Raw genomic sequence first — 57,050 nt, 5'->3', positions numbered from 1 at the left:
AGGCTGGCGCTGGCCATCATTCTCGGGTTACTGCTGGGCAAGACCGCCGGAATCTTCGGGATCAGCTGGCTCGCAATCCGGTTCGGCGTGGCCAAGCGCCCGGCCGGACTGGGCTATCGGGACATGTTCGCCCTGTCGGTGCTCGGCGCGATCGGGTTCACGGTTAGCCTTCTGGTGGCAGAACTCGCGCTGGCCGACGTCGACGACGGCTCCGCGGTCGAATTGGCGAAGGCCGCTGTGTTGGTCACATCAATGGCGGCGTCGCTCGCCGGTTCGGCGCTACTGTTGCGGCGTGGGCGTGTCCACCAGGCGCGGCGGGACGCTCGTGCGCTACAACGAGAAGAGTGAGGCGGAAGCAGTGCCTGGACAGGGAGAAGGGTCTACCAAGTGAGTTTCACAAACGGCGGTAACGGGAACGACGCACAGCGCGGTCGTACGGTGACCTCCATTCCCTTGTCCGACGCCAATCCCAGCGGTAGCGCCAGCTTCGGCACGCTGGTGCGCGACGCCACCGAACAGATGTCCACGCTGGTCCGCGCCGAGGTCGCGCTGGCCAAGGCCGAGGTCACCGGGGAGATCAAGAAGGGGCTGCAGGGCAGCGTCTACTTCATCCTCGCGCTGACCGTCCTGCTGTTCAGTACGTTCTTCTTTTTCTTCTTCCTCGGCGAACTGCTGGACGTGTGGCTGGCCCGCTGGGCCGCGTTCCTGATCGTGTTCCTGCTGATGGTGGTCACGACCGCCTTGCTCGCCTTGCTCGGCTATCTGCGGGTGAAGAAGCTGCGCGCGCCGGAGAAGACGATCGACTCGCTCAAGCAGGCCCGCGCGGTGCTGCCGCACGGACTCGGCGCCGCCGCCCACGACGAGCCCCGATCGCTGGAAAAACCCGCTTCGTAACCGCTCGCTCGCGCGCGGATACCCCGAACTACTAGGCTGCATCGGCGTGTCGTCGCACCATATTCCGGATCCGTCCAGCGTCCGTTTCGACGGCCCCTGGGCGCATCGGGACGTTCATGCCAACGGCATCCGATTCCACGTCGTCGATGCCGCCCCCGAGCGCACCGACGCCCCGCTGGTCGTGCTGTTGCACGGCTTCGCCGACTTCTGGTGGTCCTGGCGGCATCAGCTGACCGGGCTCGCCGACCTCGGCTACCGCGCGGTGGCGGTCGACCTGCGCGGGTACGGCGACAGCGACAAACCGCCGCGCGGCTATGACGGCTGGACCCTGGCCGGCGATATCGCCGGGCTCATCCGCGCGCTCGGCTACACCGACGCGACCCTGGTCGGGCATGCCGACGGCGGCCTGGTCTGCTGGGCGACCGCGGTGCTGCATCCGCGGCTGGTCCGGTCCATCGCGGTGGTGAGTTCACCGCATCCGGCGGCGCTCAAGAGCGCGGTGCTGCGCCACCGCGGCCAGCGCGCGACCTGGCTGCCCAACTTCCTGCGCTACCAGCTGCCCCGCTACGGCGAGCGGCTGCTGACCACCCGCGACGGGTTCGAGGTCGAGCGGCTGCTGCGCCAGCGGGTGAGCCGATCCTGGTCGGGCACCACCGAATTCGTCGACACCGCGCGGCGGATGCGCTCGGCCATCCAGATTCCCGGCGCCGCGCACTGTGCGCTGGAGTATCAGCGCTGGGCCTTCCGTAGCCAGTGGCGCCCCGACGGCCGCCGCTTCATGGCGACCATGCGGGAACCGATCCGGATCCCGGTGCTCGCCATGCGCGGCGACCTGGACCCGTACGTGCTCACCAGCACCTTCCGTCGCGGGCAACATCTTTCGCCGGATCGCCGCCTGGCCACCATTCCGGCCGCCGGGCATTACGCGCATCAGGAGAACCCGGAGATGGTGACCGCCGAACTGGCGAAGTTGCTCGCCTAGACCGACATTCGAGTGCCCCGGGTCGAATCCGTTTCGGACTCGACCCGGGATCACTGATCAGCTGAGGACGCAGGCTCCGGTACCGACCGGGACTGTGGACCCGGACGCGGCGTCGAGCTGAGCACGCACCTCGGCGAGCGTGAGCACGTAACCGGTGTCGTCGTCGGTGACCGCGGCGCCGAAGACCACACCGAGCACCTCACCATCCGTATCCACCAGCGGCCCACCGGAATTACCCGCGCGCACCGCACCGCGGACGGTGTAGACCTCGCGCTCCACCGTGCCGTCGCGATAGATGTTCGGACCGGTCAGGTCCAACGTTTCCCGCACGCGCGCCGCGCTGGCGGTGTATCGCCCACCGCCGGGGTAGCCGAGCACGATCGCGCTGTCACCGGACCGCGCGGCGGTGGGCGACTGCGGAATCGGGGTGGCGGTCAAGCCCGGAACCGCCAGCACCGCGACATCGGTCGACGGATTGAACAGGACCACGCTCGCGTCGAGCGGGCCGCTGGAGGTGTCCACCTGGATGCTGGTGGTGCCGGCGACCACGTGCGCGTTGGTCATGATCCGCTCGGGCGCGATGACGAAGCCCGAACCCTCCAGCGCGCGCTGGCAACTCGGCGCGACGCCGCGGATGCGCAGCACGCTGCTTTGCAGCGAGGCGGCGACCGGGCTGGACAGCACGCTCGGATCCGGCGGCTCGACGGCCGCGATCGGCGCGCGGCCGAACGGGCCGATGACGTCCGGCAGGCCGGAGGTGTTGAGCAGCTTGGAGAACTCGTTGGGCAGGCGGCGCAACCAGTTCGGCGCGACGTCGTTGACGTCGGTGAGCACCCGGGAGCCGTTGATCGCGGTGGCGATCGACGGCTGCGACGAGGTGGCCAGCGGCAGCGCGAGCAGCCACGCGGTGACCAGCACGGCCACCGCCTGCAGCACCGCGCCGACCACGCTGTCCACGCTGCGGGTGAACGGATGCCGCATGCCGCCGCGCGCGGCCCGGCCGAGCACCATGCCCGCGACCTCGCCGATGATCACCAGCAGCACGATCAGCAGCACGCCGGTGAGCACCCGGGCGCGGCCCTCATCGACGTGGATCAGGATGTGCGGCGCGATCAGGATGCCGGCCACCGCGCCGAGCACCACGCCGAGGAACGCGAGCGCGGACGCGACCGCGCCCTGCCGCCACCCCGAGGAGGCGGCCAGCAGCGCGAGCAGCACCACCGCGATATCGAGCCAGGCCGATGTACTCATAACGTCATACCCACGTCCGCCAGGGCGGCCTCTAGGTCACGCACGTCTTTGTGGTCCCAATCCTGGTCCCAGCCCGCGGCTTTGAAGATGCCGGCCAGGATGCCGCCGGTCAGACCCCAGACCAGCATGCCGTCCACCTGGAAGGCGGGGCTCTGGTAGCCGAGGCTGCTACGGACCAGGAAGCGGTTCGCCGGATCGAGCAGGTCGGCCACCGGCACCCGCACCACCCGTTCGGTCTCGCTCTGGTCGACCACGCGGACCTCGCTGGGGGTGCGCCAGTAGGCGACCACCGGGGTCACGTCGAAACGCGACGGCGGCACGAACAGTTTCGGCAGCAGCGCAAGCGGTTCCACGCCGGCCCGGTCCAGCCCGGTCTCCTCGCAGGCCTCCCGCAGCGCGGTGTCGATCAGGCCGGTGTCACCGGGATCCACCTCACCGCCGGGGAACGCGACCTGACCGCGATGCTGGCGCAGCGTGGCGGCGCGCTGGGTCAGCAGCACCTCCGCGTCCGCGGGCAGGCCGCCCGGCGCGTCCGAATCCGGCTCGGGTGAGCCGCCGAACAGCACCAGCACCGCCGCCTGTCGCGGCGTCGACGTGATGGACATGGCCCGGCGCAGGGTGCGCGCGAGCGTGAGCGTGTCCGAGGTGTCCGACGCGGGCTCGGTGGCCTTGCTCAGCCACTTCGGAATGTCTTGGGGCACCGGGATGCTCATGCGGCCACCCCGAGTTCCTGGTTGACCGCGTTCGCGATGTCGTCCACCCCGGTGAACGCGCGCACCTCGACCCGCGCGACCGAACCGTCCGCCCGCAGCAGCACCGAGATCGGCAGCACGGCGGGGGCGCCGACGGCCGAGCGCACGCGCGCGTCGGCATCGAGCACGCCGGGCAGTTTCACGTTCAGTCCGGTCAGTCGTGAAATCGCCTTGGCCTCATCGGGGTCGCTGTGCACGGTCAGCACGGTAATCGCGTTTCCGGCGCGCTGGGCGAACTGCTGCAAATACGGCAATTCTTGCGCACACGGTCCGCACCAGTAGGCCCAGAGGTTCAGCAGCGCAGGCTTACCCGCGAGCGCGGCGGCCAGGTCGACCGATCCGCCGTCGGCGAGGCACTCGACCGTCAGGCCGGCCAGCGGACCCGAACCGGCGGCGCCCGTGGCGGGCCGGGGGCAGGCCGCGAGGTCCGCGGCGGCGCGTTGCTGCTCGGATACCCCGGCGTTCACGCGGGGCTGCTGCCGGTTGTCCGCGGCCGTGTCGCGTCCGCGTGGCCACAGGGCGGCCGCCAGTGCGACCACAGCGATCAATCCCGCCAGCGCCCATCGCCAGGCGACCGGGAGTGGTCTCACCGGCCCACCAGCTCGAGCAGATGCTCCCGCTCCGGACCCTTCACCAGCTCGGCGGCGGTGTCCGGGTCGGTCGGCCCGGCCCCGAACGACGGGCAGTCCTTGGCCAGCACGCAGACCCCGCAGGCCGGCTTGCGGGCATGACACACCCGGCGGCCGTGGAAGATCACCCGGTGCGAGAGCATCGTCCAGTCTTTGCGCTCGATCAGCTCGCCGATGATGTGCTCGACCTTCACCGGGTCTTCCTCGGTGGTCCACAGCCAGCGCCGGACCAGCCGGCCGAAATGCGTGTCCACGGTGATGCCGGGCACGCCGAACGCGTTGCCGAGGATGACGTTGGCGGTCTTGCGGCCGATCCCGGGCAACTGCACGAGTTCGTCCATGGTGTGAGGCAATTCACCGTCGTAGTGTTCGAGCAGTGCCTGACCGAGGCCGATGAGCGAGTTGGCCTTGTTCCGGAAGAAACCGGTCGAGCGGATGTATTCCTCCAGCTCGGCGCGGTTGGCCTCGGCGTAGGCCCGGGCGTCGGGGTACTTGACGAACAGGGCGGGCGTGGTGAGATTCACCCGCACATCCGTGGACTGCGCGGAAAGTATTGTCGCGACCGCCAATTCGAGCGGCGTGGTGAAGTCCAGTTCACAATGCGCGTCCGGGAAAGCCTCGGCCAAAGTGCGATTCATTCGACGGGCTCGGCGAACCAGTCCTAGTTGGGTTTCCGCCTGTCGCGCGCGGGATTTCCGTTTCGGAGCGGCGACCGGAGCTGGTTGCGCATCGGTCGCCTCGGGGGCGGACGCACGCCCGTTCCCGGCGGCTGTGGAGGGGGTGACACGCACCTGTCCACCATACGGAACCATCGGCGAACGTTGCCCGTCCAGTTCGGTTGCCGTGTTCCATCTGAGACCTAGACCGTGTTTACTCCTCCGTATGCAAGGACTCGCTGTGGTGCTCTTCCCAGTGCTGTTGATGCTGTTCGCACTGGGTATGGAGCGGGTCGAGAACCGGCTCCGCAAACTTCTCGAACCCGACGAAGAGGTTCAGCAGTACCTGGACAAAGCAAGCAACGCAGAAGTGAAAGAGCTGACGAGGCTCGGCCTGCCAGCGGCCGTTGCCCGGATGCGTAAACGCCGCGCCCGCGGCGAAGAGCTGGATGTGGCACGGGCAAGCTGACGCGTGACCGACAGACCTGGCGGCTAGAGCTGGGGTAACCACAGAGGTGCCCGCGAATGCCGAGATCAGAAACTGGTACGGTTCTTCGCTGCGCCACGCAATCCACACGTTACGTGGTGTCTGTCACTACGCTGTCATCATGCCGCGTAGACTGCGCTGTTGGCCGAGTCGCTTTCGGTCCAGTACAGAGCCATTTCCCATAAGGAGCACATAAGTGGACGAGGCCCTCGCCAGAGCAGGCATCTTCCAGGGCGTCGAGCCCACTGCGGTGGCCGCCCTCGCCAAGCAATTGCAGCCGGTGGATTTCCCGCGCGGCCATGTCATCTTCAACGAGGGTGAGCCGGGAGATCGGCTCTACATCATCACCTCGGGCAAGGTGAAGATCGGCCGCAGATCCCCGGACGGCCGGGAGAACCTGTTGACCATCATGGGCCCGTCGGACATGTTCGGCGAGCTGTCGATCTTCGATCCCGGACCGCGGACTTCCACCGCGACCACGGTGACCGAGGTTCGCGCCGTCACCATGGACCGCGACGCCCTCAAGTCCTGGATCGACCAGCGGCCCGAGATCGCCGAGCAGTTGCTCCGCGTGCTCGCGCGTCGTCTGCGTCGCACCAACAACAACCTGGCCGACCTCATCTTCACCGACGTCCCCGGCCGGGTCGCCAAGGCGCTGCTGCAACTCGCACAGCGGTTCGGCACCCAGGAAGCCGGTGCCCTGCGGGTCACCCACGACCTGACCCAGGAGGAGATCGCCCAGCTGGTCGGCGCTTCCCGCGAGACCGTGAACAAGGCGCTGGCCGACTTCGCGCACCGCGGTTGGCTGCGGCTGGAGGGCAAGAGCGTGCTCATCTCCGACTCCGAGCGCCTGGCCCGCCGCGCGCGCTGAGCGTCAACCGAACAGACCGAACAACACGCTGGGTTCCTAGCTCCTAGAGCCCAGCGTGTTGTCGTGTCCGAAGCAGCTCTGATTAACCTTCGGCGCGCAGGTATTCCAGCTGCGCCTGCACCGAGCTGCGCGCGGCCAGCCACAGGCGCTTGTCGACGTCGGCGTAGACCCGCCGGACCACCGCCATCGCGCCCGCGTTCGGGCCGAGCACCTTCAGCGCCTCGCGCACCTGATCGAGGCGTTCCTGCCGGTGCGTGATGTAGTACCGCGCCACCGGTTCCAGATCGGGATGATCCGGGCCGTGCGCGGGCAGCAGCGCCTTGCCCGCCCCGATCTCGACCAGCCGGTCCAGCGAGGCGAGGTAGTCGGCGAGGGTGCCGTCGCTCGAATCGAGCACGGTGGTGCCGCTGCCCAGAATCGTGTCGCCGGTCAGCACCGCGTCGTCGAGCAGGAAGCTCGTCGAATCACCGGTGTGGCCCGGCGTGGCCACCACGGTGATGCGCAGGCCGGCCGCCTCGATCACCTCGCCGTCGACCAGCGGTGCGGTGGAACCGCGCAGGAACTCGGCGTCCTTGGCGCGCACCGTGGTTCCGGTCAGCTTCACCAGGTGGTCGATGCCGCCGGTGTGATCGTGATGCCGATGGGTGATCAGCGTCAGCGCGATCTCGCCCCCGGTGACCTCGGCGATCCTGGCGCCGTGCGCCTTGTCCTTCGGACCGGGATCGACCACCACACACTCCGAGCGGCCCGGCGCGCGCAGGATCCAGGTATTGGTTCCCTGCAACGTCATCTGGCCCGGGTTGTCCGCCAGCAGCACCGCTGCCGTCGGGGTGACCTGCCGTAATTGTCCGTACGCGGGATGAGTCAGCGTCATCGATGTACCCCAGTCGATCGAATCCCAGTCCGGGACTTTGACTTTGTTTAACGCACCTCGACGATGATCTCTACCTCGACGGGGGTGTTCTTCGGCAATTCCGACACGCCCACCGCGGAACGCGCATGGACGCCCGCGTCACCGAAGACCTCGCCGAGGAACTCCGACGCGCCGTTGATCACGATCGGCTGATCGTTGTATCCCGGTGCGGAGGCGACGAATCCGACCACCTTCACCACGCGCACCACGGCGTCGAGGCCGACCAGATCGTGCACCGCCGCCAGCGCGTTGAGCGCGCACAGCTGCGCGGCGTCCTTGGCCTGCTCGGTGCTCACCTCGGCGCCGACCTTGCCGGCCACGGTCAGCTGACCGTCCGCCATCGGCAGCTGGCCGGAGGTGTAGACCAGCGAACCGGTGCGGATCGCCGGGATGTAGGCGGCCACGGGCGCCACGACCGGAGGCAGGGTCACTCCGAGCTTCGCGAGATTGCTCTCCCAGTCGGTCACTGAGGTCATTCCCCTTCTCCTTTACTTCGGGCGCTTGAGGTAGGCGACGTGCTGCTCACCGGTCGGCCCGGGCAGCACCGAAACCAGCTCCCAGCCGTCGGCGCCCCACTGATCGAGAATCTGCTTGGTCGCGTGCGTCAACAGCGGCACGGTCGCGTACTCCCATACGGTCGCTTCACTCATGTGGGTGAGCGTAGCTCTGTCTAATTTGCGGCGCCTGCGGCACCGCGTGTTCGCGGCCCCCTGGTGTCGCGCGTCCGAGCGGCCGAGACTCGCGCCTGCGGCGCATGCGCTTCGGCCACTCGGACGCGCGACGGGCCGCGAACGAAATGCTCGATCTCGCTTCGCTCGAAACCGGCGGTCTACCGAGTGGTCCGATCGCGAATCCGGCGGCCACACAAGCGGACTACATCGCGTTGCCCAGGACGCAACGGGGGCGCTGTCTGGTACAGACACACGCGCTGGACCAGGCACTAGGCGGATCCCTCGGGCGCGATCTCAGAACGGGTTATAGGCTCGCGAGCGTGGGAGTACCAACAGCAGTGCCGCTTTCGGCGGAGCCGGGACTGGAAACAGGGTGGCCGAAGCGCGCGGAGAAGGCCCGCTTGCACTATGTCTCCGGCAAGGGAGGCACCGGCAAGTCCACGGTGGCCGCGGCGCTCGCGCTGGCGTTGGCCGCGGGTGGGCGGCGGGTGCTGTTGGTGGAGGTGGAGAGCAGGCAGTCGATCGCGCAGCTGTTCGACCTGCCGCCGCTGCCGCCCACCGAGACCAGGATCGCCACCGCCGACGGTGGCGGCGAGGTCGTCGCGCTGGCGCTCGACATCGAGCACGCGTTCCTGGAATACCTGGACATGTTCTACAACCTGGGCTTCGCCGGCCGGGCGATGCGCCGGATGGGCGCCATCGAGTTCGTCACCACGATCGCGCCGGGCCTGCGCGACGTCATCCTGACCGGCAAGATCAAGGAGACCGCGGTCCGGGTGGACAAGGCAGGCAAGCGGGTCTACGACGAGATCGTGGTGGACGCCCCGCCGACCGGCCGGATCGCCGGCTTCCTCGACGTCACCCAGGCCATGCTGGAGGTGGCCAAGGGCGGGCCGATCGCCTCGCAGGCCGAGGGCGTGTCCAAGCTGCTGCACTCGGATCAGACGATGATCCATCTGGTCACGCTGCTGGAGGCGCTGCCGGTGCAGGAGACCGCCGACGCCGTCGCGGAATTGAAGGCGGCGGATCTGCGGATCGGCACGGTGATCGTGAATCGCGCCACCGAGGGTCAGCTGCCGTCCGAGTTCCGGGCCAAGGCGGCGCAGGGCGATGTCGACACCGACGCCGTCCGGGCGGGCTTGACCACGGCAGGGATCACGTTGGCGGACAATGACTTCCAGGGTTTGATCACCGAAACCATCGAGCACGCGGCAACTTTGCAGGCGCAGGACGACAGTGCCGCGGAGCTGGGCAAGGTCGATGTGTCGCGCATGTATCTGCCCGCCCTGCCGGAAGGCATGGACCTCGGTGGCCTCTACGAATTGGCCGAACATCTCAGTAAACAAGGGGTCCGATGAGTACGCCGAGTGTGGCTGCGTCGCTTGATGTTTCGGACATCATCAATGATCGGACCGCGAAGGTGGTGGTGTGCTGCGGCTCCGGCGGGGTCGGCAAGACGACCACCGCGGCCGCGATCGCCCTGCGCGCGGCGGAGCAGGGCCGAAAGGTGGTGGTTCTCACCATCGATCCGGCGCGACGACTGGCCCAGTCACTCGGCGTCGCCGACCTCGGCAACACCCCGCAGCGGGTGCCGCTCGGCCTGGAAGCCAAGGGCGAGCTGCACGCGATGATGCTGAACATGCGGCGCACCTTCGACGACATGGTGCTCGAGCACACCAGCCCGGACAAGGCCGAGCAGATCTTCGCCAACCCCTTCTATCAAACCGTCGCCTCGTCGTTCGGCGGGACGCAGGAATACATGGCGATGGAAAAGCTCGGTCAGCTGGCCGGGCGCAAGGAGTGGGACCTGATCGTGGTCGACACTCCCCCGTCGCGCAACGCGCTGGACTTCCTCGACGCGCCGAAGCGGCTCGGAAACTTCTTGAACGGCAGGATGATCCGGGTCATCATGGCACCGGGTCGCGGCGTCACCCGGTTGGTCACCGGCGCGATGAGCCTGGCGGTGCGCGGGGTGTCCACCATCGTCGGTGGGCAGATGCTCAAGGACGCGTCGAACTTCCTCCAGTCGCTGGACTCGCTGTTCGGCGGCTTCCAGGATCGGGCCGATCGCACCTACGCGATGCTGTCCAAGCCGGGCACCCACTTCCTGGTGGTCGCCGCGGCCGAGCCGGACGCGTTGCGCGAGGCGTCGTTCTTCGTCGACCGCCTGTCCACCGAGCGGATGCCGCTGGCCGGCCTGATCCTCAATCGCACGCATCCGGCGCTGAGTTCACTGTCCGGTGATCACGCGCTGACCGCGGCCGAGCAACTGGCCGACGGCGATCCGCTCACCGCGGCCGTGTTGCGCATTCACGCCAGGCGGGTCGCCACCGACAAGCGCGAACAGCATCTGCTGCACCGGTTTACCGGCGCGCATCCGCGGGTACCGATCGTGGCGGTGACCGCGTTGCCGTTCGAAGTGTCGGATCTGGAGGCCCTGCGCGCCGTCGGTGACCAGCTCACCGGCCACCGCGCCTCGGCTTGATACATAGACGCATCGGCTATTGGTCCAAACGGAAGTAATTGCCCCCAAACGGGACTGAGCCCGCTTTCGCAGGCTCAGTTCCGAATGTTTGCCGGGGCTACATTGCCACCTGATGCTGGCGCTGGGCCTGGAAGAAGTCGGCCCAGGAGGTCACCTCGGGATGCTGCTTGAGCAGCGCGCGACGCTGCCGCTCGGTCATACCGCCCCACACACCGAACTCCACTCGATTGTCGAGGGCGTCGGCACCACACTGCATCAGCACCGGGCAGTGCCTGCAGATCGTCGCGGCTTTGCGCTGTGCAGCCCCGCGGACGAACAACTGATCGGGATCCACTTCCTTGCATCGGGCCTGGGCTACCCAGGCAATCCTTGCTTCGGCCTGCTCCACGTCCAATCGAGCGATGGGGGTTGTCATGTGCATTTGGTGTGCCCCTTTGCAGTCCGAACACCGGGTCAACGGCGCTCCAGAATCGCGTGTCAGCGTCGCAGCAACCCAAACCCCGCTGCGCTCTGCACCACATTCCACTTTGAGTGTTAGCTCTATCACACTGGGTTCTCAATCTAGGTAAAGGTTGGGCTCCAGCGCAAGACCGCCCTCGGAATTTTTGGTACGTCCGTCCCTGCAAAATGCCGCGAGCGGCGGCGGGTCCGGCATATTCGCGGCGCGCCGTCCCGCGACACGCCAGACTCGCCCTCGCGACACGCCCAATCGCCCGTGCGAATCGCCTTCGGGTAAACGCACGGAAGAGGGTTCGAACCCCACCCCGTAGGCTGGGGATCGTGCCGATCACACAAACGCTCGCGAGGCTGGCCGGCAGCTGCGCGCTGGCCGCCGTGCTCGTCGCCGGGTTGATGTTCCCGCTCGCAGGTGGCTTCGGATTCGTCTCGAACCGAGCCGCCGACGCCGTCGACAACGTGTCCTCGGAACTGGTGGAGGGCACCGCGCCCGCCGTCTCGACCATGGTCGACGCGAGTGGGACACCGATTGCCTGGCTCTACGAGCAACGCCGCTTCGAGGTTCCCAGCGACAAGATCTCCAACGACATGAAGCTGGCCATCGTCTCCATCGAGGACCGGCGCTTCGCCGAGCACGAGGGCGTCGACTGGCAGGGCACGTTGCGCGCGTTCCTGACCAACACCAGCAGCGGCGAGGTCCAGCAGGGCGCGTCCACGCTCGACCAGCAGTACGTGAAGAACTTCCAGCTGCTCGTCGTGGCCAAGACCGACGCCGAACGCCGCGCCGCCATCGAGACCACCCCCGCCCGCAAGATCCGCGAGATCCGGATGGCGCTCACCCTGGACCGGGAGCTGACCAAGGACGAGATCCTCACCAGGTACCTGAACCTGGTGCCGTTCGGTAACTCCTCCTACGGCATCCAGGACGCGGCGCAGACCTACTTCGGCGTGGACGCCTCCGAGCTGAACGTGTCGCAGGCCGCGATGCTGGCCGGCATGGTGCAGAGCTCGTCGAAGCTGAACCCGTACAGCAACTCCGAGGGCGTGCTGGCCCGGCGCAACACCGTGCTGGACACGATGATCCAGAACATCCCCAGCCGGGCCGAGGAGTTCCGCGAGGCCAAGACCAAGCCGCTGGGCGTGCTGCCGGAGCCGAAGGGCCTGCCGCGCGGCTGCATCGCCGCCAACGACCGCGGCTTCTTCTGCGACTACGCCATCCAGTACCTGGCCAACGCGGGCATCAGCCGCGAGCAGATCGACAAGGGCGGCTACCTGATCAAGACCACCCTCGATCCGGCCGTGCAGGACTCGGTGAAGCGGTCGGTGACCGACGCGGCCAACCCGAACCTGGACAACATCGCGCAGGTCATGTCCGTCGTCGCGCCGGGGCAGGATTCGCATCCGCTGCTCGCCATGGCGAGCAGCCGCACCTACGGGCTGAACCGCGACGCGAACGAGACCGTGCAGCCGCAGCCGTACTCGATGGTCGGCGACGGCGCCGGCTCGATCTTCAAGATCTTCACCACCGCCGCGGCCATGGAGAAGGGCCTCGGCATCAACGCCCAGCTCGACGTGCCGACCCGGTTCGAGGCCAAGGGCATGGGTAACGGAGGTGCGCGCGGCTGCCCGGCCGCCACCTACTGCGTGGAGAACGCGGGCAAGTACAAGTCGCCGATGTCGGTGACCGAGGCGCTCGCGACCTCACCGAACACCGCGTTCGTCAAGCTCATCCAGGCCGTCGGCGTCACGCCGACCGTCGACATGGCGGTCCGGCTCGGCATGCGCTCCTACACCGAGGCAGGCAGCTCGGGCCACGGCAACCAGAGCCTCGCCGACATGATGAAGGAACAGAATCTCGGTTCGTTCACCCTCGGCCCGGTCGCGATCAACCCGCTCGAACTGTCCAATGTCGCCGCGACCCTGGGCTCCGGCGGCAAGTGGTGCCCGCCGAACCCGATCAAGGAGGTCGTCGACCGGTCCGGCAAGCAGGTACCGCTCACCCAGCAGGCCTGCGAGCAGGTCATCGAGCCCGGCCTGGCCAACACTCTGGCCAACGCGATGAGCAAGGACGACGTCAGCGGCACCGCTGCCGGCGCCGCCCAGTCCGTGGGCTGGAACGCACCGCTGTCCGGCAAGACCGGCACCACGGAAAGCCACCGCTCCTCGGCCTTCGTCGGCTTCACCAACTCGCTGGCCGCCGCCACCTACGTCTACGGCGACAGCCCGACGCCCGGCGAGATCTGCTCGTTCCCGCTGCGCAACTGCGGCGACGGAAACCTGTTCGGCGGTAACGAACCCGCGCGGACCTGGTTCAACTCGATCAAGCCGGTGCTCAACCGATTCCCGCCGCCGGGACTGCCGCCGCTGGACGACAAGTACGTCCGCGGGTCGAACAACGCGCAGGTTCCGGACGTGGCCGGGCAGACCCAGGGTCAGGCGACCGCGGCGCTGGTCGGCGCGGGCTTCCAGGTGACGCCGGTGACCGGTCCGGGCGCGCAGGCCAAGGGCACCGTGATGGGCACCTCGCCGAACGGATCGGCGATCCCCGGTTCGGTGATCACGCTCTACATCAGTGACGGCACCCAACGCGCCGCGCCGCCGCCGGGCCCGCCGCCAGGGCCGCCGGGCATCCCGGGGCTGCCGCCGCCACCGCTGCTGCCGCCCATCCCGATTCCCATCCCGATCCCACGCTGACCCAAAGGACCGCGAACCCGATCAGGTTCGCGGTCCTTTGTTTTGTGTATCGGCGCGGCTACCTCGGCGGGTGCGTCAGAGCCTGGCCTTCACCGCGGCGGACAGGCGCGAGCCGTCGGCCTTGCCCTCGGCCAGTGCGGTGGCGACCTTCATGACCTGGCCCATCTGCCGCATGCCCGGCCGCTCGCCGAGTTCCTCGGCCACCTGCGCGATCGCGGTGTCCGCGACATCGGCGACCTCCGCCTCGCTCAGCTGGGTCGGCAGGTATTCGTCGATGATCCGCGCCTCGGCGTGCTCGTTGGCGGCCAGCTCTCCGCGCCCGTTCTGGGTGTAGATCTCGGCCGACTCGCTGCGCTTCTTCGCCTCTTTCTGCAGCACGGCGATCACGTCGGCATCGGAGAGTTCGCGCGCCTCGGAGCCTGCGGTCTCGGCCGTCTGAATGGCGGCGAGCAGCATCCGCAGCGTGGCGAGACGCAGCGTGTCCTTGGCTTTCATCGCGGCGGTCATGTCCGTCCGCAGTTGCGCTTTGAGTTCCGACATGAGGCTCACGGTAGCCGCTCCCCGGCAACCCGCCCACCACATTTGCGCTGCTGCGGCTGATCCCGGCCCGGTTTTCCGGGGCGGTCCTCGACGCCGAATGCAAGCGGTTGTGCGTAAACACACTCGGCGTTCCGCAACGGGGTCACCTATGCTGGGCAAATGCCCGTAATCTCGACCTCTGCTGTCCGCACGACCGCGTTGGGAGCCGCCGGGGCGGCCGTGGCCGGAATCGGCTACGCCTCGCTGGTCGAACGCAACGCCTTCGTTCTGCGGGAGGCCACGATGCCGGTCCTCGCGCCGGGCTCGTCGTCACTGCGGGTGCTACACATCAGCGATCTGCACATGACGCCCGGCCAGCAGCGCAAGCAGCAGTGGCTGCGGGAACTGGATCGGCTGGAGCCGGACCTGGTCATCAACACCGGTGACAACCTCTCGCATCAGAAGTCGGTACCCGCGGTAGTCCAGGCCCTCGGCGGATTGCTTTCCCGCCCGGGGCTTTTCGTTTTCGGGAGCAACGACTACTTCGCGCCGGTGCCGAAGAACCCGATGAAGTACTTCAAGAAGGATCACCGCCGGGTCTACGGCGCCCCGCTGCCGTGGAAGGACCTGCGCGCGGCCTTCACCGAGCGCGGCTGGCTCGATCTGACCCACATCCGCCGGGACCTGGAGGTCTCCGGCATCCGGATCGCCACCGCCGGCGTCGATGATCCGCACCTGCACCGCGACCGCTACGACACGGTGGCCGGTGCGCCGAACCCGTTGGCCGACTTGCGCATCGGCCTGACCCACTCCCCCGAGCCACGGGTGCTCGACCGCTTCGCCGAGGACGGCTACGACCTGGTCATGGCCGGGCACACGCACGGCGGTCAGCTGTGCCTGCCCGGGTACGGCGCGCTGGTCACCAACTGCGGCATCGACCGGTCCCGGGTCAAGGGCGCGTCCAAGTGGGGCGAGCACACCCAGCTGCACGTCTCCGCCGGCGTTGGCACCTCGCCGTGGGCGCCGTACCGGTTCTGCTGCCGGCCCGAGGCGACCCTGTTGACGCTGGTCGCCGCGCCGCCGAAGCGGCCGTCCGCGGAGAGCGGACAGGGCGTGTCCACGTCGGAGGCCGTCGCCCGCTAAGGTCGCGTGCCGAGACGTGTGTCAGGCAGGGGACAACTGTGAGTGGATTCGACGACCGGCGCAACGACCCGGATCAGCAACCGTCATACGGCGCAGATCAATTCGACCCGGCCGGGTCGGACGCCGAGACCGCCGAGCAGCCGGCCCCCGCGCGGCCCTGGAAACGGGATTCGGGGTTCCACGAGCAGGTGCAATGGCCGCCGCCGGGGCAGCCTGATCCGACCGTTCAGTGGCAGCAAGGTGGGTCGGTCGCGCCTGCGCCGCCGAACTACCAGTGGCAGCCGAGTCCCGGCGGGCAAGGACAGCCGAGTGGTGCTGCCGCCCCGGCGAACTCGCAGTGGCAGCCCGGCAGCGCCGCGCCCCAGCGGCAGCCCGGCGGCACCGGTCAGCAGTGGCAGGCGCCCGGCCAAGCCGACCCCACCCTCATGGCACAGCCCCAGGCACCGCAGTGGCAGGCGCCCGGGCAAGCGGACCCAACTCTCATGGCGCAGCCCGTTTCCGGCGGCCAGGCTCAGCAATGGCAGGCTCCCGCCGCGGGCCGAGCCGACCCGACGCTCATGGCGCAGCCGGTATCCGGCGGCCAAGCGCAGCAGTGGCAGCCGCCCGCCGCGCCGGGTCAGGCTGATCCCACCCTGATGGCACAGCCGCAGGCTCGTAGTCTCAGCGAGCCCGCCGGTCTCTGGCAGCCGAGCCTCGGCACGCCGGAACCGAGCCCGAACGCGCCGGGCGAAGCGGCCCCGACCATGCTCGGCTATCCCAACGCCACCCGACTAGGCCAGCCCGACCCCGCGCTGCAATGGCAACCGGCGCCCCCTGCGCCCGCCTATGCCGCGCCGCCGGTGTACGGACAGCCCGTAGGCGGCGCGTACGCGCCCCAGAGCGGGTTCGGCGGGCCGCCGCCGCACCAGGTGCCACCCGGCCATGGCGCGGGCGGCCCACCGCCCAGCGGGCGCGGGAAAGCGGTGCTGTTGATCGGACTGGTGGTGCTGCTGGTCGCAGGCGGCGCGATCACCGCGGTGACCCTGGCCAAGCGCGGCTCCAACAACGCCGACTCGCAACGCAACTCGCCCTCCATGGTGAGCGCCCTCACCACCAGCGAGGGCGCGCCGACCCCGTCGAAAACCAGCACGGCCGCCCCGACCCCGAGCAGCAACGGCCGCCATGAGACCCCCGTCGTCCCCGGCTTCCAGGTCGTGGTCGCACCCGATCGCGGCGCGGCCTACGACGTGCCCGCGGGCTGGACCATCGCGCCGGAAACCGCCATCGGCGGGTACGGCGAGCCGCCGAACGCGGTCGCGGGCAAGGGTTATGCCAGCGACGGCAAGGGCTACTGCCCCGGCTCGACCCGTACCGCGTCCTTCCTGACCGGTTCGAAGGACGCCGATTCCGGTACCGCCGCAACCGATCTCGGCACCCGGACGGCCAAGCTCGCCTACACCGCCTCCGCCGACGCCCGCCCGGCCGCGCCGGTCCCGCTCGAATCGCTGGACGGCACGCAGCGCGGCATGTTCGTGGAGACCAAGGGCACCGTCACCCAGGCCAAGCCCGGCTGTGCCACCGCGTACTCCGTCTACACCGCCGCGTTCCCCACCGACAACGGCAGCTTCGTCATGGTGATCACCGCCGACACCGGCGTGCCCAACGCCCTCGACGCGGACACCGCCAAGCGCATCTTCACCAGCATCCGTCCCCACGACGGCTGATCAACCGCCCTGGATACCCCCTCTGAGCAGTGGGTTTAACGTCTACACCGTCCTTGTTGTAAGGTAGTCCAGGTTCGATTCACGGGGTGTGGCGCAGCTTGGTAGCGCGCTTCGTTCGGGACGAAGAGGTCGCAGGTTCAAATCCTGTCACCCCGACTCGTGGTTGAGACGAACGGTCTGCCCCCTGCCTTCACCGGCAGGGGGCAGACCCGTTTCCGGACCCTTTCACGGACGACGTTCGAGACCGACCGTGACTTACGATTACAGCGACTACCAGCTGAAGGACGGTCATCGTGTCGGAAGCGTTCGATTGGTCTTCGCCGAAGACCTACATCTTTCCCGTCGACATCGACGATTATCTGGCGATGCCGGAGGATCTGGCGCGCAACGTCGCGGTCCAGGACGGGATGGTCATCTTCTGCGAATCCGCCACACCCAACCACAACGCCGTCGCACGCAACATCGAACGCGCATTGCTCGACGCGGAAGCAAAACGTGCCTCGACGGACCCCTGCCTTCGGATCAATCGTGACGTGGACATGCTCGTCTCAGAGGTTCCACTGCACTACAAGCGCCCCGACGTCATCCTGTACCACTGCATCGACCAGCCCCGCGGGCGCTGGAAGCAAAAGCCGACCACTGCCGATACCGTTCTGGTCGTCGAAGTGGTCTCACCGACCACCGTTACGACGGACATGATCGACAAACGTGCGGAATACGCCCGCTTCGGCATTCAGCACTACTGGATCGTTCGCATGGCCAATGACGACGGCCCGGCGATCTCTGTCGAAAGGCTCGTTCTGAACTCCGATGGAAGGTACGTCTCGAGCGGTCACCGAACCCGCACGGAACCGCTCGACGCTGCGATCGAGACACTGAGCCCATTGGACGTCCGTATCACCTGGGAAGACCTCGACCTCGGCGTGGACTGATCTGCGCTATCCGCTTCGAATCCACCTAGCGAACTGGTCCTGCGACACACTCAATGGATCGGCTTCCAGTGGGCTCGGCAGGCAGCACCTGGATCCGCACCGGCCGGACGGATCGCGCTGACCAACTACCTCGCAGAATGGCTGCTGCGCTGGATCACCAACGGCCGCCGCCCCGCCTGGCGAGCGCTGGAAAGCCGGACGGTGTAGCGAAGCAGTCGATTTTGGGCAGACCTGGACGGCATACTGGGGCCGCTGCTGGGCACCCAGCGGCGAACCTGGAAAGGCAAGGCCATGAACATGACCGGCCCGCTTGCCGGAAAGACCGCCCTGATCACCGGCGCGGACACCGGAATCGGCAAGTCCATCGCCAAAACCCTTGCCGGGCAGGGCGCGCAGGTGGTGATCCAGCACCCGCACAGCCCGGAATCGGCCGCCGACGTGGTCAAGGAGATCACCAACGCCGGCGGTTCGGCGCTGGCGCTCGCCGCCGACATCGGCGATCGGGGTGAATACGCGGAGCTGATCCAGGCGCTGCTGGAGGAGTGCGGGCACTGGGATGTGCTGGTGCACACCGGTGCGGCATCGATCACCACACCGCTGCGCGAGATCTCCACGGAAGAGTTCGAGTTCGGCTTCGCCGCGCCGGCCAAGGCTGTGTTCAACGGGATCCAGCTCGCCGCGGTCCACCTCGCCGACGGCGGCCGCATCATCACCGTCGGCGGTGCGGCGACGCCCGGCAACGCCGTCGAAAACGCCGCGACGGAGGCCATCGCGGAGTTCACCCGCTCGCTCGCCACGGATTTCACCCAGCGGCGCATCGCGGTCAACGCGGTCACTCCTGGCGCGGCCGGTGCCGACAACGGCGGCCAGGGCAAGGGTGAGCACGAACCGAGTTACGTCATGGGGACTGGCACATCCGAACGCCTCGGCGCGGCAACCGAGCTCACCGACGCGGTGGCCTTCCTGGTGAGCGACGAGGCCGAAGCGGTGACCGCGCAGCACATTCGGGTGCAGGCCCCAACCGCCTGAAACATCCCATGACTGAGGCAAACTGCCGGTGAAACTCGGGCAACGCGGGCCGCTCGGCCGAACCTGATCGGCCGGTCAGCGAATGGTTCTGCGCGACCGCGAGACTCCGGCTGCACGATCTCGATCCGGATCGTGCACACCGGGTTCGCCGCGACCGAGCGAGCAAACGCTTACGCTGTGAAATATGACTCGTGTTACCGCGCAAGCGAGCACAGTGGACAGCGCGACGACGTCATCGACGCCCGTGTATCGGAATGCCGAACTTTCCGATCTCGCCGATGTCGCGGCGATCGAGGCCGAACGCTTCGGCGATCAGGCCTACCCATACTTCGTGCTGCGCCAACTCTTCGACCTGCACGGCGCCAACTGGCTGATCGTCGAGGCCGACGGCCTGGTCGTCGGCCACGTCCTGGTCGCGCTCACCCCCGACCGCCGCGGCTGGCTGCTCAGCCTCGCGGTCCGCACACACAGCTGCGGTCGCGGCTACGGGTCCACCCTGCTGGCCGAGGCGATCAACCTATGCCGCCGCCAGGCAATGCGCAGCGTCCTCATCACCGTCCGCCCGACCAACCAGTCGGCATACAACCTCTACCGCCGCATCGGCTTCGCCTGGACCGGCTACGAGGAACGCTACTTCGGCGCCGGCGAACCCCGAGATGTCCTGGAATACAAGCTAGCCAACACCTGACACCTCAATAGTCCTGCACCACAGGGAATTCCAAGCACAAACCACCGGCATCGATCCGTAAGCCACGGAACACATTGCCCCACTGCGCAACCCGTAGCCGAACTGCACCCGCCCGGTCGAGTAGCGATTTGCCGCAAATCCGAAAGCTGTTGTCGCAGCTGAGTTCACAGCGAACCAACCCTCCTCACGAGCATTGAAATGCACGCGCCCGTGCCGTGTCATCAAGGCTGTTCGCCATGAGATGCACCCGCCGAAGTTTCCCTCTCCAGCCCAGTTGCCGAGTCCGTGGCAGGTGCCCATACTCGTCCAACCCGGAGCTGACCTGACTACATTTCTCCAGGTCGAAGCGTCCTGATGTCTCTAAATTAGAGCCAGGAATCCATTTTTGTCCTAAGATTAGAGACATCAGGACATCGGAGGGCGACCCGTGCTGTACGCGACACCCGAGCTCGACTCCAACGACCAGGCTGTGCTGAGCGGCATCTATCGACGGCGCGCCAGCCTCGCGTCGGCCATGCGGGTACCCAAACGCTGGCCGGGGTTGCTGCGGCGCAATCTCATGGCCCGTGCCATCCGCGGCTCGAACAGCATCGAGGGGTATCGGGTCGAGACCGACGACGCGGCCGCGGCCGTCGACTACGAGGAAGCGCTCACCGCCGATGAGCAGACCTTCGCCGAAATTCGCGGCTACCGGCAGGCGCTCGGGTACGTGCTGACGGTGGCCCAGAGTGCGGCGCCGGTCGACGAATCCACCATCAGGGCACTGCATTTCATGCTGCTCGGCCACGATCTCGCGAAGAGCCCCGGCCAGTACCGCACCGGACCGATCTACGTGCGCGAGGACACCAGCGGCGACACCGTCTACGAAGGTCCCGGCTCGGCGTTGGTACCCGGATTGATGGCCGAACTCGCCGACGCGCTCGAGTGCGACACCGACCCGATCGTGGCCGGCGCGATGGCACACCTGAACCTCGTGATGATCCACCCCTTCCGCGACGGCAATGGCCGTATGGCCCGCGCCCTGCAGACTCTGGTCGTATCCCGCGGTGGCATCGCCGAGCCGACCTTCTGCAGCATCGAGGAATGGCTCGGCGTGAATACCGATGACTACTACCGAATCCTGGCGGCTACCGGAGCCGGCGCCTGGTCACCGGAGCGCGATGCCGGCCTGTGGGTGAAGTTCAACCTGCGCGCGCACGACATCCAGGCGCAGACCGTCGAGGGCCGGATGCATCGCACCGAACGGGCGTGGTTGCACCTCGATGAACTCGTCGGCACGCACAAGCTGCCGGAACGAGCCGCCGACATCCTGTACGACGCCTTGATCGGGTTCCGTATCCGCCGGCACGGGTATCTCAGCCGGGCCCAGATCGATGAACGAACCGCCTCCCGCGATCTCAAGGCACTGACCGACCTCGGACTGCTCGCCGCGCGCGGCGAGACCCGCGGCCGCCACTACGTGGCCGGAGCACAGCTCATAGAACTCCGATCCGTCCTCCGCGAGGAAGTGCCACGGCATATCGTGGATCCATATCCCGGGCTCAGGGCCGAATTATTGAAGCCGTGAACGAGGACATCCGTGCCGCGCGCGGTGAGGAGACTCTTACGCCTTGCTAACCTGTCGTCACATCGATGAAACGCGAGCTCCATAGCGTATACAGGTATGTCGACACGGTTGGCCACACTGGAAGATGCGGCGGGGAAGCCGTTGCGGGACGTGGTTTATGCGGCGTTGCGTAGCGAGTTGATGAATGGGGACATCAAGTTCGGGGAGCGGCTGACGGAGCCGAAATTGTCGGCGCGGTTCGGGATTTCGCGGACGCCGATCCGGGAAGCGTTGACCGTGCTGTGTTCGGATGGGTTGCTGCAGCGCGAGGAGTACGGGTTCAGCCCGGTGCGGCCGAGCATTCCGCTGATCCGGGATCTGTATGAGCTGCGAATCACGGTGGAGCTGGGCGGGATTCAGCGGGCGATGACGAATCCCGCGGTGGTCCATGACCGTGCGTTGCTCGAGGTCGAGCGCGAGGCGTGGCTGGCGTTGCGGGCCGATCCGCCGGTGCAGGAGCCCGGATTTGTCGTGCGGGACGAGGAATTCCACGTCACCTTGCTCACCGCGGCCGGAAATGCCGAAATGGTGCGGGCGCTGAAGGCGGTGAATTCACGCATCCGGCACGTCCGGATGTACGACTTCATGGTCAACAATCGCATCGAGACGACCATTGCCGAGCATCTCGGCATCCTGGATGCCGTTCTCGCCGACGACCTTCCGCTCGCCTACCGGCTGCTGCACACGCATATCGGCGAATCACTCGACGTGGTGCTGGAACGAGTCACCCGGGCCATCGCGGCGATGGCCGCCGAATAACCCCCCAACTGAATAGGGAGAAGCACGTGAGGCTGGAATTCGATACGGTGCTGGTCGCCAATCGCGGCGAGATCGCCTGCCGGATCATGCGATCCGCGAAGGCTCTGGGTCTCAAGACGGTTGCCGTCTACTCCGATGCCGACACCGGTGCCGCCCATGTCGAAATCGCCGATGTCGCAGTACGTCTCGGACCCGGCCCGGCCGCCGAGTCCTACCTGCGCGCAGACCTGGTGATCGAGGCGGCGCTGGCGACCGGCGCGGGCGCCATCCATCCCGGTTACGGATTCCTCTCGGAGAACGCCGATTTCGCCACGAAGGTGGCCGAGGCCGGTCTGCGGTTCGTCGGCCCGACACCGGAGCAGCTGCGCGTCTTCGGCGACAAACACACCGCGCGCGAAGCCGCACGGGCCGTCGGCGTTCCGCTCATCCCCGGCAGCGGCCTGCTCGAATCGGCCGAACACGCGGTCGAGGAAGCCGCTCGAATCGGCTACCCGGTGATGCTCAAGGCGGTCGGCGGCGGTGGCGGCATCGGCATGCAGGCCTGTTTCGACGCGGACGAACTGCGCGCCGCCTACCAGCGCGTACAGCGCCTGGCCGCGACGAACTTCGCCTCGACCGGCGTCTTCCTGGAACGCTTCGTCGCACGGGCCAGACACATCGAGGTTCAGCTGTTCGGTGACGGCAACGGCCGCGTGGTCAGCCTCGGCACCCGGGACTGCTCGCTGCAACGGCGCAATCAGAAGGTCCTGGAAGAAGCACCCGCACCCGGCCTCAGCCCCGAGCTGACCGATCAATTGCTCTCGGCATCAAGGGAACTCGCCCGATCGGTCGGCTACCGCTCGGCCGGAACGGTGGAGTTCGTCTACGACACCGAACACGGCACCGCCTCGTTCCTGGAGATGAATACCCGCCTGCAAGTGGAACATCCGGTAACCGAGGCGGTGACCGGCGTCGACCTGGTCGCCTGGATGCTGCGCCTGGCCGGTGGCGACACCTCGATGGTGGACGAACAGCCGGAGAGCGGTCCGCCGATCACCGGCTGGGCCGTCGAAGCCCGGGTGTACGCGGAGGATCCCGGCCACGACTACCGCCCGAGCGCCGGATTGATCACCGCCGCAGCCTTCCCCGTGGAGACCTACACCGGCGCCACCACCGCGAGCGCCGCGCCGTACGGCCTCCGCGTCGACACCTGGGTCGGCACCGGCACCGAGGTCAGCCCGTACTACGACCCGCTGCTGGCCAAGGTGATCGCGACCGGCGACAGCCGCGACCACGCCTTCGAACGTCTCACCGGCGCGCTCGCGGACTCCCATATCTACGGCGTGCAGACCAACCTGCCCCAATTACGCCAGGCGACCAGCGATTCGCGGGTGCTGCGCGCCGAGCACATCACCACGACGCTGGCCGAGATCCGCCCGGTCGGTCGCCGCATAGACGTACTGCGCGGCGGCACCATGACGACGGTGCAGGACTACCCGGGCCGAATCGGCCTCTGGCAGGTCGGCATTCCACCGTCCGGCCCGATGGACGACCTGTCGTTCACCCTCGCCAATACCGCGGTCGGCAATCCGGTCGGCGTCCCCGCACTGGAATGCACGCTGCACGGCCCGCAACTGCGCTTCTCCGACACCGCGGTGGTGTGCGTGACCGGCGCGCCCGCTCCGGTCACGGTCGACGGAGAACCCGCACCCATGTGGCGGCCGATCACCGTGCCGGCCGGTTCGGTGCTCGACCTCGGCACACCGACCGACTCCGGCCTGCGCACCTATCTGGCGGTGCGCGGCGGCATCGACGCCCCGCTCTACCACGGCAGCGCCGCCACCTTCACCCTCGGCGGCTTCGGCGGCGTCACCGGCAAAGCCGTTGTGGCAGGCGATGTTCTAGGCCTCGCCCCGACCGACGAGAACACCCTGGGCGCCCCGGCCGAGGTGCCGGAACACGAACGACCCGACTTCACTCACGACTGGCAGCTCGCCGTCGGCGAGGGACCGCAGACCTCCCCTGCCTATTTCACCGACGACGACATGACCCAGTTCTATACGCACCCTTGGCAAGTCGGCAGCCACGCCAACCGCACCGGCATCCGCCTCGAAGGACCCAAACCGACCTGGTCGCGCACCGACGGCGGCGACGCCGGTCTGCATCCGTCCAACCTGCACGACAACCCGTACAGCGTCGGCACGTTGAACGTTTCCGGCGACACCCCGATCCTGCTCGGCCCCGACGGTCCCAGCCTCGGCGGCTTCGCCTGCCCGCTGACCGTGGTCTCGGCGCACCGCTGGAAACTCGGCCAGCTGCGACCCGGCGACACCCTCCGGTTCGTGCCGGTCACCGACGACGAAGCCGTCCTGCTGCGCGAGTCGAACAGCACCCGCGCGCACGATATCGTCCCGAATCCGCTTGCCGCACTGCGTGATCACGGAATTCTCGGGGCCATCGCCGGTGACGGCGATCGCCCGCGCGTCGCCTACCTGCGCGGTGGCGACGACAACATCCTGGTCGAATACGGCGACATGGTGCTGGATCTGGGCCTGCGCATGCGCGTCCACGCGCTGGCCGAGGCGCTGGCGGACACCGGCCTGCCCGGCATCCTCGACGTCACCCCGGGCGTCCGCTCGCTGCACATCCACTTCGATCCCGAAGTGCTGCCGCAATATCGGCTGCTCGGCACCCTGCACGAGATCGAACTCGCCCTCCCCGCGACCACCGACCTGGTGGTGCCGAGCCGCACCATCCGGCTGCCGCTCTCGTTCGACGATCCGTCCATCGCCGAGGCGATCGACCGCTACCGCAGCGGAGTTCGCGACACCGCCCCGTGGCTGCCGTCGAACACCGAATTCATCCGCCGCATCAACGGACTCGACAGCGTCGACGACGTGCGCGCCACCGTGTTCGACGCGGAATACCTCGTGCTCGGCCTCGGCGACGTGTATCTCGGTGCGCCGCTGGCGGTTCCGCTCGATCCGCGGCATCGCCTGGTGACCACCAAGTACAACCCGGCCCGCACCTGGACACCGTCGGACGCGGTCGGCATCGGCGGCAAGTACCTGTGCGTCTACGGCATGGCCTCGCCCGGCGGATACCAGCTGATCGGCCGGACCGTGCCGATCTGGTCCAGCTACCGGCAGTCCGCGCCGTTCGAGCCGGGCACGCCCTGGCTGTTCCGGTTCTTCGACCGCATCGTCTGGGAGCCGGTGAGTGCCGAACAACTGCTCGACCACCGCGAGGCGGCCAAGGCGGGCCGGTTCGACGCGGAGGTCAGCGACGGCACCTTCGCACTCGCCGATCACCTGGCGCTGCTGCGCGCGGAGGCCGAGTCGATCGCCGAATTCACGGCCAAGCAGACCGCCGCGTTCGAGGCGGAGAAGGCGGCCTGGCGCGCGGCGGGCGAATTCGACCGCCCCGCGGCGACCGCGTCCGTCGCCGAGCAGGCCGACGATCCGCTGGCCGGGATGCCGCCCGGCGCGACGGTGGTGACCGCGCCGATGATCGGCAATGTCTGGCGGGTGGAAGTCGAAGCGGGACAACGACTTACGGCGGGAGCGCCGATCGCCGTGCTGGAAGCGATGAAACTGGAACTGCCGGTGCACAGCCCGGGCGCAGGCACGGTTCTGAAGGTGCTGGCCACGCCAGGCGCCAAGGTAGAGCCGGGAACCCCACTAGCAGTGATCGGAGTCGACTGAATGGCCGCCGGCGATCTAGGCAACACGACACTACCCACCGAACGAGTGGCCGCCGCTTATCGGCGGATCGCCGAGGTGGATCGACCCGAGGTGTGGATCACGCTGCGCCCGGAGAGCGAGGTCGCCGCCGACGCGGCGGCCGTGGAACGGCAGCTCGCCGACGGTGCTTCGCTGCCGCTGGCCGGCGTGCTGGTGGCGGTCAAGGACAACATCGATGTCGCCGGGCTGCCGACGACCGCGGGCTGTCCCGAATTCGCCTACACCCCAGAGGTAACCGCGTCCGCGATCGAGCGGCTGGTCGCGGCGGGCGCGATCGTGCTCGGCAAGACTAACCTCGACCAGTTCGCCACGGGACTGGTCGGCACGCGCAGCCCCTACGGTGCGGTGCGGAACGCGTTCGATCCCGAGCTGATTTCCGGCGGTTCCAGTTCGGGTTCGGCGGCCGCGGTGGCGCTCGGCCTAGCCGATATCGGAATCGGCACCGACACAGCGGGTTCCGGCCGGGTACCCGCGGCCCTGCACGGAATCGTCGGCATCAAGGCCACTTTGGGCATCATTCCGGCGCACGGCGTCGTGCCCGCCTGCGTGGACTACGACGCGGTCACCGTCTTCGCCACCGACCTCACCGATGCGGTGGCCGCCGCCGCGGTGATGTCGGGCTCGGAGCCGCGTGATCCGCGCAGTCGCAGCTGGCCGGCCGACGTCCGGCTGGCGGCGCCGCTGGCCGCGCGAATCGCGATCCCGCGCGCCGCCGACCTCGTCGCGCTCAGCGAGCCGTATCGGGAGGCGTTCGCGCGGACCGCCGCGGTGGTCGCGGATTCCGGCGCGAAGATCGAGGAGGTCGACATCTCCGGTCTGCTCGACGCCGCGCTGCTGCTCTACGACGGCGCGATCGTCGCCGAACGCTATGCCGCGGTGGGCGCCTTCCTGGAAACCAAGCCCGCCGGCGCAGACCCCACGGTCGCCGCCATCATCGAATCGGCCGGTGTCACAACCGGTCCCGCGTTCGTCGCGGATCTCGACACCCTGGCTCGCGCCCGGGCGTCGGCCGCCGAACTGCTCGACGGTTTCGACGCCTTGTTGCTGCCGACCACCACCGAACACCCGAGTATCGCTGCGGTACAGGCAGACCCGATCGGCATCAACCGACGCCTGGGCACCTACACCAACTTCTGCAACCTGCTCGACATGGCGTCCATCGCGATCCCCGGCGAACTCACCACCGATGGTGCGCCTTTCGGCGTCATGCTGGTGACACCCGCGTTCACCGACCAGGTCGCCATCGATCTCGCCGCCCGCATAGTCGGCACCGAGCCCGCGCCCCTGCTGGTCGAACGCGGCGTCGACCTGGCCGTATTCGGCGCACACCTGCGCGGTCAACCCCTGCACTGGCAGCTCGAACAGATCGGCGCCCGCTTCGCCGGAGATATCCGCACCACCGACGCCTACCGCCTCACCGCCCTGGACACCACGCCGCCGAAACCCGGACTCGTCCGCCATGGGGACGGCCTCGGCGCGCCCATCCTCGGCGAACTCTTCCGCGTCTCCGAAGCGGGACTCGGCAGCTTCCTCGCCGCCCTCCCCGCCCCCATGGCGCTCACCAGCATCGAATTGTCCGACGGCCGTTCGGTGATCGGCTTCGCCTGCACCTACGACGCCGCCCGTACCGCCGCCGACATCACCGCTTACGGCGGTTGGAAGGCCTATCTGTCTCGGTAGCGCCGCCCACCACAGAGCGAATGCCGCAGCCCACGATCGATCAGCGGGCTGCGGCATTCGTATGTTCTCGCCTAGTTCTCTCACTACCTGCTGTCCGATCGCTATGGGTTAAACCGACTCTGATCAGGCAGTTCCTTTACTACACGTTCGTCTCATACATTTGTGCTAGACATTCGTTCAAGCGTGCTGTAGACATATGTCTAAGACATTCAGCGTCAAGCAAGGGACCAGATCATGAGCGCCAACTCCACCCAGCCCCGCATCCTCATCGCCGGTGGCGGCATCGGCGGCAATGCGGTCGCGCTGCAACTGCTTCGCGCAGGCATCCGCGCCACCGTGGTGGAGCGGGCCGACGCGCCGCGGCCGGGCGGGCAGGCCGTCGACCTGCGCGGACCGAGCGTCGAGGTCGCCGAGCGGATGAGCCTGATGCCGGGCATCCGGAAGTACCAGCTCGACGAGCGCGGCATGAAGTTCGTCGACGCCGCGGGCCGCGACATCGTGCGGATGCCGACCGAGCTGTTCGAGGGCAAGGGCGGCGTCGCCGAAATCGAGCTCACCCGAGGCGATTTCAACCAGGTGCTGCTCGACGCGCTGGCCGAGGCGGGCGGCGTGGACTACCGCTACGGCGAGTGGATCACCGAGATCGCGCAGGACGAGAGCGGCGTCGACGTCACCTTCGCCTCCGGTGCGCGGCAGCGCTTCGACCTCGTGATCGGCGCCGACGGCCTGCATTCCGGCACTCGCAGGCTGGTATTCGGCCCGGAGGAGCAGTTCTCCACCTACCTCGGCGGCTACATGTCCTTCTTCACCCTGCCGTCCCCGGACACCGTGGAGAACAACTGGTTCACCATGCACTCGATGGTCGGCGCGACCAATATCGGGCTGCGTCCCGATGCCGACCCGGCCACCTCGAAGGCGCTGATCACCATACGCACCGACGCGGATCCCGCACTGCGCCGCGATGTTCCGGCCCAGCAGGACCTGATCCGGCAGCGGCTGGCCGGCGGCGGCTGGGAGGCGGCCACCATCACCGGCGCGCTGGGCGGGGCGAGCGACTTCTACTTCGACGAGCTGGCCCGGATCGACATGCCGACCTGGTCGAAGGGGCGGGTCGTGCTGCTCGGCGACGCCGGCTATTGCGGTTCGCCGCTCACCGGCAACGGCACCGCGATGGCGCTGATCGGCGCGTACGTGCTCGCCGGTGAGATCGCCACGCATGCAGGCGATCCCGAGCAGGCGCTGGCCCGCTACGAGGAGGTGCTCCGGCCGTTCATCGCGAAGGCGCAGGAGCTCCCGCCGGGTGGGCTGAAGGCGATGACCCCGAAGTCCAGCTTCGGCATCCGCGCGGGGCACACGGTCAGCAAGCTGATGACCTCGAAGGCGATGAAGCCGCTGATGATGAAGATGCTCACCCGGACCGAGTCCTACGACCTGCCCGACTACTCGGCGCAAACCGTCAGCCGGTAATCCGAACTCGCAGCGACCGGAGCCGTCCCGTACGGCTCCGGTCGTTGTCGTGCAGGACTATTCGACGACCGTTCGCTGGTCGAGCAGGAACGGGAGGGCGAAATTGCGCAGCAGCGCGCGCTCGTCGTCTTCGCCCGCGCCGGGCAGGGTCAACAGCGACACCATCACTCGGACGAACCACTGCCCGAGCCGGCGGGCGGCGGGCGCGGGCAGGTCCGGGCGGAACCCGCTGACGAAGTCGGTCGCGAGGGTGTCCACCACGTCCGACGAATTCGACAGCTGGGCAACGATTCCCGCATTGGCCGGCTCGAACCAGACGGCCAGGTGCGGCGTTTTACGAACCTCGGCGATCAACGCGGTGAAACCGTCGAGCAGTTGCTCGCCGGGATCCGCCGCCGCGGTGACCGCCGGATCACGCCATACCCGCTCGACCACTTGACGCGCCTCGCGACCGGCGAAGGCGACGTACAGGGCCTGCCGATTGTCGAAGTACCGATAGAGCGTCGCCCTGGAACACCCTGCGGCCTCAGCGACTTCGGCCATTCCGACACCGGTCACCCCCTTGTCGATGAACAGCGCGCGCACCGCGTCGAGGATCCGCTCGCTCGCCAGTTCCGCACGCCCGTCCGCCAACCAGTCCCCGGTCATGCCACGCACCGGAACGGAACGGTGGTCGGCCGCCGGACATAAGGCCCCGGCGCGTATTCGACCGCGTCGATATCCACGGTGAAGTTCGGGAAGCGATCGAGCAACTCCTCCAGCGCCACTCGGGCCTGCATCCGCGCCGCGGCCGCACCGAGGCAGTGGTGTGGGCCGTGCCCGAAAGTGAGGATGCGCTGCGGATTCCGGTCGATATCCAGCTCTGCCGCGTCCGCACCGAACGCGCGTTCGTCGCGGTTGGCGGAGCCGAACACCAGCAATACCTTGCGCCCCACGGGGATTATCTTGCCGTCCAACTCGACCGCACGCGTCACCGTCCGCGCGAGACCCTGCACCGGCGCGGTCAACCGGGCGAATTCCTCTACCGCAGTGCGGATTCGATCCGGGTCGGCGGTCAGCTCGGCGCGCTGGTCCGGATGTTGTTGCAGCAGTTGCACCGCGCCACCGAGCAATCCCGTCGTGGTGTCGTTGCCCCCCGCGACCATCGTCCAGGTGTAGGCCAGAATCTGTACCAGCCCAAGCACATCCGTGTCGTCCGCCGCCATGCCCGCCTGCACGAGCAGCGACACGGTGTCCTCCCCCGGGTCGGTCCGCCGCCGCTTGATCAGCTCGGCGAAGTAACCCATCATCTCCATCGACGCAGGCAGCGCCTGAGTCTGCGCGCGATCGGCGCTGCCCGCGACCACCGCGTCGGTCCAGCCGTCGAACCGAGTCCGGTCCTCCTCGGGCACGCCGAGGTAATAGGCCACCACCATGCTCGGCAGCGGCTTGAACACCTGCTTGACGATGTCGCCGCCACCGTCCGCGGCGATCCGGTCGAGGCGGTCACGGACGAATCGGCGCACCACCGGTTCCACCTCGCTGACCTGCCGGGGGGTGAATCCACGCGCGACGAGTTTGCGAAAGTCGGTGTGCTCCGGCGGATCCTGCATGACCAGCGGCGGATTGTCGGTCAGCCCGATCTGTTCCAGCTCGCCGTACTCCACGGTCAGGCCGTCGCGGGAGGAGTAGGTCTCGCTGTCGCGGGCCGCCGCGTAGACCTCGGCGTGCCGGGTGAGCACCCAGTAGTCGTGATCGGGACGGGCCGGCGGCACCACGTGGTGCACCGGATCCTGTTCGCGCAGTGCGGCATACATCTCCCACGGCGACGTCCAGGTGGCGCCGGAGCGGAGCTCGAAGACGGGAGCAGGCCGATACGCATCGATCAACATGTAGTGACGGTAAGACAAATATGCGAAAGTGTCTAGAACAAGTTCTACTCACTGGCGCCGGGCCGATTACCCTCCGAAACCGGTCCGGCCGCCCCTCGTCTCGGGATCATCGCCCGCGCACCCGCGGTTACCTTCAGCAGCGGCAACTTCGGTGTCCGTTGCCGGTCAGCTCCCGGAAGAGCCAGCGAAAACGTGTCCGCGTCCCGAGTGGCCTGCCAGGCCGGTCACCCCTCGTGGACCGGCCCGGCAAGCACTCTCCCCCGGAGCCCGACCTGTCAACCCCTCGAAGACAGGTCGCGCTCCGTTCCCCACCCCCGGTGGTGGACTAACCCACCGAACGCTCCGGTTCCCCCAAACCGGAGCGTTCGGTGTTGAGACAAACAATGCCTGTGCGGGCTTAGCACGGACTTAAGAACACCTTGCAGGCGTAAAACCGCAGGTGATGGCGTCAGGTGCGCAACGAATGTGCCTTGTTTGTATCAACTGGTCCCGGATGGCGGATGATGGAGACAGGTGCGTGAATGAGAGTGGGAGCGACGATGGAAACCGTGGTGGTCTGGGTGCTGGCCTGCGTGCTGTATTGGTGGGGCCTGCTGTAGGAGCGGAGTGAAACCTGGTCGGAAACCACCAGGTCTACTACACTCGGTCGTAGAGTGATGGCGCAGTCGCCGTCACGTCTCTTCCGATGGGGGTCACCATGGCGCACCCGACAGCAGCCCGGCCGAATCTCGACACCGGTCCCGCCTTCGCCGAATTACGTTGGGCTGCCGCGGTATTCGCGGTAGCGCTGCTCACCCACGGGGCGGATCATCTGCGTCGCGGGATGGACACCGTCTCCGGCACCGTAATGGCGCTCGGCGCGGTGCAATTCGTCCTCGCGGTCGCGACCATCGGGCTGGTTTTCGCCGGTCATCGATGGGCGGCGCGCGCGGCGATCGCGATCGGCTTCGTCAGCGCGGCCGGATTCATCCTGGTGCACATTTTCCCGGACTGGTTCGGCCCGTTCAGCGACAGCTTCATCAACCCGCCCGCTGCGGCCAAGGTCAATGGATTCTCTTGGTTCGCGGCGATTTTCGAGATCATCGCCGATCTACTCATCGGCGTCGCCGGTCTGCGCGCTCGGCGCGCAATGACCTGAGAACGCCTTAAGCCGCTGTCCGCCAAGCGAAATGGCGGACAGCGGAAATCGGCGTCAGTGCACAGCTTTGACGGCCACCTTGGCGGCGTCGGCGACCACGTCGTTGCTCGATTCGGCTTCCTTGACGGACTTGCAGGTCTGGATCGCGATGACCAGCGGCGCGGCCGAGCCGTCCGGCCAGGTGACCGCCGCGTCGTGCGCGCAGCCGTAGTCGCCGGTGCCGGTCTTGTCGCCGGTGCTCCAGCCGGCGGGTACGCCCGCGCGAATTCGCTTGTCGCCGGTGGTGTTCGCCTTCAGCCAGCCGGTCAGGCGCGCCCGCTCCGGCGCCCCGAGCGCGTCACCGACCACCAGCGCGCGATAGTCGGCGGCGAGCGCGGCCGGGGTGGTGGTGTCGCGTTCGTCGCCGGGGATGGCGGTGTTGAGTTCGGGTTCCCAGCGGTCGAGGTGGCTCACCTGGTCGCCGATGCCGCGCAGGAAGTCGGTAAGTCCTTGCGGCCCACCGAGTTCGCGGAGCAGCAGGTTGCCCGCGGTGTTGTCACTCTGGGTGATCGCGGCCTCGGCGAGTTGGGCGATGGTCATGCCCTCGGCGACCTTGGTGCTGGTGACCGGCGAATAGCTCTGCAGGTCGGCGTCGGTGTAGTGGATGACCCGGTCGAAGTAGCCGGTGTCGAGCGGATGCGCCTTCAGCAGGGCCCCGGCGGCCAGGCCCTTGAAGGTGGACAGGAACGGGAAGCGTTCGTCGCCGCGCGCGGTCAGCGTCTTGCCGCTGCCGGTGTCGACGGCGAACACGCCGACCCGCGCGTCGTACTTCTTCTCCAGCGCGGCCAGCTCCGCCGCCGCGGCGTTGTCGGCCTGGGTGCTGGTGGTCGGCGAGTCGGTATGTGCCGGAGTGGAATCGGTGCCGCAGCCGGCGAGCAACGGAAGGACGAGAGCGGCGGTGGTCAAGGCCACCCGGGAATCACGCGTCAGCCGAAACATCCCATCACTGTCGCAGGCCGGTCGGCGCCCGGCAAACCGGGACCTCAGTCCGCATGACCTGCGGCTATGACCGCGGCGGGCGCGCACGCGTGGTGCGCACCCGCCGCGATGCCACGGTCAGCCCTGCGACGGGGGCGGCGTCGAACCGGTGTCGAGACCGGCCCGGACACCCTCCTCGACCCGCTTGCCCAGCTCCGGATCCACGTTGGTCCAGTACTCGAAGACCCGGCTCAGCACCGGCTCCTGCACGCCGCCGAGCACGTGCCCGACGATGTTGTTCACCAGACGTTCGCGCTGCTCATCGTTGAGCACCTCGCGCACCAGCGTGCCTGCCTGGGTGAAGTCGCCGTCCTCGGTGTGCTGGACGTAACCCGCCCGCACCATCGTCGGATCGAACTCCCACAGACCGCCGTCGGGCGCCTGCGCCGGGTCGGCGTGTGGTCCGCCGAAGGAGTTCGGCGCGTACACCGGCACGCTCGCGTCGTTGTAGGAGAACCGCATCGCGCCCTCCTTGGAGTAGGAGTTCACCTCCGCGGCGCGCGGCAGGTTCGGCGGCAGCTGCGCGTAGTTGGTGCCGATCCGGTAGCGGTGCGCGTCCGCGTAGGCGAACACCCGGCCGAGCAGCATCTTGTCCGGCGAGAAGCCGATGCCCGGCACCACATTCGACGGCTCGAACGCGGCCTGCTCGATGTCGACGAAATAGTTGCCCGGGTTGCGGTTCAGCGTCCACTTGCCGACCTCGATCAGCGGGTAGTCCTTGTGCGACCACACCTTGGTCAGGTCGAACGGGTTGAACCGGTAGCCCTCGGCGTCGGCGGCCGGCATCACCTGCACGTGCAGGGTCCAGCTCGGGAACTCGCCGCGCTCGATCGCCTCCCACAGGTCCTGCCGGTGGAAGTCGGCGTTCTCGCCGGCGATCCGGTCCGCGTCGGCCTGGGTGAGGTAGTCGACGCCCTGGTCGGTCTTGAAGTGGTACTTCACCCAGAAGCGCTCGCCTGCCTCGTTGACCCACTGATAGGTGTGCGAGCCGTAGCCGTTCATGTGCCGGTAGGTCTTCGGGATGCCGCGGTCACCCATCAGCCAGGTCACCTGGTGCGCGGTCTCCGGACGCAGGGTCCAGAAGTCCCACTGCATGTTGTGATCGCGAAGTCCGTTGCCGGGCAGGCGCTTCTGCGACCGGATGAAGTCCGGGAATTTGATCGGGTCCTTGATGAAGAAGACCGGGGTGTTGTTGCCGACGAGGTCGTAGTTGCCGTCCTCGGTGTAGAACTTCACCGCGAAACCCCGTGGGTCGCGCCAGGTGTCGGGGCTGCCCTGTTCGCCGGCGACGGTGGAGAACCGGACCAGCGACTCGGTCCGCGCACCCGGCTGGAACAGCTTGGCCTTGGTGTAGCGGCTGACGTCGTTGGTCACCACCAGCTCGCCGTAGGCCCCCGCGCCCTTGGCATGCACGATCCGCTCCGGCACCCGCTCGCGGTTGAACTGGGCGAGCTTCTCGATCAGGTAGTGGTCGTGCAGCAGGATCGGGCCCTGGGTTCCGGCGGTGAGCGATTCGTTGTCGCTTTCCACCGGGGTTCCGGTGTTGGTGGTTGTCGGCTTGGTCATTCTCGAAGCCTCCTCGTCGGCGCGAATGCCCGGGGGTGGGCTGTACCCCCGGGCTCAATCAGGATTGCTGCCGCTGTTCGTGCGGCAGGTCGGACACAGGCCCCAGAAGACGACCTCCGCCTCGTCGACCGCGAAACCGTGGTCGTCGGCGGGGGTCAGGCAGGGGGCTGCGCCCACGACACAGTCGATGTCGACGACCGTGCCGCAGCTACGGCACACCAGGTGGTGATGGTTGTCCCCGGCGCGGGTCTCGTACAGCGCGGCCGAGCCGGCCGGCTCGATGCGCCGCAGAATCCCGGCGTGCACGCAGGCCCTCAGCACGTCGTAGACGGCCTGCGTGGACACCGAACCCAGGGCTGCCCGGACGGTGGCCGCCACCCGATCCGCATCGGAATGCGGTGCGGCGGCGACCGCGTCCAGCACCGCGACCCGCGGGGCGGTGACCCGCAGACCGGCCGCACGCAACTGCGTTCGCGGGTCGGTGCGGTTGGTGTGCATGACTTCGATACTCCTCCTTTTCTGGAATTAGTCAAGAAAAGGACAGTGGCGCACATCACATTCGCTGCGGCGGAATACATCCGGGTGGGCGGTCGTTGATCACCACTGTCGGCGTCCGGACAGCCCCGGGCCTCACCCCTTTGTCGCTACGAGCGACCACCCGCCGAGAGGCGCTTGTGGGACGTCGACTTCGAGTCGTGACGCTGTGGCGTCGGGCGACTCAGCGCCGCCAGGTTTTCTGACCTGGCGGCGTTTGTGTTTTCTGCCCGGCTCGCCGCCGGTTGTCCCGGCCCTGGCGGGCTTGCGCGATAGCCTCGTGCGCATGGGGCGATTCGGTGGGTTCCTGGTTGGCTTCGCTGTGTTCTCGCTGGTCGCGGGCAATGTCTTGGCCGGCAGCGCGCAGGCGGCACCGAGCCGCGCCACCGGCGAGCTACGGTGCACGCCGCAGTCCGGACGGGAGTTCCCGCGGGCCCAGCCGGAGCAGGTCGGCCTGGACGCGGAGCGGCTCGCGGACGCGCTGACCTTCGCCGCCACCCGAAACCGGTTGAACGTGCAGGTGTTCCGGCACAACTGCCTGATCGGCGAGGGGCCGACGAACGCGCAGACCGGGAACGTGGCGTGGAACATCTGGAGTTCCACCAAGAGCGTGGTCTCGATGCTCGCCGGAATCGCTTGGGACCAGGGCAAACTCGATATCGCCGCGCCGATCGACCGCTACCTGCCCGCCGAGCTCGGTGATGCCGAGCACCGCTCGATCACCGTGGAGAACCTGCTCACCGAGACCTCGGGTTTGAAGGTCGGCGCGCTCACCGAGGGCATCACCGGCGTGGTCCCGATCGACCCGAACAGCGCCGTGCAGGCGTTGGGCATGCCGCTGGTCCATCCGCCCGGCACCGACTTCACCTACAGCCAGCGCAACGTCGACTTGCTCACCTACGTCCTCGAATTGGCGGTCGGCGAGCCGTTGCAGCAATTCGCGCAGCGGGAACTGTTCGATCCGCTCGGCATCGAACGCGGCGACTACTACTGGGCGCGCGATCGGTCCGGGCACACCTACGGGTATGCCCATCTGATGATTCCGCCGAACGACTTCGCCAAGCTCGGACTGCTGGTGAGTAACGACGGGCGTTGGGGCACAAGGCAACTCATCTCGGACACGTACCTGAGGAAAGCGCTGCGGCCGTCCTCGGCCAATGAATGCTACGGGTACCTGTTCTGGCTCGGACCCGAGTGCGCGGCGCCCCTCTATAACGTGCCGGAGGACGTGTTCATGATGGACGGACTCGGCATGCAGAACGTTTTCGGCATTCCGAGCCTGGACCTCACCGTGGTCTGGACCGGATTCTTCGGCAACCGCAGCAGCAAAGGAGTGACCGGCAGCCTGCAAAACCAGGCCGAACTGCCGTATGAATTCTTCCGCAAACTGTTCGCCGCATTCCACGATCGGCCGCTGCCCGACCCGGGCCCGTTCGTCGAACCGCCGGTGGTGCTGGACCCCAGAACATATGTCGACCCGGACATCCTGCTCGCGGTGTTCGGCATCGGCCCGGACACCTATCCCGGCTGCAATATCTTCTCCTGCCTGGACTATCCGCTGGCCCCGCCGTTCTGGGACACCGCGCCGGGCTGCGCGATCCTGGTGTGCCTCGGCCCGGACGCGCCGGGAATCCGGTGATTCTCCGGCACCCTCGCCATTCGCCGGTCGCTGTCTCGTTCGCGCGATAGCCTCGTGCGCATGGGGCGATTCGGTGGGTTCCTCGTTGGGTTCGCGGTGTTATCGCTGGTCGCGGGGAATCTATTCGCCGGCAGCGGGCCTGCTTCCGCCGAACCGGTGAGCTGCGAAGTCCAGTCCGGCCGGGAATCGGCGCGGGCGACGCCGGAGCAGGCGGGGCTGGATAGCGCGCGCCTGGCCGAGGCGCTGACCTTCGCCGCCGGCCGAAATCGCATCAATATCAAGGTTTTCCGGCACAACTGCCTGATCGGCGAGGGGCCGAACAACGCCCCCACCGACAATGTGGCCTGGAATATCTGGAGCGCGACCAAGAGCGTGGTCTCGCTGCTCGCCGGAATCGCGTGGGACCAAGGCAAACTCGATATCGCCGCGCCGATCGACCGGTATCTGCCGCCCGGACTCGGCGACGCCGAGCATCGCTCGATCACCGTGCAGAACCTGCTCACCGAGACCTCGGGGATGAAGGTCGGCGTGTTGACCGAGGGCGCCACCGGTGTCGTGCCGATCGATCCGAACAGCGCGGTGCAGGCGCTCGGTGTGCCGCTGGACAATCCGCCGGGCGCGGTGTTCAGCTACAGCCAGCGCAATGTCGATCTGCTGTCCTATGTGCTGGAATTGGCGGTCGGCGAACCACTTCAGCAATTCGCGCAGCGGGAACTGTTCGACCCGCTCGGCATCGAACGCGGCGACTACTACTGGGCGCGCGATCGGTCCGGGCACACCTATGGGTACGCGCACCTGATGCTCCCGCCGAACGATTTCGCCAAGCTCGGCTTGCTCACCAGCAATGACGGGCGTTGGGGCACACAGCAACTCGTCTCGACCGAATACCTGAAACAGGCGCGCCAGCCGTCGCAGGCCAATAAGTGCTACGGCTATCTGTTCTGGCTCGGACCGGGGTGCGCGGAGTCGGACAGCATGCTGCCCGCCGATGTGTACATGATGGCCGGGCTGGGCCTGAACAACATCTTCATCATCCCGAGCCTGGACTTGGTGGTGATGTGGACCGGATTCTTCGGCAATGTCAGCCAGTACGGGCTGACCGGCACCATCCAGAACATCGCGGAACTGCCGCACGAATTCTTCCGCCGGTTGTTCGCGGCGTTCAATGAGCCGCCGATGCCCGACCCGGGGCCCTATGTCGAACCGCCGGTGCGATTGAACCCGAGCCAGTTCGTCGACCTGAACTTCGTGCTCGCGGTGTTCGGCGCCGGACCGTTCGCCTATCCGGGCTGTAATGTCCTGTCCTGCTTGAACTTTCCGCTGGCCCCGCCCTTCGCGGACAACGCGCCGGGCTGCGCGATCATGGCCTGCCTCGGTCCGGACGCGCCCGGCATCCGCTGAATCACACGCCGAGGAAGGGCAGCTCGCCTTCCTTGGCGCCGTGCGCGCGGAAGTGCTCCGGGGTGACGACGATGAACAGGGCGTCGGACTCGGCGACGAGTTCGCCGTCGAGTTCCAGCCGGGCGTAGATGTGCAGCTTGCGGTCGCCGTCGCGGCGATCGATGTGCGCGGACACCGCCATCTGGCGATGCAGCGGAGCGGGTTTGACGTAGTTCACCGTGAGTTTGGCGGTCACCGCGGGGATCCCGCTGTGCGTCGGCACGGTTCCCGAGGCCTCGTCCAGCACCGCCGCGACCACGCCGCCGTGTGCCAGGCCCGGTGCGCCCTGATGCTTTTCGTCGAACGTGCAGGTACCGGTGAGGCGGCCGTCCACGAGCGCCGACACCATGGCGACCCCGGCGCGATTGGCCGGTCCGCAGCCGAAACAGTTGTCGCCATGCGCGGACGACGCGCCGTCGGGCGCCGGGCTGTCCGCGGCGCCCTGCGGGCCATGATCGGCGGCTTCGGCGAGTCCGGTCATGCGCACCCCTCAATCAGGAATCAACTGTGTCCCGAATGAAGTTACGCCACGCTTGCGCACCGCCTCTTCCCACGGCCGGACCCGCGGTCCATGATCGGATACGGTTCAACCGATTCACCGCGTTGCCGTTAGGAGCCCGAGCAGTGAGCGACCGCGTAGTGCCCTCTCCTGAAGACAAGGATTTCAGCGCCCATCGGATGGGGGCCTTCGCCGACGCGGTGCTCGCGATCGCGATCACGCTGCTGGTCATCGAGATCAAACGGCCGGAGGGCGCGGAGCTGGCCAGCCCGCACGCGCTCGGCGAATTCCTCTGGCACGAGAAGGCGTCGTTCATCGCGTTCGTGCTGGCGTTCTTCCTGCTGTGGTCGGTGTGGCGCAGGCACCACATCCTCATCGACGAGGTCGATCGGCTGGACCGGGCGACCGCAGGCGCGCACGCGCCGCTGCTGCTGTTCGCCGCCTTCCTGCCGTTCCCGACCGCGATCTTCGGGCACGCGTCCGACAACAAGCTGGCCGTGTGCCTGTTCGCCGCGACCGCCGCGGCGCTGTTCGGTTGCGAAGCGGTCATGAAGGAATTCGCCTGGCGACGTGCGGTACTGAACCCCGGCGTCGATCCAGGCCAGATCCGGGCCAGCGCCAGTGCGTCCGCGGCGGTCACCTTGGTTTTCGCGGTGACGGCCGCGCTGGCCTGGGTCACGCCGTCGATCTGGTACGTCTGGTTCTTCGTTCCGCTGGCCGCCGCGTTCGGCGGGAAGCTGCTCGAACGCGTCCGCCCGGAGGCCGCGCGCGTGCGCCGGGCCGAGCCCGCGCAGGCCTAGCCCGGACGCTCGCGGGGGTCTAGTCCAGCGGGGTGATCCAGCCGTGCAGGTCGTCGGTGCGCAGCGCGGCGGCGTGCCGCTTGCGCAGGGCCTGGGCGATCGGGCCCGCCTGCCCGTCGGCGACCGTGCGGCCGTCCACCTCGAAGACCGGGGCGGCGCCCGCGGAGGTGCCGGTGACGAAGACCTCGTCGGCGATGTAGAGCTCGGTCAGGTCGACGGTGCGTTCGACGACCGGGATGCCGTCCTCGGCCGCCAGGGTCAGGATGGTTCGGCGGTTGATGCCGTCGAGGATGTCGCAGGACACGTCCGGGGTGATCAGCGTGCCGTTGCGGACGAGGAAGATGTTGGCGGCGCTGAGCTCGCAGACGTGGCCGTTGCCGTCGAGGAAGATGCAGTCGTCGTAGCCGCTGTCGATCGCGTCCTGCTTGGCCAGCACCGAATTCACGTACGCGCCGTTGACTTTCGCGCGGGACGGGATCGCGTTGTCCGGAATGCGCCGCCACGGACTGGATTTCAGCCGCATGCCGTCCTGCGGGACGATCGGCACCGCGTCGTAGACGAACATGCTGACCTGAATCGCGCAGCCACGCACCCGGGTACCCGGAATCGACTCGACGACATGCACTGTCGCCCGGACGAATACGTCCTCCACCGGCGCGTTCTGCCCGACCAACTCGACCACCGCGGCATAGAACCGCTGGTAGTCCCACTCCTGCGCGAACCGGTCGATCCCGATGATCTTGCACGACTCCTCGAGCCGCCGGAAGTGATCGTCCAATCGGAACGCGGTCCGTGCCGCCCCTGCCACATGAACCGGAAACACGGTGTACACGCTGAGTCCGTACAACACCGCCGACGATGCGACCCCAACCGTAGCCGCCTCGGCCGCAACGATCCGGTCACCTAGATACACATGGGGATAGGGGTTTGCCATCGGCGGAGGCTAACAGCCCCGCGGGCGAGCGGGCGACCGGATTTCGGGCCGGATCCGCGGCGACCAGGGTGTTGCTGGTTACGCTCGGGCTTGTGACTCAGGGACAGCGAGGCGGGCGGGCGGTGCAGGCTGCTGAGCGGCGGGTGGCGATTCTGGCGGCGGCCCGAGAGGTGATCGCGGAGCGGGGGTATCGGGGGGTTTCGCTGGGGGCGGTGGCGGAGCGGGTGGGGATTACCCAGCCGGGGTTGCTGCACTATTTTCCGAGCAAGGAGCACCTGTTGGTGGCGGTGCTGGAGGATCGGGACCGGTGGGATACGGCGGCGTTCCTGGCTGGGGGGTCGGATAGTTGGCGGCTGTCGCATCTGGAGCAGTTGGTCGAATACAACGCGACGCGGCCGGGGGTGGTGCAGACGTTCGCGGCGTTGGCCGGGGAAAGCGTGACCGGCGGGCATCCGGCGCGGGAATATTTCGTCGAGCGGTACGCGCAGGCCAGGGGGCGGCTCGCGGAGTTGTTGCGGGCGGAGTTCGGGGAGCGGTTGGCGGGCGGGCGGACGCCGGAGCAGGTGGCGCCGCTGTTGATCGCGGTGCTGGACGGGTTGCAGACGCAGTGGTTGCTCGATCCGGAGGCGGTCGATATGGGGGCCTCGTTCCGGGACTTCGTCGCGTTGCTCGGGCCGGCCGACGGTACTGCGGACTAGCTGCGGCCGGTCGATTTTTGTAACGCGAAGGTAACGACGCCTACTATTGATTAGGTGAGTTTCAGCGGTATCGCGGACGCCCGCTGTCTGCGCTCATGGGTGATGACGCCCGGCCGAACTTGTCCGTATGACCTTGGTAGACAAAGGAGTTCATCATGAGTCCAGCCGACGAGGCCCGCGAAGCAGCGGTGACGGCGGCCATCGGGAAGCTCGACCTGCCGGCCAAGGCCCGGCTGTTGCTGGGGCAGGACATGTGGTCGTTGCCTGCGCTGCCGGAGATCGGGTTGCGGTCGCTGGTGCTGTCCGACGGGCCGATCGGAGTGCGCGGGGCGCGCTGGACCGCGGACGATCCGTCCATCGCGTTGCCCTCGCCGACCGCGCTGGCGGCGACCTGGGATCCGGAACTGGCCAGGCGGGCCGGGCGGCTGCTCGCGCAGGAGGCCCGGCGCAAGGGTGTGCACGTGTTGCTCGCACCGACGGTCAACCTGCATCGATCACCCTTGGGCGGAAGGCATTTCGAGAGTTACTCCGAAGACCCGTATCTGACCGGGCGGATCGGGACCGGTTACGTGAGCGGGGTGCAGGACGGCGGAATCGGCACCACCGTCAAGCATTTCGTCGCCAATGACGCCGAGACCGAACGCTTCACGGTGAACAATGTCGTCTCCGAGCGGGCGCTGCGTGAGCTGTACCTGGCACCGTTCGAGGCGATGGTCCGCGCGGCCGGCCCATGGGGTGTGATGGCCGCCTACAACCAGGTCAACGGCACGACGATGACCGAACACGGCGAGCTGCTGAACGGAATACTGCGCGGGGAATGGGGTTTCGACGGGATCGTCGTCTCGGACTGGATGGCCGCCAGGTCGACGGTCGCGGCGATCACCGCGGGGCTGGATGTCGCGATGCCCGGACCGCGCGGGGTTTACGGGGAAGCGCTCGTCGCGGCGGTGCGACATGGCGAAGTAGACGAGTCCGTCGTCGATGCGGCGGTACGCAATGTGCTGCGGCTCGCGGCGCGGGTCGGGCTGCTGGAAGGCGCCGATCCCGCGGTAACCACTGCACCCGCGCAGATCGACGGCGTCGCGTTGGCGCGGGAAATCGCCTCGCGCGCTTTTGTTCTGGTGCGCAACGAGCAATCGGCCCTCCCTCTCGACGCGAGCCGGACGAAGGTCGCGCTGATCGGTCTCGCCGCCCGCGATGCCCGCATTCTCGGCGGCGGCTCGGCCACCGTCTTCCCGGAATCCGTGGTCTCGCCGCTGGACGGGCTGACCGCCGCGCTGCCGGACGGCGCGCTGACCTATGCGATCGGCGCCGCCCCGAGCGACGTCCTCGGCGCGGCGGATCGCGGATTCGATCTGCACGCCCGGGTTTTCGACGCCGACGGCACCCTGCTCGGTGAAAGCTCGCTGCCCAACGGCATGGTCAACTGGCTCGGCGAACTGCCGGACGGCATCGACTACGACGCCCTGCACTCCGTCGAGGTGTACGGCACCTTCACCCCCGCGGAAACGGGCGCGCATGTGTTCGGCACCAAGGGAGTCGGCGATTTCCGCCTCGTCGTCGGCGACACCGTGCTGTACGAGGGCGGTGAAACCCGTACTGGCGCAGACCCGTTCGAGGCGTTCTTCGGCACGCCGATCGAGCGCGGCACGGTCGCCCTGACCGCAGGCACGACGGTCGAGGTCACCATGACCCACACGCCGCTGAAGCTGGCGGAGATGCCGATCCAGGCGATCCTGTTCACCCTGGCGCACGGCGATCCACGGCGCGATCCGGACGAGCTGATCGCCGAGGCGGTCGAGGCGGCCCGCGCCGCCGACGTCGCGGTGGTCGTCGTCGCCACCACCGAGCAGGTCGAGTCCGAGGGCTTCGATCGCACCAGCCTGAAACTGCCCGGCCGCCAAGACGAATTGGTCAGCCGGGTCGCCGCGGCCAACCCGAACACCGTGGTGGTCGTGAATGCCGGCTCGCCGGTCGAAATGCCCTGGCGCAATGAGGTTCCCGCCATCCTGCTGAGCTGGTTCCCCGGCCAGCAAGGCGGCGCGGCGCTCGCCGGGGTACTGCTCGGCGACACGGAGCCGGGCGGGCGGCTGCCCACCACCTGGCCTGCCACCCTGGCCGACTGCCCGGTCTCGGAGGTCACCCCGACCGACGGTGAACTGGTCTACCGCGAAGACCTGTTCATCGGCTATCGCGCGTGGGAGCGAGCGGACACGGCTCCGGCCTACCCGTTCGGGCACGGATCCGGGTACACCACATGGGATTACGAATCGATCGCCAACGAAGGCGCCGCGGTGACCGTCCGCCTGCGCAACACCGGCACCCGCCGCGGCGGCGAGGTGGTGCAGATCTACCTTGCGCCCGTGGCCGATTCGGCGCTCCGCCCCGCCCGCTGGCTGGCCGGCTTCGCCCGCGTCGAAGCCGATCCGGGCGAACTGGTCGAGGCCGAGATCCGCATCCCGGACCGGGCATTCGAGATCTGGGACGACGGCGCGTGGCGGAAAGTGCCCGGCACATACGAGATCCAGGCCGGCCATTCGATCGCCGATCAACGGCTGACGGCAGGCTACGAACTGGAGTGAACGACTACGGCCGTGGATCCGATGGGATCTACGGCCGCGTCGTACCGATCAGCGAAGGTCCTCAGCGATTGCTGAGCAGAACCTCGGCGATCTGAATGGTGTTGAGGGCGGCGCCCTTTCGCAGGTTGTCCCCGGAGATGAACAGCGCGAGACCGCGGCCGTCCGGGACACCCGGATCCTGACGGATGCGGCCGACGAGCGAATCGTCGGCACCGGCCGCCTGGAGCGGGGTGGGCACATCGACGAGCTTCACGCCGGGCGCCTTGGCCAGGATCTCCTTGGCCTGTTCGACCGAAAGCGGCTGGTCGAATTCGGCATTCACCGACAGCGAGTGGCCGGTGAACACCGGCACGCGCACGCAGGTGCCGCTGACCAGCAGGTCGGGCAGGCCGAGAATCTTGCGGCTCTCGTTGCGCAGCTTCTGGTCCTCGTCGGTCTCGCCGGAGCCGTCGTCGACCAGCGAACCGGCCAGCGGCAGCACGTTGAACGCGATCGGCGCGACGTACTTGTTCGGCGCGGGGAAGTCGACGGCGCTGCCGTCGTGGGTGAGCTTCTCGACGTCGTCGATCACCGCGCGCGCCTGCGTCGCAAGCTCTTCCACGCCGGCCAGGCCGCTACCGGACACCGCCTGGTAGCTGGACACGATGAGCCGGCGCAGGCCCGCGATGTCGTGCAGCGGCTTGAGCACCGGCATCGCGGCCATGGTGGTGCAGTTCGGGTTCGCGATGATGCCCTTGACCAGGTTGCGGGTCGCCTCGGGGTTGACCTCGCTCACCACCAGCGGGACGTCGGGGTCCTTGCGGAAGGCCGACGAGTTGTCGATCACGGTGACGCCCGCCGCGGCGAAGCGCGGCGCCTGGATCCGGGACATGGTGGCACCGGCGGAGAACAGCGCGATGTCCAGGCCGGACGGATCGGCGAGTTCGGTGTCCTCCACGACGATCTCACCGCCGCGCCACGGCAGCGTCTTACCCGCCGAGCGCGACGACGCGAAGAAGCGCACCTCGTCGACCGGGAAGTTGCGCTCCTCCAGCAGCTTCCGCATGACGGCGCCGACCTGACCGGTCGCGCCCACCACTCCTACTCGAATACCCATGGCAGTGTCCCTTTCGACCTGATCGGGAGCGCTACGTGGTTACGCTGCGCTACCGCCTCCGCGCTTGACCCGATCAGGTCAGCGTCCTGTTCCGGCGTGCACCACGGCGACCTCGTCGCCGCCGAGATTGAAGGCCCGGTGCAGCACCTGGACGGCCTCGTCCAGCTCGCTGTCGCGGACCAGCACCGAGATCCGGATCTCGGAGGTGGAGATCAGATCGATGTTCACGCCCGCGTCGGCCAGCGCCTCACAGAACGTGGCGGTGACGCCGGGGTGGCTCTTCATGCCCGCGCCGACCAGCGACACCTTGCCGATGTGGTCGTCGTAGAGCACCTGCGAGAAGCCGATCTCGTCCTGCTGCTTGGTCAGCATCTCGACGGCGCGCGCGCCGTCGGTCTTGGGCAGGGTGAAGGTGATGTCGGTCTTGCCGGTATCGATCTTGGAGACGTTCTGCAGCACCATGTCGATATTGATCTCGGCGTCGGCGACCGCGCGGAACACCTTGGCGGCGTAGCCGGGGACGTCGGGCAGTCCGACCACGGTGACCTTGGCCTCGCTGCGATCGTGCGCGACGCCCGTGAGGATTGCTTGCTCCAAGGGGATGTCCTCCATCGATCCGTAAACGTAGGTGCCCGGCTTGTCGGTATAGGACGAGCGAACATGCACAGGCACGTTGTACCGGCGCGCGTATTCGACGCAGCGCAGCATCAGCACCTTCGCGCCGCAGGCCGCGAGCTCCAGCATCTCCTCGTAGGAGACCTGGTCGAGCCGCTGCGCGTCCGGCACGATCCGCGGGTCGGCGGTGAACACGCCGTCCACGTCGGTGTAGATCTCGCAGACGTCGGCCTCCAGCGCCGCGGCCAGCGCGACCGCGGTGGTGTCGGAGCCGCCACGACCGAGCGTGGTGACGTCCTTGTTGTCCTGGCTCACGCCCTGGAAGCCGGCGACCAGCACGATCTGCCCGTCGTCCAGCGCCTGACGCAGGCGGCCGGGGGTGACGTCGATGATCTTCGCGTTGCCGTGCGCGCCGGTGGTGATCACACCGGCCTGCGAGCCGGTGAACGAGCGGGCCTCCGCGCCGAGCGAGTGAATGGCCATCGCCACCAGCGCGTTGGAGATGCGCTCACCCGAGGTGAGCAGCATGTCCATTTCCCGAGCCGGCGGCGCGGGCGCCACCTGCTGGGCGAGGTCGAGCAGTTCGTCGGTGGTATCGCCCATGGCCGAGCAGACGACCACCACGTCGTGGCCTGCCTTCTTGGTCTCGACGATCCGTTCAGCGACGCGCCGGATGCGCTCGGCGGTAGCCACCGAGGATCCTCCGTACTTCTGAACAACGAGAGCCACGACAGGGTCCTCCAAGATCGACTAACAGCTGCTAACAGCCACCCAGAGTACCGGCCGTGGTCCAGCGAATTCCGGCTGGCTCCTCCGCCGAGCGCCGCGGCGGAGCTGTTGCGCTGGTCGGACTTGGTCACGAACGTCCTGGGCAACCGGCGATATTTGGTGCTGTGCGCACCGCACCGCGGCCGTGCACCCGGCTGCACGAGACACCGGTTCGGGTAACCAAGGCGTTGCGGGCGGCCGATGCCGGGTGCATGACGCACGATGGAGTGATGAAGAGCACGGTATTAGCGGTGACCACGGGGCGGACCGAGGTCGTGCAGGACATCACCGGTCAGTGCGCGTCATTCGTGCGCGAAGCGTCCGGTGGCGGGGACGGGTTGCTCAATGTGTTCGTGCCGCACGCGACGGCCGGGGTCGCGGTGCTGGAGCTCGGTGCGCGCAGTGACGACGATCTGCTCGCGGCGCTGCGCGATCTGCTGCCCGCGGACGATCGCTGGCGGCATGCGCACGGGTCGCGCGGGCACGGACGCTCGCATGTGATGCCCGCGCTGATCGCGCCGTACGCGACGATTCCGGTGATCGGCGGGGCAATGGCACTGGGGACCTGGCAGTCGGTCGCGCTGGTGGATCTCAATATCGACAACCCGGATCGGGAGGTGCGGTTGTCGTTTCTCGGCTGAGCTAGCCGTCCGCGGGCACGTGCAGGCGGGCGAGTTCGGTGCGGTTGGCGACGCCGAGCTTGGCGTAGACGTGGGCCAGGTGGGTTTTCACGGTTCCGCGACTGATGAACAGGCGGGCGGCGATCTCCGGATTGGACAGGCCGTCGACGGCTAGATCGACGACGGAGCGTTCCATCGGGGTGAGACTCGCCCAGCCGGAGTCCGGGCGGTTGCGTCTGCCGCGTGCTTTGGTCGCGTAGTCGATGGCCTGGGCGAGGCCCATGGATCGGCCGCGTTCGAGGTAGTCGGCCAGATCCTGTTCCGCGACCCGGGAATCCAGCACGGCTCGGGCTGTTTCCGCAGATCGTCCGGGTGCCGACCCGGTGTCGGCGCGGGCGCGTTCGGCGGCGCCGAGCAGGACCGCCGCCGATTCGAGGGTGCCGCGCCGGGCCAGCACCACCGCGAGCGCCTCCAGGCCGGCTACGCAACCGAGGACGAGTTCGCGCTCCGTCCGGATACGCAATGCTTCGTGGTGCAGGCGCAGCGCCTGCTCGATATCGCTGTCGTGCAACAAGAATGCTTGCTGGTCGAGCACGTCGGCGGACACGGCAGGCAATGCCCGGATCATCGGCTCGGCCGCGAGCGTGTCGAGAAGTGCTGCCGCCGAATCGGTTTCGCCGAGTTCCCGGAGCGCGGTGGCGAGCACGACCTGGGTCCACGGTGTGAGCGGCCCGTCGGCGGTGTCGCCGGGCGTTCGACCTTCCCTGCGGCACCACGCGATTGCCTCCGCCGGATGTCCGGCCCCCAGCGCGAGCATTCCGTGCACGCGCTCCCAGCCGGGGACGAACGGTGAGGCTTCGCCGTCGAGCAGCCGATCGATCGGCTCGAGCGCGGCGGTCGCGTCGTCGAAACGTCCCTGGTACACGCGTATTTCGGCGAGGGCAGCCCGGGCCGAGCCCAGGTGGTGGAAGTCGTGCAGCGGTTGCGCGGTGGCGACGGCCTGCTCGGCGAGTTCGGCGGCGCGCGGCAGATCGCCGGACCGGGCGGTCGCGGTGGCGAGCCAGGTCAGGGCGAAGGAGGCGAAGCCGCGGTCGTTGCGCTGACGCATGCCGACCAGGGCCTGGTCGAGTTGTTCGATGGCGCTGCGGTATTCGTCGCGGAACAGGTGGATCAGGCCGAGCAGCGCCTGCATCGAGTCGGCGACGAAACCGTCGTCGGCGTGCAGCGATTCTCGGCGCAATTCGTCGGCGTCGGCGTAGGCCCGGTCCAGGTCGATGCCGAGTTGTTCGACCGCGCACAACGAGCGAGCCAGCCTGCCGACCGCGTCCGCACCGATTTCGGCGGCCAATGCCGCTGCGGCACGGGCGGATTCGTAGCCGACGAAGCCATACACAGCCGTGTCGCACACCAGGGCCAGCCCGGCCAGCACGCGCGCCTGTAGCTCGTCGCGCTGCCCGTTGCCCCGGTCGACGGCCGATCGCAGCACCTGCACGCCCTCGACGCCGCGTGGTTCGAGATACCAGAACCACGCCATCGCGGCGGCGAGTCTGCGTCCGTCGGACGGATCGTCGCGGCTCAGTCCCCAGTCGATAGCCGCACGAATATTGGCCAACTCCACCGTGATTCGCGCCCGCCAGGCGTCCTGGTCGGTGTTGCGCAACGGATCGGCCTGCTCGACCAAGGCGAGATAGGCCGCGAGGTGGTGATCGCGCAGCGGTTCGGTCTCCGCGGCCTCGGCTAGTTGCAGCAGCGCGTAATCCCGGACCACGCCCAGCATTCGATAGCGCGCCACCGCACCGGTGGTATCCGCGGTCACCAACGACTTGTCGATCAACCCGCGCAACGTCCGCAGGGCGCGCCCAGGCGTCGCATCCAGTTCGGCCACCACGTCGGCGGAGAACCCCGGCTCGAACACCCCGAGCCTGCGGAACAGGGCCCGTTCGTCGTCATCGAGCAGCTCATGACTCCAGCGCATCGACTCCGCGAGCGTCTGCTGCCGGAACGGCGCGGTCCGCGCACCGCCGTCGAGCACGGCATAGGGCTCGTGCAGCGAGTCCGCCAGCTGAGTCAGCGACAACGTGCCCGCCCAGCCCGCGGCGAGTTCGAGCGCGAGCGGCAGCCGATCCAGGCGGTCGCAGACCCGGCGGGCCGCGGTGCGCGCCTGCGGCGTCGGCTCCCCCGCGTGCGCTCGCTCGAGGAACAGCGTCAACGCGTCCGCCAGCCCGAGCGCGGGGACCCGGCGCACCTGCTCACCGCCGACCCCGAGTGGCGCGCGACTGGTCGCGAGCACACCCAGTCGCGGACAACGCCCGAGCAAGCCGGTGACCAGCGCCGCGACGCCGTCGCCGAGTTGCTCGCAATTGTCGAGTACCAGCAGGGTTTCGCGATCGGCGAGCCCGCGAGCCACGGTCGCGACGGGATCCGCACCGCCGGGGATCAGCACATCGAGGGCCGCGGCGACGCGCTGCACAACCGCCGCGTCGTCGTGTTCGTCCTCCAGTGCGACCCACCGGACCCCATCCGGCCAATCCGCGAGCACCGTGCGCGCGACCCGCAGCGCGAGTCGCGTCTTGCCGCAACCGCCCGGCCCGGCCAGCGTGACGACCCGGCCCGGTCCGACGGCGGCACCGATCGCCGCCAGTTCCTCGGTGCGGCCGATGAACGAGGACAGCTCGGTGGGTAGGGCGTCGGTGGAATCTGACATCGCGTCAGCAGTCTGACACGCCGGGCCTACCCGGGCGAGCCATATCCGGTCCGGCAGGTCGGCCACCTCGGCCACCGGATATCGGCCAGGTGGCAGATGTTCCGCGGCCGCCACGCCGGAAGTATTCATCTCAACGGCGCACACAGCGTCACCGACAAGAAGGAAACATCATGACGAACACGGGAAACCGCCGGGTCGTGGCCAACATCTCGCTCTCGCTGGACGGCCGCACCAACGGTCCGGGCGGCGACTACGACATGAGCTGGATCGTGCCGCACGCGGTGAGCGACACGACCCGCGACCGGATGGTCCAGATGACCGAGGCGGCCACCACCGCGCTGCTCGGCCGCAAGAACTACCAGGGTTTCGGCGGCTACTGGCCGACCGTCGCAGTCGACGAGAACGCCGATCCGCGCGACCGCGCCTTCGGGCAGTGGCTCGACGACGTCGAAAAGGTGGTCTTCTCGACCACGCTCACCGAGGCGCCGTGGCAGCACTCGCGGATCGCGGACGCCGACCCGGTGGCCACCGTGAAGCACCTGCGCGAGCAGGACGGCGGCGACATCGTCGTGCTGGCCAGCAGCAGCGTGATCAAGGCGCTGCTCGCGGCCGACGAGGTCGACCGGATCCTGATCACCCAGTGCCCCGAGATCGCCGGCGGCGGCGCCCGCCTCTTCGAGGACGGCCTCGCGGCGTCGAGCTGGTCGCTGACCGACCTGTCCAGCACCGAGTCCGGCGCGCTGTATCTGATCTACGACCGGGTTCGCGGCGAATGATCTCCCCCGACGGCGACGGCCGCAGCGAAACCGCTCGGCCGTCGCCCTGGTCGGGTCAGGCGCGGGTCAGCCAGGTGACCTGGTTGCCGTTGCCGAATTCCTTGCGTTCGGCCGGGGTGAACAGCGTCGGCCGGAACTCGCCGGCGAAGGCCGGGATGCCGGTGCCGGCGACGACCGGGTAGCTCTTGATCACCAGTTCATCGATCTCACCGAGCAGGGCGGCGGCCAGCTTTCCGCCGCCGGCCAGCCAGATGTCCAGGCCCGCTTCCTGTTTGAGCTGCTGAACCAGCGCGACCGGGTCCTTTTCGACCAGCTCCACCGCCGGGTCATCGATCCGGCCGAGCGTGCTGGACACCACGTACTGCCGCAGGTGGCCGTACGGGCTGGTCAATCCGACGGCCAGCCCGGGCGCGTAGGTTCCCCGGCCCATCACCAGCGTGTCGAACTTCCGATTCGGCGCATCCGCCGCGACCCCGAAATGCGGACGGACGTGGGTGGGCAGCGTCTCCGGGTATTCCTGGCCGAGCCATCCGATGAAGTCCGCGGGCAGCGGATAGAAGGAGATATCGCCGTCCGGGGCGGCGATATAGCCGTCGAGCGACATGCCGACGAAGTAGACGAGTTTTCGCATAGCAGAACCTCTTTCGAAAAGTGGCGATCAGGCGCGGGTGAACCAGGTGACCTGCGCGCCGTTGCCGAATTCCTGCCGCCGGACCGGCGTGAACGGGGTCGGCCGGAACTCGCCGGCGAAGACGGAGATGCCGCCACCCGCGATGACCGGGTAGCTCTTGATGATCAGTTCATCGATCTCACCGAGCAGCTGGGCGGCGAGGTTGCCGCCGCCGCACAGCCAGATATCTTGGCCCTCTTCCTTTTTGAGCCGCCGCACCGACTCGATCGGGTCGCTGTCGACCAGTTCGACGGCCGGTTCATCGATCCGGCCGAGCGTGCGCGACACCACGTACTGCCGCAGGTGCGCGTACGGGCTGGGGAAGCCGGCGAACAAGCCCGGCTCGTAGGTGCCGCGACCCATGATCACCGTGTCGAAGTGCTTGTTCGGCGCATCCAGCGCCATCCCCAACTGCGGCCGGAATTCGGTCGGGACGAACTCCGGGTACTCCGCGTTGATCGACGGGCCCATCTCCGGATCGACCGGATAGAAGTCGTATTCGCCGCCCGGACCTGCGATGTATCCGTCGAGCGAGACGCCGACGTAGTAGACGAGCTTTCGCATCCAGTACCGCCCAACCTGTTGTACTCTGTTTGTAGTGATCTGAAGGTAGTACTACAGATGGAGTGGTGTCAAGTGCGAACTAATCCCGAACGCCGGCAAGCGCTGCTCGACGCGGCGATCGAGGTCCTGGCCGCCGACGGAGCGCGCGGGCTGACCTTTCGCGCGGTGGACAAGGAGGCCGCGGTGCCGGCCGGCACCGCGTCGAACTACTTCGCCAACCGCGACGACCTGATGACTCAGGTGGGCAGCCGGTTCTACGAACGGCTCGCGCCGAGCGCGGCCACCATGAGCCAGCTGACCGAAGGCCCGAAGAACCGCGCGCACATCACCGAGTTGATGAAGGGCATCGTCGAGCGCATCGAGGCGTTCCGCACCGGCTACCTCGCGCTGCTCGAGCTACGGCTGGAGGCGACCCGGCGACCGGAACTGCGCGCCGTGCTGACCGAGCGGGTGCGCGCGGACATGGAGTTCAACGTGCGCAATCACCTCGACGCCGGACTGCCCGGCGACGAAAAGTCCGTGCAGTTGCTCTATTTGGCATTGAACTGGTTGATCGTGGACCGCCTCACGCTGCCCGGCGTGTTCACCGAAGAACAGAGTCAGGAGTTGATCGAGGCCGCGGTCGATCGCCTCGTCGGCCCCTGAAAACCGCGCGGTCTTCATCGCCGAATCCTTGTGACCCACGTCACCGATATTCGATAATGAGTCGATGATGGCGAAAGTCGGAGATCGACTGCTCGTACACGGACACGTTGTAGGGCAGGGTGATCGGCAAGGCGAGATCATCGAAGTTCGCGGACCCGAAGGCGCGCCGCCCTACCTCGTGCGTTATGCGGACGGGCGGGAGTCGCTGGTGTTTCCGGGCCCGGACGCGATAGTCGAACCCGCCAGCTGACGCCGGACTCGGCACAAATCTTCCGCGTGGAACTTGTTCACATACTTCCGATGTCCACTTTTGGACACATAAGGCCATGTCGGCAGCGCCCATAGACTATCGACCGCGGCGACGAGGTTGACGGAACAGATAACCGATAGAGAGAATCGGGCGCAGTTGTCCATCGGGGGTCGGAAGGTTTTGCATGCGCACGAGAACCGATATTCGATTCGTCGTCGACGCCGATTCCGCGCAAGTGATGGATGCGCTGGCCGCTGTCGAAATGCTCCCCGAATGGTCGCCGGGATATACCGATGCCCGAGTCGCATCACGTGACGAAGCGGGAAGGCCGGTCCGGGTTTTCGTCAAGACCGAACTGCTGGGCAGCTCGGATATGCAAGTCCTGGAATACGATTGGACCGACGGACGGTCATCGTGGCAGGTCACCGACAGTACCCGGGGCGCGAAGGGCGGCGGCTGGTTCGAGGTCACCGAGGGCACGGAAGGCACCGATGTGTGGTTCCACGCGGAGGTCTACCTACCCATCCCGGTGCCCGGGCTACTACTCAAGCGCACCGTGCGCAAGCAGAACGAGGTCGCGGTGCAGAATTTCATCGAGTTCGCCGAGTCGTTTCCGGAAGCGGAAACAATCAAGCCGTATAGCTATAACGAATAACCGTCGATAGTCACACGCTCATAGCGAAATCGCGCGACGCGCAGCCCAGCAAGCGGGCGGCGACCCGACCGGGGTGCGACGATGTGCACCATGATCGGTTCCAAACGGGTTCGGCTCACACCGGTGGCCGAAGGCGCGTCGGTGACGCAACTCGAGCTGTTCTTCGACCTGGTGCTCGTCTTCGCGTTCACCATGGTCACCGACCTGGCGGCGGAAGAGACCAGCGCGAAGAACATGCTGCGCGCGTTGCTCGTGCTCGCCCTGATGTGGTGGTTGTGGATCGCCTACTCCTGGCTCGGCAATGTGATTCGCGCCGACGAGGGGTTCGCCAGGGTCGCGATGTTCGTCGCGATGGGCGGCGCGTTCCTGGCCGCGCTCACCATTCCCGAGGCGTTCCACGATCTGCCCGGCGGCTGGTACGGCCCGCTGGTCTTCGCGATCGCCTACCTCGTGGTGCGGCTGGTGCACGTGGTGATGTTCTGGCTGGCCAGCACCGAGGACCCGCAGTTGCGCAACCAGGTGCTGCGCTGGTCGATCGGCTCGATCACCATCGGCACCACGCTGCTGGTGATCGCCGCGATGACCTCCGGCGCGGTGCAGATCGGGTTGTGGATCGCCGCGATCGCCGGCGACTACCTGTGGACCCTGCTGGCGGGCACCGACTGGCGGTTGAATTCGGCGACCCATTTCGCCGAACGGTACGGTCTGATCATCATTGTGGCGCTCGGCGAATCGATCGTTTCGATCGGCATCGGGGTGGCGGGGCTGCCTATATCGTGGCCGATCGCGGTGGGCGCACTGCTCGGACTCGCGGTTTCCGGACTGCTCTGGTGGACCTATTTCGATGTCGCCGCGCTGTCGATCGAACACGAGTTGAAGCACGCCGACGGCGCCAGGCAGATCAAGATCGCGCGCGGTTCCTACACCTTTTGGCATTTCCCGATGATCGCCGGAATCATCGGGCTCTCACTGGGATTGAAGAAAGTCCTCTACTATGTCGGCGACGCTTCACATCACACGCTGAAAGACGCGTTGTACGGAATTCCGTTGTTCGCGTTGTACGGCGGAGTCGTGCTGTATCTGATCGCGCTGGTCGGCGCGAAACACTATGCGACAGGGCAGATCAGCGTGCCGCGGGTGATCACGGTCGTCGTGCTGCTCGCGCTGATCCCGCTGGCGGCCGCGCTGCCCGCGCTGGCCGCGCTCACCCTGCTGTGCGCCGTACTCGGCGCATTGATCGTCTGGGAGACAATCAAATTGGCGCAGCCGCGGGACGCGATCAGACACGGGGTACCCGACTGAGGTGGTGCCGCACGCTGTGTTCGGCCGGCGTCGGCCCGTACGCGGACGGCGGCACCCGGACATCGTTGCGCACCGCTTGCCGGATCTGATCGATGTTCTCCCGCAACACATCCGAGACCAGCTCGTCGGTGCGCGGATCCTCCAGCACCTGGAACAGGATGCGGAACGTGGTGTCGGCGATCAGCCGGATGATGTCGTCGTGGAACGGGATGTAGCGCACCCGGCCGGCCTGCGGATCCTTCTTGATCAGCTCCAGGATCATCTCGTCCATCTCGGCGCGGTTCTCCTGCAGCGCCGCGGCGATATTGCGGGTGTAGTGCCCGGTGCGCATCACCGAGGCGACCTCGTCCATCACCGCGATGGTCATCGGCCGCTTGATCGTGTCCACGATGGTCATGACGAACCGGTTGACCAGCGCGGCGGTGATCCGGTCGCCGAACACGCGATCGGCGACGCGACCGAGCCGGACCACGATCACCACGATCCGCAGCAACCGGAAGCCGCGGAAGAACGGGCTGGTCACCGGGATCATGCCGAGGACCTCGTACCAATAGACGAACGGGAACGTCCACGGCCAGCCCGCACGCCGCCAGCGCCACAGGAACTCGACGGCGAACACGCCGCACACCGTCCAGTCGACGATCACGATCGCGCGATGGGTGGACGCGGACACGTCGAAGAAGGTGATCCACACGACCAGCGCCACCGACACGATGGCCAGCGCCAGCATGAAGAAGTCGGTCCACAGCGCGGGCGGCTTGCGCGGATAGTCGCCCTCCGGGAGTTCCTCGCGGACCGGAGTGGTGCTCGCAGCTGTCACCTGGGGTGTCCCTTCAACGCCGAACGGTCAGGCCGAGGGTAGTCGGCCTGACCCCGCCGCAGCTGGACCTCTTACTTGCCGGTGCGGATGATCGCCTCGATATTGCGCTCGGCGAGCGCGGCGATGGTCAGCGACGGATTCACCGTGCCGGTGCTGCCCGGAATGGCGGCCCCGTCCATCACATAGAGGCCCGGATGTCCGTGCACCCGGCCGTAGCCGTCGGTGGCCTTGCCGAGCACCGCGCCACCGAGCGGATGCGCGGTGAACAGCGCGTTCGCGTCGTAGCCGAGGGCGCCGTATTCGAGGACGGCGTCGGCTCGTTCGGCGATCCGGTGATCGACCGCGCGGGCCGCGGCGACCATGTCGTCGCGGTTGCGCGACGGCCAGGACAGCCCGACCCGGTTGGCCGCCGCGTCGTAGCCGAATCGCGCGCGGGCCGGATCCAGGACCATGCCGAGCGAGGCGAGCGCGCCCGTCTCGAACGGAATGCCCGGGATGTACCAGCTTTCCAGGCTGAGCGGCAGGCCCGAATCGTCGAAGATCCGGCTCGCGCTCGGCACGCCCTGCCCGAAACCGGCCAGCGCGCTCGCGCCACGGCCGAGCACCACGTCGCCGTTGGTCCCCCAGCCGTCGCCGACGTGCTCGTTGAGGTTGGGCAGTGCCCCGGTCGCCTGCGCGCGCACCAGCAGCTCCGAGGTGCCCACCGAGCCCGCGCCGAGGAACAGCTGATCGCAGGTGAGTGTGCGGGTGCCGAGCACCTCGCCGGTCGGCGCCAGCTTCGACACCCGCACCGAGTACCGGCCGCCCGGCTCCTGGGCGATGGACTCCACCTGATGCCCCGGGAAGATCGCGGACCGGCCGGTGCCCTCCGCGTACCTCAGGTAGTTCTGGTTGAGGTCGAACTTGGCGCCGTTGGAGTTGCCCAGGTTGCTGCGCGCGGCGGTGGCCGAGGCCCGGGAGCCGCCGGCCAGCTCGGCGCGCAGGATGTCCCAGTTGAAGATCGAGTCGTTGGGGGTCGGCTGGTAGCCGGCCTTGCGCACCTGGTCGTCCCAGGCCCTGGAGTGCGCGAACGGCTTGGCCGCGTAGATGTCGCCGGGCATCTGGTTCAGCCGCAGCATCTCCCGCACCCGCGGGTAGTAGACGCGGTCCAGCTCGCCGTATTCGACCGTGCCGCCGAAGAGGTGGTCGAAGAAGCGGCGTTCGGGCGCGACCATGGCGCCGGTGAAGATCACCGATCCGCCGCCGACCGCGGCCGCGCGCCAGACATCGATGCCCGGGTAGGTGGTGCAGTCCAGGACGCCGCCGAAGCTGGCGAAGGTCATCGGCACCTTGCTCACGCCGGTGAAGTTCGTCCGATGCCAGAAGCCGCGGCCGTCCGGCAGGTCGTCGCCGGTGAAGATCTCCCGCCACGGATCGTTGGGCCAGCGCGACCCGCGTTCCAGCACCGTGTTGGCGATCCCGGCCTCGGCCAGGCGCAGCGCGGTGACCGCGGCGCCGAAGCCGGAGCCGATCACGATCGCCGGCGAATGCTCTGGTGGATCGGGTAGTGGCGCAAAAATTTCCGGTACCCACGACTGGAACAGCAGGTTCCAGACCGGGTCCGCGGACGCCGGTCCGGTGCCCGGCAGCGTTCCCGCGACAGCACCGAGTAGCGCGGCCGTACCCGCCGCTTTGAAGAAGGCGCGTCTACGCACCCAGCCACCTCCCTCATCACGCATGGCCGAGCGCAGATTACCGGTATTCCGGCTGGCTGAACAGTCGTTGCCGGACCGTCATCCGTTGTCTCCCTTCCATTGTCCCGCCGGATGGGACGGCGCCGGCGCTCGGCGGCGGCAACGGCAGTGTGACGAACAGGCCA

At 67.8% G+C, this 57,050-nt stretch carries 53 protein-coding genes and 1 tRNA gene (1 of these 54 only partly in view); 31 read left to right on the top strand and 23 right to left on the bottom strand.

Going from position 1 to position 57,050, the window contains the following annotated elements:
• The 3 genes in view from nhaA to AB0M22_RS16535 are tightly spaced (at most 46 nt apart) and all read left to right on the top strand, a layout consistent with a single transcriptional unit that may run on beyond the window.
• Positions 1 to 348, top strand: the 3' portion of a protein-coding gene (nhaA, locus tag AB0M22_RS16545; protein WP_364726989.1) for a Na+/H+ antiporter NhaA. Its footprint begins 870 nt before the window's first position; 348 of the gene's 1,218 nt are visible here — the last part of the coding sequence; its start codon lies off the left edge, out of view; the stop codon is at positions 346 to 348.
• A 39-nt stretch (positions 349 to 387) separates the two neighbouring features.
• A complete protein-coding gene (locus AB0M22_RS16540) occupies positions 388 to 894 on the top strand; it encodes a phage holin family protein (protein ID WP_364726639.1) in 507 nt (168 codons plus the stop codon).
• 46 nt (positions 895 to 940) lie between these two features.
• Positions 941 to 1,876 carry an alpha/beta hydrolase gene (locus tag AB0M22_RS16535; RefSeq protein ID WP_364726636.1) on the top strand — a complete coding sequence of 312 codons (936 nt, stop codon included), beginning with the start codon at positions 941 to 943 and terminating at the stop codon, positions 1,874 to 1,876.
• Between the two features lie 57 nt (positions 1,877 to 1,933).
• Here the strand turns inward: AB0M22_RS16535 and AB0M22_RS16530 are convergent, their stop codons facing one another.
• Genes AB0M22_RS16530 through nth form a run of 4 tightly spaced genes read right to left on the bottom strand, consistent with a single transcriptional unit; the run spans position 1,934 to position 5,299 of the window.
• Positions 1,934 to 3,127, bottom strand: a complete 1,194-nt coding sequence (locus AB0M22_RS16530) for a MarP family serine protease (protein WP_364726634.1) — start codon at positions 3,125 to 3,127, stop codon at positions 1,934 to 1,936.
• Positions 3,124 to 3,840 carry a CoA pyrophosphatase gene (locus AB0M22_RS16525; RefSeq protein ID WP_364726631.1) on the bottom strand — a complete coding sequence of 239 codons (717 nt, stop codon included), beginning with the start codon at positions 3,838 to 3,840 and terminating at the stop codon, positions 3,124 to 3,126. The genes AB0M22_RS16530 and AB0M22_RS16525 overlap by 4 nt, the downstream gene beginning before the upstream one ends.
• Positions 3,837 to 4,469, bottom strand: a complete 633-nt coding sequence (locus AB0M22_RS16520) for a TlpA disulfide reductase family protein (RefSeq protein WP_364726628.1) — start codon at positions 4,467 to 4,469, stop codon at positions 3,837 to 3,839. Before AB0M22_RS16520 ends, AB0M22_RS16525 begins: the two co-directional genes overlap by 4 nt.
• Positions 4,466 to 5,299: an endonuclease III gene (gene nth / locus AB0M22_RS16515; protein WP_364726625.1), complete on the bottom strand. Its 834-nt coding sequence runs from the start codon at positions 5,297 to 5,299 to the stop codon at positions 4,466 to 4,468. Before nth ends, AB0M22_RS16520 begins: the two co-directional genes overlap by 4 nt.
• A gap of 106 nt (positions 5,300 to 5,405) precedes the next feature.
• Between nth and AB0M22_RS16510 the strand changes: the two genes are divergently transcribed.
• Together AB0M22_RS16510 and AB0M22_RS16505 are read left to right on the top strand one after the other, a co-directional pair.
• Positions 5,406 to 5,633, top strand: a complete 228-nt coding sequence (locus tag AB0M22_RS16510) for a hypothetical protein (protein ID WP_014981184.1) — start codon at positions 5,406 to 5,408, stop codon at positions 5,631 to 5,633.
• A gap of 214 nt (positions 5,634 to 5,847) precedes the next feature.
• Positions 5,848 to 6,522 carry a Crp/Fnr family transcriptional regulator gene (locus AB0M22_RS16505; protein WP_011206875.1) on the top strand — a complete coding sequence of 225 codons (675 nt, stop codon included), beginning with the start codon at positions 5,848 to 5,850 and terminating at the stop codon, positions 6,520 to 6,522.
• Between the two features lie 82 nt (positions 6,523 to 6,604).
• Here AB0M22_RS16505 and AB0M22_RS16500 read toward each other — a convergent pair whose 3' ends face one another.
• The 3 genes from AB0M22_RS16500 to AB0M22_RS16490 are packed head-to-tail and all read right to left on the bottom strand — an operon-like array spanning position 6,605 to position 8,085.
• Positions 6,605 to 7,396, bottom strand: a complete 792-nt coding sequence (locus AB0M22_RS16500) for an MBL fold metallo-hydrolase (protein ID WP_364726621.1) — start codon at positions 7,394 to 7,396, stop codon at positions 6,605 to 6,607.
• 47 nt (positions 7,397 to 7,443) lie between these two features.
• On the bottom strand, positions 7,444 to 7,911 hold the full coding sequence (locus AB0M22_RS16495) for a RidA family protein (RefSeq protein ID WP_364726618.1): 468 nt from the start codon (positions 7,909 to 7,911) through the stop codon (positions 7,444 to 7,446).
• Between the two features lie 12 nt (positions 7,912 to 7,923).
• A complete protein-coding gene (locus tag AB0M22_RS16490) occupies positions 7,924 to 8,085 on the bottom strand; it encodes a DUF4177 domain-containing protein (RefSeq protein WP_150400783.1) in 162 nt (53 codons plus the stop codon).
• A gap of 359 nt (positions 8,086 to 8,444) precedes the next feature.
• Here AB0M22_RS16490 and AB0M22_RS16485 point away from each other — a divergent pair, with 359 nt between their 5' ends.
• Both AB0M22_RS16485 and AB0M22_RS16480 read left to right on the top strand, forming a co-directional pair.
• Entirely contained in the window at positions 8,445 to 9,464 is a 1,020-nt protein-coding gene (locus AB0M22_RS16485) for an ArsA-related P-loop ATPase (RefSeq protein ID WP_364726987.1), read from the top strand.
• Positions 9,461 to 10,591: an ArsA family ATPase gene (locus AB0M22_RS16480; protein ID WP_364726615.1), complete on the top strand. Its 1,131-nt coding sequence runs from the start codon at positions 9,461 to 9,463 to the stop codon at positions 10,589 to 10,591. Before AB0M22_RS16485 ends, AB0M22_RS16480 begins: the two co-directional genes overlap by 4 nt.
• A gap of 97 nt (positions 10,592 to 10,688) precedes the next feature.
• Here AB0M22_RS16480 and AB0M22_RS16475 read toward each other — a convergent pair whose 3' ends face one another.
• Complete coding sequence (locus AB0M22_RS16475; protein ID WP_014981178.1) at positions 10,689 to 11,012, bottom strand: WhiB family transcriptional regulator; 324 nt, start codon at positions 11,010 to 11,012, stop codon at positions 10,689 to 10,691.
• A gap of 359 nt (positions 11,013 to 11,371) precedes the next feature.
• On the opposite strand from AB0M22_RS16475, the gene AB0M22_RS16470 reads away from it, so the two are divergent.
• The gene (locus AB0M22_RS16470; RefSeq protein WP_364726612.1) at positions 11,372 to 13,741 is read left to right on the top strand and encodes a transglycosylase domain-containing protein; all 2,370 of its coding nucleotides are present in this window, start codon (positions 11,372 to 11,374) and stop codon (positions 13,739 to 13,741) included.
• A 75-nt stretch (positions 13,742 to 13,816) separates the two neighbouring features.
• On the opposite strand, the gene AB0M22_RS16465 is transcribed toward AB0M22_RS16470, so the two are convergent.
• Positions 13,817 to 14,281, bottom strand: a complete 465-nt coding sequence (locus AB0M22_RS16465; protein WP_150400781.1) for a GatB/YqeY domain-containing protein — start codon at positions 14,279 to 14,281, stop codon at positions 13,817 to 13,819.
• 159 nt (positions 14,282 to 14,440) lie between these two features.
• Between AB0M22_RS16465 and AB0M22_RS16460 the strand changes: the two genes are divergently transcribed.
• The 11 genes from AB0M22_RS16460 to AB0M22_RS16410 all read left to right on the top strand — a co-directional run bounded on the left by AB0M22_RS16460 (position 14,441) and on the right by AB0M22_RS16410 (position 28,989).
• Entirely contained in the window at positions 14,441 to 15,403 is a 963-nt protein-coding gene (locus tag AB0M22_RS16460) for a metallophosphoesterase (RefSeq protein ID WP_364726608.1), read from the top strand.
• Positions 15,404 to 15,441: 38 nt separating this feature from the next.
• On the top strand, positions 15,442 to 17,106 hold the full coding sequence (locus AB0M22_RS16455; protein WP_364726605.1) for a hypothetical protein: 1,665 nt from the start codon (positions 15,442 to 15,444) through the stop codon (positions 17,104 to 17,106).
• A gap of 82 nt (positions 17,107 to 17,188) precedes the next feature.
• Positions 17,189 to 17,262 (top strand) — tRNA-Pro (locus tag AB0M22_RS16450).
• A 137-nt stretch (positions 17,263 to 17,399) separates the two neighbouring features.
• A complete protein-coding gene (locus tag AB0M22_RS16445) occupies positions 17,400 to 18,038 on the top strand; it encodes a Uma2 family endonuclease (protein ID WP_364726602.1) in 639 nt (212 codons plus the stop codon).
• A 291-nt stretch (positions 18,039 to 18,329) separates the two neighbouring features.
• Complete coding sequence (locus tag AB0M22_RS16440) at positions 18,330 to 19,067, top strand: SDR family oxidoreductase (RefSeq protein WP_364726599.1); 738 nt, start codon at positions 18,330 to 18,332, stop codon at positions 19,065 to 19,067.
• Positions 19,068 to 19,251: 184 nt separating this feature from the next.
• Positions 19,252 to 19,755: an N-acetyltransferase gene (locus AB0M22_RS16435; RefSeq protein ID WP_364726596.1), complete on the top strand. Its 504-nt coding sequence runs from the start codon at positions 19,252 to 19,254 to the stop codon at positions 19,753 to 19,755.
• A gap of 427 nt (positions 19,756 to 20,182) precedes the next feature.
• On the top strand, positions 20,183 to 21,322 hold the full coding sequence (locus AB0M22_RS16430; protein WP_364726593.1) for a Fic family protein: 1,140 nt from the start codon (positions 20,183 to 20,185) through the stop codon (positions 21,320 to 21,322).
• 96 nt (positions 21,323 to 21,418) lie between these two features.
• Entirely contained in the window at positions 21,419 to 22,120 is a 702-nt protein-coding gene (locus tag AB0M22_RS16425) for a GntR family transcriptional regulator (protein WP_364726591.1), read from the top strand.
• 26 nt (positions 22,121 to 22,146) lie between these two features.
• Positions 22,147 to 25,803, top strand: a complete 3,657-nt coding sequence (gene uca, locus AB0M22_RS16420) for an urea carboxylase (RefSeq protein WP_364726588.1) — start codon at positions 22,147 to 22,149, stop codon at positions 25,801 to 25,803.
• The gene (gene atzF, locus AB0M22_RS16415) at positions 25,804 to 27,522 is read left to right on the top strand and encodes an allophanate hydrolase (RefSeq protein ID WP_364726585.1); all 1,719 of its coding nucleotides are present in this window, start codon (positions 25,804 to 25,806) and stop codon (positions 27,520 to 27,522) included.
• Between the two features lie 234 nt (positions 27,523 to 27,756).
• Positions 27,757 to 28,989, top strand: a complete 1,233-nt coding sequence (locus AB0M22_RS16410) for an FAD-dependent monooxygenase (RefSeq protein ID WP_364726582.1) — start codon at positions 27,757 to 27,759, stop codon at positions 28,987 to 28,989.
• Positions 28,990 to 29,046: 57 nt separating this feature from the next.
• Here the strand turns inward: AB0M22_RS16410 and AB0M22_RS16405 are convergent, their stop codons facing one another.
• Positions 29,047 to 29,637 (bottom strand): helix-turn-helix domain-containing protein, encoded by a 591-nt coding sequence (locus AB0M22_RS16405; protein WP_364726579.1) that lies wholly within the window; start codon positions 29,635 to 29,637, stop codon positions 29,047 to 29,049.
• Positions 29,634 to 30,860: a cytochrome P450 gene (locus AB0M22_RS16400; RefSeq protein ID WP_364726576.1), complete on the bottom strand. Its 1,227-nt coding sequence runs from the start codon at positions 30,858 to 30,860 to the stop codon at positions 29,634 to 29,636. Before AB0M22_RS16400 ends, AB0M22_RS16405 begins: the two co-directional genes overlap by 4 nt.
• A 697-nt stretch (positions 30,861 to 31,557) precedes the next feature.
• Here AB0M22_RS16400 and AB0M22_RS16395 point away from each other — a divergent pair.
• Positions 31,558 to 31,998 (top strand): hypothetical protein, encoded by a 441-nt coding sequence (locus AB0M22_RS16395; protein ID WP_364726573.1) that lies wholly within the window; start codon positions 31,558 to 31,560, stop codon positions 31,996 to 31,998.
• Between the two features lie 54 nt (positions 31,999 to 32,052).
• On the opposite strand, the gene bla is transcribed toward AB0M22_RS16395, so the two are convergent.
• The 3 genes from bla to AB0M22_RS16380 all read right to left on the bottom strand — a co-directional run bounded on the left by bla (position 32,053) and on the right by AB0M22_RS16380 (position 35,079).
• The gene (bla, locus tag AB0M22_RS16390; RefSeq protein ID WP_364726571.1) at positions 32,053 to 32,976 is read right to left on the bottom strand and encodes a class A beta-lactamase; all 924 of its coding nucleotides are present in this window, start codon (positions 32,974 to 32,976) and stop codon (positions 32,053 to 32,055) included.
• Between the two features lie 117 nt (positions 32,977 to 33,093).
• On the bottom strand, positions 33,094 to 34,581 hold the full coding sequence (locus AB0M22_RS16385) for a catalase (RefSeq protein WP_364726569.1): 1,488 nt from the start codon (positions 34,579 to 34,581) through the stop codon (positions 33,094 to 33,096).
• 54 nt (positions 34,582 to 34,635) lie between these two features.
• The gene (locus AB0M22_RS16380) at positions 34,636 to 35,079 is read right to left on the bottom strand and encodes a Fur family transcriptional regulator (protein WP_364726566.1); all 444 of its coding nucleotides are present in this window, start codon (positions 35,077 to 35,079) and stop codon (positions 34,636 to 34,638) included.
• 322 nt (positions 35,080 to 35,401) lie between these two features.
• Here AB0M22_RS16380 and AB0M22_RS16375 point away from each other — a divergent pair, with 322 nt between their 5' ends.
• Both AB0M22_RS16375 and AB0M22_RS16370 read left to right on the top strand, forming a co-directional pair.
• On the top strand, positions 35,402 to 36,754 hold the full coding sequence (locus AB0M22_RS16375; protein ID WP_364726563.1) for a serine hydrolase: 1,353 nt from the start codon (positions 35,402 to 35,404) through the stop codon (positions 36,752 to 36,754).
• Between the two features lie 60 nt (positions 36,755 to 36,814).
• Complete coding sequence (locus AB0M22_RS16370; RefSeq protein ID WP_364726560.1) at positions 36,815 to 38,155, top strand: serine hydrolase; 1,341 nt, start codon at positions 36,815 to 36,817, stop codon at positions 38,153 to 38,155.
• A 1-nt stretch (position 38,156) separates the two neighbouring features.
• On the opposite strand, the gene AB0M22_RS16365 is transcribed toward AB0M22_RS16370, so the two are convergent.
• Entirely contained in the window at positions 38,157 to 38,675 is a 519-nt protein-coding gene (locus tag AB0M22_RS16365; RefSeq protein ID WP_364726557.1) for a PaaI family thioesterase, read from the bottom strand.
• Positions 38,676 to 38,818: 143 nt separating this feature from the next.
• Here AB0M22_RS16365 and AB0M22_RS16360 point away from each other — a divergent pair, with 143 nt between their 5' ends.
• Positions 38,819 to 39,493, top strand: a complete 675-nt coding sequence (locus AB0M22_RS16360; protein WP_364726553.1) for a TMEM175 family protein — start codon at positions 38,819 to 38,821, stop codon at positions 39,491 to 39,493.
• Between the two features lie 19 nt (positions 39,494 to 39,512).
• Here AB0M22_RS16360 and AB0M22_RS16355 read toward each other — a convergent pair whose 3' ends face one another.
• Positions 39,513 to 40,427: an aminotransferase class IV gene (locus tag AB0M22_RS16355; protein WP_364726550.1), complete on the bottom strand. Its 915-nt coding sequence runs from the start codon at positions 40,425 to 40,427 to the stop codon at positions 39,513 to 39,515.
• Positions 40,428 to 40,519: 92 nt separating this feature from the next.
• Here AB0M22_RS16355 and AB0M22_RS16350 point away from each other — a divergent pair, with 92 nt between their 5' ends.
• Positions 40,520 to 41,125 carry a TetR/AcrR family transcriptional regulator gene (locus tag AB0M22_RS16350; protein ID WP_364726547.1) on the top strand — a complete coding sequence of 202 codons (606 nt, stop codon included), beginning with the start codon at positions 40,520 to 40,522 and terminating at the stop codon, positions 41,123 to 41,125.
• A gap of 155 nt (positions 41,126 to 41,280) precedes the next feature.
• Positions 41,281 to 43,707 (top strand): glycoside hydrolase family 3 C-terminal domain-containing protein, encoded by a 2,427-nt coding sequence (locus AB0M22_RS16345; protein ID WP_364726543.1) that lies wholly within the window; start codon positions 41,281 to 41,283, stop codon positions 43,705 to 43,707.
• Positions 43,708 to 43,768: 61 nt separating this feature from the next.
• On the opposite strand, the gene AB0M22_RS16340 is transcribed toward AB0M22_RS16345, so the two are convergent.
• Both AB0M22_RS16340 and AB0M22_RS16335 read right to left on the bottom strand, forming a co-directional pair.
• Entirely contained in the window at positions 43,769 to 44,803 is a 1,035-nt protein-coding gene (locus tag AB0M22_RS16340; RefSeq protein WP_364726540.1) for an aspartate-semialdehyde dehydrogenase, read from the bottom strand.
• Between the two features lie 78 nt (positions 44,804 to 44,881).
• Positions 44,882 to 46,147 (bottom strand): aspartate kinase, encoded by a 1,266-nt coding sequence (locus AB0M22_RS16335; protein ID WP_364726537.1) that lies wholly within the window; start codon positions 46,145 to 46,147, stop codon positions 44,882 to 44,884.
• 269 nt (positions 46,148 to 46,416) lie between these two features.
• Between AB0M22_RS16335 and AB0M22_RS16330 the strand changes: the two genes are divergently transcribed.
• Positions 46,417 to 46,827, top strand: a complete 411-nt coding sequence (locus tag AB0M22_RS16330) for a secondary thiamine-phosphate synthase enzyme YjbQ (protein WP_364726985.1) — start codon at positions 46,417 to 46,419, stop codon at positions 46,825 to 46,827.
• Between the two features lies 1 nt (position 46,828).
• Here AB0M22_RS16330 and AB0M22_RS16325 read toward each other — a convergent pair whose 3' ends face one another.
• Complete coding sequence (locus AB0M22_RS16325) at positions 46,829 to 49,510, bottom strand: LuxR C-terminal-related transcriptional regulator (RefSeq protein ID WP_364726534.1); 2,682 nt, start codon at positions 49,508 to 49,510, stop codon at positions 46,829 to 46,831.
• Positions 49,511 to 49,680: 170 nt separating this feature from the next.
• Here AB0M22_RS16325 and AB0M22_RS16320 point away from each other — a divergent pair, with 170 nt between their 5' ends.
• Positions 49,681 to 50,286 carry a dihydrofolate reductase family protein gene (locus AB0M22_RS16320; RefSeq protein ID WP_364726531.1) on the top strand — a complete coding sequence of 202 codons (606 nt, stop codon included), beginning with the start codon at positions 49,681 to 49,683 and terminating at the stop codon, positions 50,284 to 50,286.
• Positions 50,287 to 50,341: 55 nt separating this feature from the next.
• Here AB0M22_RS16320 and AB0M22_RS16315 read toward each other — a convergent pair whose 3' ends face one another.
• Entirely contained in the window at positions 50,342 to 50,917 is a 576-nt protein-coding gene (locus AB0M22_RS16315; RefSeq protein WP_364726528.1) for a dihydrofolate reductase family protein, read from the bottom strand.
• 27 nt (positions 50,918 to 50,944) lie between these two features.
• Positions 50,945 to 51,520: a dihydrofolate reductase family protein gene (locus AB0M22_RS16310; RefSeq protein WP_364726525.1), complete on the bottom strand. Its 576-nt coding sequence runs from the start codon at positions 51,518 to 51,520 to the stop codon at positions 50,945 to 50,947.
• A 57-nt stretch (positions 51,521 to 51,577) separates the two neighbouring features.
• Between AB0M22_RS16310 and AB0M22_RS16305 the strand changes: the two genes are divergently transcribed.
• The 4 genes from AB0M22_RS16305 (at position 51,578) to AB0M22_RS16290 (ending at position 54,372) form a co-directional block, all read left to right on the top strand.
• A complete protein-coding gene (locus AB0M22_RS16305; protein WP_364726522.1) occupies positions 51,578 to 52,165 on the top strand; it encodes a TetR family transcriptional regulator in 588 nt (195 codons plus the stop codon).
• 64 nt (positions 52,166 to 52,229) lie between these two features.
• A complete protein-coding gene (locus tag AB0M22_RS16300; RefSeq protein ID WP_364726519.1) occupies positions 52,230 to 52,415 on the top strand; it encodes a DUF1918 domain-containing protein in 186 nt (61 codons plus the stop codon).
• Positions 52,416 to 52,599: 184 nt separating this feature from the next.
• Entirely contained in the window at positions 52,600 to 53,070 is a 471-nt protein-coding gene (locus AB0M22_RS16295) for an SRPBCC family protein (protein ID WP_364726517.1), read from the top strand.
• Positions 53,071 to 53,160: 90 nt separating this feature from the next.
• Positions 53,161 to 54,372, top strand: coding sequence for a low temperature requirement protein A (locus tag AB0M22_RS16290; protein ID WP_364726514.1), 1,212 nt, complete (start codon positions 53,161 to 53,163; stop codon positions 54,370 to 54,372).
• Here AB0M22_RS16290 and AB0M22_RS16285 read toward each other — a convergent pair.
• Both AB0M22_RS16285 and AB0M22_RS16280 read right to left on the bottom strand, forming a co-directional pair.
• Complete coding sequence (locus AB0M22_RS16285; protein ID WP_364726511.1) at positions 54,350 to 55,192, bottom strand: ion transporter; 843 nt, start codon at positions 55,190 to 55,192, stop codon at positions 54,350 to 54,352. The two genes, AB0M22_RS16290 and AB0M22_RS16285, sit on opposite strands and share 23 nt — an antisense overlap.
• 71 nt (positions 55,193 to 55,263) lie before the next feature.
• A complete protein-coding gene (locus AB0M22_RS16280) occupies positions 55,264 to 56,886 on the bottom strand; it encodes a GMC oxidoreductase (RefSeq protein ID WP_364726508.1) in 1,623 nt (540 codons plus the stop codon).
• Positions 56,887 to 57,050: the final 164 nt, after the last annotated feature.

Source organism: Nocardia sp. NPDC051756 (assembly GCF_040681495.1).
Lineage (GTDB): Bacteria > Actinomycetota > Actinomycetes > Mycobacteriales > Mycobacteriaceae > Nocardia.
This window is presented reverse-complemented; position numbering and strand designations above follow the sequence as displayed.

Coding starts and splice junctions, on each gene's coding strand:
- AB0M22_RS16530 (WP_364726634.1), bottom strand. CDS start 3,127: ATGAGTACATCGGCCTGGCTCGATATCGCGGTGGTGCTGCTCGCGCTG.
- AB0M22_RS16525 (WP_364726631.1), bottom strand. CDS start 3,840: ATGAGCATCCCGGTGCCCCAAGACATTCCGAAGTGGCTGAGCAAGGCC.
- AB0M22_RS16500 (WP_364726621.1), bottom strand. CDS start 7,396: ATGACGCTGACTCATCCCGCGTACGGACAATTACGGCAGGTCACCCCG.
- AB0M22_RS16495 (WP_364726618.1), bottom strand. CDS start 7,911: ATGACCTCAGTGACCGACTGGGAGAGCAATCTCGCGAAGCTCGGAGTG.
- AB0M22_RS16490 (WP_150400783.1), bottom strand. CDS start 8,085: ATGAGTGAAGCGACCGTATGGGAGTACGCGACCGTGCCGCTGTTGACG.
- AB0M22_RS16480 (WP_364726615.1), top strand. CDS start 9,461: ATGAGTACGCCGAGTGTGGCTGCGTCGCTTGATGTTTCGGACATCATC.
- AB0M22_RS16475 (WP_014981178.1), bottom strand. CDS start 11,012: ATGCACATGACAACCCCCATCGCTCGATTGGACGTGGAGCAGGCCGAA.
- AB0M22_RS16465 (WP_150400781.1), bottom strand. CDS start 14,281: ATGTCGGAACTCAAAGCGCAACTGCGGACGGACATGACCGCCGCGATG.
- AB0M22_RS16460 (WP_364726608.1), top strand. CDS start 14,441: ATGCCCGTAATCTCGACCTCTGCTGTCCGCACGACCGCGTTGGGAGCC.
- AB0M22_RS16440 (WP_364726599.1), top strand. CDS start 18,330: ATGAACATGACCGGCCCGCTTGCCGGAAAGACCGCCCTGATCACCGGC.
- AB0M22_RS16435 (WP_364726596.1), top strand. CDS start 19,252: ATGACTCGTGTTACCGCGCAAGCGAGCACAGTGGACAGCGCGACGACG.
- AB0M22_RS16425 (WP_364726591.1), top strand. CDS start 21,419: ATGTCGACACGGTTGGCCACACTGGAAGATGCGGCGGGGAAGCCGTTG.
- atzF (WP_364726585.1), top strand. CDS start 25,804: ATGGCCGCCGGCGATCTAGGCAACACGACACTACCCACCGAACGAGTG.
- AB0M22_RS16410 (WP_364726582.1), top strand. CDS start 27,757: ATGAGCGCCAACTCCACCCAGCCCCGCATCCTCATCGCCGGTGGCGGC.
- AB0M22_RS16405 (WP_364726579.1), bottom strand. CDS start 29,637: ATGACCGGGGACTGGTTGGCGGACGGGCGTGCGGAACTGGCGAGCGAG.
- AB0M22_RS16400 (WP_364726576.1), bottom strand. CDS start 30,860: ATGTTGATCGATGCGTATCGGCCTGCTCCCGTCTTCGAGCTCCGCTCC.
- AB0M22_RS16395 (WP_364726573.1), top strand. CDS start 31,558: ATGGCGCACCCGACAGCAGCCCGGCCGAATCTCGACACCGGTCCCGCC.
- bla (WP_364726571.1), bottom strand. CDS start 32,976: ATGTTTCGGCTGACGCGTGATTCCCGGGTGGCCTTGACCACCGCCGCT.
- AB0M22_RS16385 (WP_364726569.1), bottom strand. CDS start 34,581: ATGACCAAGCCGACAACCACCAACACCGGAACCCCGGTGGAAAGCGAC.
- AB0M22_RS16380 (WP_364726566.1), bottom strand. CDS start 35,079: ATGCACACCAACCGCACCGACCCGCGAACGCAGTTGCGTGCGGCCGGT.
- AB0M22_RS16375 (WP_364726563.1), top strand. CDS start 35,402: ATGGGGCGATTCGGTGGGTTCCTGGTTGGCTTCGCTGTGTTCTCGCTG.
- AB0M22_RS16370 (WP_364726560.1), top strand. CDS start 36,815: ATGGGGCGATTCGGTGGGTTCCTCGTTGGGTTCGCGGTGTTATCGCTG.
- AB0M22_RS16365 (WP_364726557.1), bottom strand. CDS start 38,675: ATGACCGGACTCGCCGAAGCCGCCGATCATGGCCCGCAGGGCGCCGCG.
- AB0M22_RS16355 (WP_364726550.1), bottom strand. CDS start 40,427: ATGGCAAACCCCTATCCCCATGTGTATCTAGGTGACCGGATCGTTGCG.
- AB0M22_RS16345 (WP_364726543.1), top strand. CDS start 41,281: ATGAGTCCAGCCGACGAGGCCCGCGAAGCAGCGGTGACGGCGGCCATC.
- AB0M22_RS16340 (WP_364726540.1), bottom strand. CDS start 44,803: ATGGGTATTCGAGTAGGAGTGGTGGGCGCGACCGGTCAGGTCGGCGCC.
- AB0M22_RS16330 (WP_364726985.1), top strand. CDS start 46,417: ATGAAGAGCACGGTATTAGCGGTGACCACGGGGCGGACCGAGGTCGTG.
- AB0M22_RS16325 (WP_364726534.1), bottom strand. CDS start 49,510: ATGTCAGATTCCACCGACGCCCTACCCACCGAGCTGTCCTCGTTCATC.
- AB0M22_RS16320 (WP_364726531.1), top strand. CDS start 49,681: ATGACGAACACGGGAAACCGCCGGGTCGTGGCCAACATCTCGCTCTCG.
- AB0M22_RS16315 (WP_364726528.1), bottom strand. CDS start 50,917: ATGCGAAAACTCGTCTACTTCGTCGGCATGTCGCTCGACGGCTATATC.
- AB0M22_RS16310 (WP_364726525.1), bottom strand. CDS start 51,520: ATGCGAAAGCTCGTCTACTACGTCGGCGTCTCGCTCGACGGATACATC.
- AB0M22_RS16305 (WP_364726522.1), top strand. CDS start 51,578: ATGGAGTGGTGTCAAGTGCGAACTAATCCCGAACGCCGGCAAGCGCTG.
- AB0M22_RS16300 (WP_364726519.1), top strand. CDS start 52,230: ATGATGGCGAAAGTCGGAGATCGACTGCTCGTACACGGACACGTTGTA.
- AB0M22_RS16295 (WP_364726517.1), top strand. CDS start 52,600: ATGCGCACGAGAACCGATATTCGATTCGTCGTCGACGCCGATTCCGCG.
- AB0M22_RS16290 (WP_364726514.1), top strand. CDS start 53,161: ATGATCGGTTCCAAACGGGTTCGGCTCACACCGGTGGCCGAAGGCGCG.